The 57,428-nt window shown below is 71.4% G+C and carries 56 protein-coding genes; 9 read left to right on the top strand and 47 right to left on the bottom strand.

Annotated features, from left to right (window positions below):
• Positions 1–21: 21 nt before the first annotated feature.
• Complete coding sequence (locus C5H89_RS12050; RefSeq protein ID WP_104107257.1) at positions 22–519, top strand: hypothetical protein; 498 nt, start codon at positions 22–24, stop codon at positions 517–519.
• Complete coding sequence (locus C5H89_RS12045; protein WP_104107256.1) at positions 516–959, top strand: ferritin-like domain-containing protein; 444 nt, start codon at positions 516–518, stop codon at positions 957–959. Before C5H89_RS12050 ends, C5H89_RS12045 begins: the two co-directional genes overlap by 4 nt.
• A gap of 253 nt (positions 960–1,212) precedes the next feature.
• On the opposite strand, the gene C5H89_RS12040 is transcribed toward C5H89_RS12045, so the two are convergent.
• The 7 genes from C5H89_RS12040 to C5H89_RS12010 form a co-directional block, all read right to left on the bottom strand.
• Positions 1,213–2,982: a proline--tRNA ligase gene (locus C5H89_RS12040; protein ID WP_104107255.1), complete on the bottom strand. Its 1,770-nt coding sequence runs from the start codon at positions 2,980–2,982 to the stop codon at positions 1,213–1,215.
• A gap of 98 nt (positions 2,983–3,080) precedes the next feature.
• Positions 3,081–3,923: a GNAT family N-acetyltransferase gene (locus tag C5H89_RS12035; RefSeq protein ID WP_104107254.1), complete on the bottom strand. Its 843-nt coding sequence runs from the start codon at positions 3,921–3,923 to the stop codon at positions 3,081–3,083.
• A gap of 38 nt (positions 3,924–3,961) precedes the next feature.
• Complete coding sequence (gene ispG / locus C5H89_RS12030; protein ID WP_104107253.1) at positions 3,962–5,113, bottom strand: flavodoxin-dependent (E)-4-hydroxy-3-methylbut-2-enyl-diphosphate synthase; 1,152 nt, start codon at positions 5,111–5,113, stop codon at positions 3,962–3,964.
• Positions 5,114–5,147: 34 nt separating this feature from the next.
• A complete protein-coding gene (locus C5H89_RS12025) occupies positions 5,148–6,497 on the bottom strand; it encodes a site-2 protease family protein (RefSeq protein WP_104107252.1) in 1,350 nt (449 codons plus the stop codon).
• Positions 6,494–7,600 carry a 1-deoxy-D-xylulose-5-phosphate reductoisomerase gene (gene dxr / locus C5H89_RS12020; RefSeq protein WP_205304998.1) on the bottom strand — a complete coding sequence of 369 codons (1,107 nt, stop codon included), beginning with the start codon at positions 7,598–7,600 and terminating at the stop codon, positions 6,494–6,496. The genes C5H89_RS12025 and dxr overlap by 4 nt, the downstream gene beginning before the upstream one ends.
• A gap of 38 nt (positions 7,601–7,638) precedes the next feature.
• Positions 7,639–9,525: a propionyl-CoA synthetase gene (locus tag C5H89_RS12015; RefSeq protein ID WP_104107251.1), complete on the bottom strand. Its 1,887-nt coding sequence runs from the start codon at positions 9,523–9,525 to the stop codon at positions 7,639–7,641.
• A 70-nt stretch (positions 9,526–9,595) separates the two neighbouring features.
• Positions 9,596–11,035, bottom strand: a complete 1,440-nt coding sequence (locus C5H89_RS12010) for a M1 family metallopeptidase (protein WP_104107250.1) — start codon at positions 11,033–11,035, stop codon at positions 9,596–9,598.
• A 96-nt stretch (positions 11,036–11,131) separates the two neighbouring features.
• Here C5H89_RS12010 and C5H89_RS12005 point away from each other — a divergent pair, with 96 nt between their 5' ends.
• From C5H89_RS12005 to C5H89_RS11995, 3 genes are all read left to right on the top strand, one after another.
• Positions 11,132–12,484 (top strand): rhodanese-like domain-containing protein, encoded by a 1,353-nt coding sequence (locus C5H89_RS12005; RefSeq protein ID WP_114149425.1) that lies wholly within the window; start codon positions 11,132–11,134, stop codon positions 12,482–12,484.
• Positions 12,485–12,645: 161 nt separating this feature from the next.
• On the top strand, positions 12,646–13,515 hold the full coding sequence (locus C5H89_RS12000; protein WP_104107248.1) for an RIO1 family regulatory kinase/ATPase: 870 nt from the start codon (positions 12,646–12,648) through the stop codon (positions 13,513–13,515).
• Positions 13,516–13,541: 26 nt separating this feature from the next.
• On the top strand, positions 13,542–14,621 hold the full coding sequence (locus C5H89_RS11995; RefSeq protein ID WP_104107247.1) for a Rossmann fold nucleotide-binding protein: 1,080 nt from the start codon (positions 13,542–13,544) through the stop codon (positions 14,619–14,621).
• A 15-nt stretch (positions 14,622–14,636) separates the two neighbouring features.
• Here C5H89_RS11995 and rlmN read toward each other — a convergent pair whose 3' ends face one another.
• From rlmN to rpsB, 7 genes are all read right to left on the bottom strand, one after another.
• A complete protein-coding gene (rlmN, locus tag C5H89_RS11990) occupies positions 14,637–15,773 on the bottom strand; it encodes a 23S rRNA (adenine(2503)-C(2))-methyltransferase RlmN (RefSeq protein WP_104107246.1) in 1,137 nt (378 codons plus the stop codon).
• A 53-nt stretch (positions 15,774–15,826) separates the two neighbouring features.
• Positions 15,827–16,186: a hypothetical protein gene (locus tag C5H89_RS11985; protein ID WP_104107245.1), complete on the bottom strand. Its 360-nt coding sequence runs from the start codon at positions 16,184–16,186 to the stop codon at positions 15,827–15,829.
• 79 nt (positions 16,187–16,265) lie between these two features.
• Complete coding sequence (locus C5H89_RS11980; RefSeq protein ID WP_104107244.1) at positions 16,266–17,141, bottom strand: phosphatidate cytidylyltransferase; 876 nt, start codon at positions 17,139–17,141, stop codon at positions 16,266–16,268.
• Between the two features lie 13 nt (positions 17,142–17,154).
• Positions 17,155–17,709, bottom strand: coding sequence for a ribosome recycling factor (gene frr, locus C5H89_RS11975; RefSeq protein ID WP_199286902.1), 555 nt, complete (start codon positions 17,707–17,709; stop codon positions 17,155–17,157).
• Positions 17,710–17,764: 55 nt separating this feature from the next.
• Positions 17,765–18,481, bottom strand: coding sequence for a UMP kinase (gene pyrH / locus C5H89_RS11970; RefSeq protein ID WP_104107243.1), 717 nt, complete (start codon positions 18,479–18,481; stop codon positions 17,765–17,767).
• A gap of 119 nt (positions 18,482–18,600) precedes the next feature.
• A complete protein-coding gene (gene tsf / locus C5H89_RS11965) occupies positions 18,601–19,416 on the bottom strand; it encodes a translation elongation factor Ts (RefSeq protein WP_101524059.1) in 816 nt (271 codons plus the stop codon).
• Positions 19,417–19,464: 48 nt separating this feature from the next.
• Complete coding sequence (rpsB, locus tag C5H89_RS11960; protein WP_104107515.1) at positions 19,465–20,445, bottom strand: 30S ribosomal protein S2; 981 nt, start codon at positions 20,443–20,445, stop codon at positions 19,465–19,467.
• Between the two features lie 404 nt (positions 20,446–20,849).
• On the opposite strand from rpsB, the gene C5H89_RS11955 reads away from it, so the two are divergent.
• Entirely contained in the window at positions 20,850–21,371 is a 522-nt protein-coding gene (locus C5H89_RS11955) for a M23 family metallopeptidase (RefSeq protein ID WP_104107242.1), read from the top strand.
• Positions 21,372–21,386: 15 nt separating this feature from the next.
• On the opposite strand, the gene C5H89_RS11950 is transcribed toward C5H89_RS11955, so the two are convergent.
• The 12 genes from C5H89_RS11950 to rpsP form a co-directional block, all read right to left on the bottom strand.
• Positions 21,387–22,340, bottom strand: coding sequence for a tyrosine recombinase XerC (locus tag C5H89_RS11950; RefSeq protein WP_104107241.1), 954 nt, complete (start codon positions 22,338–22,340; stop codon positions 21,387–21,389).
• A gap of 39 nt (positions 22,341–22,379) precedes the next feature.
• Positions 22,380–23,513 (bottom strand): DNA-processing protein DprA, encoded by a 1,134-nt coding sequence (gene dprA, locus C5H89_RS11945; protein ID WP_104107240.1) that lies wholly within the window; start codon positions 23,511–23,513, stop codon positions 22,380–22,382.
• Entirely contained in the window at positions 23,510–25,090 is a 1,581-nt protein-coding gene (locus C5H89_RS11940) for a YifB family Mg chelatase-like AAA ATPase (protein WP_240181827.1), read from the bottom strand. Before C5H89_RS11940 ends, dprA begins: the two co-directional genes overlap by 4 nt.
• Positions 25,090–25,461: a YraN family protein gene (locus C5H89_RS11935; protein ID WP_104107513.1), complete on the bottom strand. Its 372-nt coding sequence runs from the start codon at positions 25,459–25,461 to the stop codon at positions 25,090–25,092. The genes C5H89_RS11940 and C5H89_RS11935 overlap by 1 nt, the downstream gene beginning before the upstream one ends.
• Positions 25,462–25,604: 143 nt before the next feature.
• Complete coding sequence (locus C5H89_RS11930; RefSeq protein WP_101526090.1) at positions 25,605–25,913, bottom strand: DUF2469 domain-containing protein; 309 nt, start codon at positions 25,911–25,913, stop codon at positions 25,605–25,607.
• Between the two features lie 20 nt (positions 25,914–25,933).
• Entirely contained in the window at positions 25,934–26,653 is a 720-nt protein-coding gene (locus C5H89_RS11925; protein ID WP_104107239.1) for a ribonuclease HII, read from the bottom strand.
• A 10-nt stretch (positions 26,654–26,663) separates the two neighbouring features.
• Positions 26,664–27,452 (bottom strand): signal peptidase I, encoded by a 789-nt coding sequence (gene lepB / locus C5H89_RS11920; RefSeq protein ID WP_104107238.1) that lies wholly within the window; start codon positions 27,450–27,452, stop codon positions 26,664–26,666.
• A 37-nt stretch (positions 27,453–27,489) separates the two neighbouring features.
• Positions 27,490–27,840 (bottom strand): 50S ribosomal protein L19, encoded by a 351-nt coding sequence (gene rplS / locus C5H89_RS11915; protein ID WP_101524051.1) that lies wholly within the window; start codon positions 27,838–27,840, stop codon positions 27,490–27,492.
• 202 nt (positions 27,841–28,042) lie between these two features.
• Complete coding sequence (gene trmD, locus C5H89_RS11910) at positions 28,043–29,200, bottom strand: tRNA (guanosine(37)-N1)-methyltransferase TrmD (RefSeq protein ID WP_104107237.1); 1,158 nt, start codon at positions 29,198–29,200, stop codon at positions 28,043–28,045.
• 3 nt (positions 29,201–29,203) lie between these two features.
• Positions 29,204–29,752 carry a ribosome maturation factor RimM gene (rimM, locus tag C5H89_RS11905; protein ID WP_240181826.1) on the bottom strand — a complete coding sequence of 183 codons (549 nt, stop codon included), beginning with the start codon at positions 29,750–29,752 and terminating at the stop codon, positions 29,204–29,206.
• Between the two features lie 79 nt (positions 29,753–29,831).
• A complete protein-coding gene (locus C5H89_RS11900; protein WP_104107235.1) occupies positions 29,832–30,074 on the bottom strand; it encodes an RNA-binding protein in 243 nt (80 codons plus the stop codon).
• A gap of 5 nt (positions 30,075–30,079) precedes the next feature.
• Positions 30,080–30,577, bottom strand: coding sequence for a 30S ribosomal protein S16 (gene rpsP / locus C5H89_RS11895; protein WP_104107234.1), 498 nt, complete (start codon positions 30,575–30,577; stop codon positions 30,080–30,082).
• Positions 30,578–30,893: 316 nt separating this feature from the next.
• Between rpsP and C5H89_RS11890 the strand changes: the two genes are divergently transcribed.
• The gene (locus C5H89_RS11890; protein ID WP_104107233.1) at positions 30,894–31,514 is read left to right on the top strand and encodes a GtrA family protein; all 621 of its coding nucleotides are present in this window, start codon (positions 30,894–30,896) and stop codon (positions 31,512–31,514) included.
• A 2-nt stretch (positions 31,515–31,516) separates the two neighbouring features.
• Here C5H89_RS11890 and C5H89_RS11885 read toward each other — a convergent pair whose 3' ends face one another.
• The 5 genes from C5H89_RS11885 to C5H89_RS11865 all read right to left on the bottom strand — a co-directional run bounded on the left by C5H89_RS11885 (position 31,517) and on the right by C5H89_RS11865 (position 37,728).
• Complete coding sequence (locus C5H89_RS11885; RefSeq protein ID WP_345840642.1) at positions 31,517–31,921, bottom strand: hypothetical protein; 405 nt, start codon at positions 31,919–31,921, stop codon at positions 31,517–31,519.
• A 22-nt stretch (positions 31,922–31,943) separates the two neighbouring features.
• Positions 31,944–33,500 carry a signal recognition particle protein gene (ffh, locus tag C5H89_RS11880; protein ID WP_104107231.1) on the bottom strand — a complete coding sequence of 519 codons (1,557 nt, stop codon included), beginning with the start codon at positions 33,498–33,500 and terminating at the stop codon, positions 31,944–31,946.
• 189 nt (positions 33,501–33,689) lie between these two features.
• A complete protein-coding gene (locus tag C5H89_RS11875) occupies positions 33,690–35,927 on the bottom strand; it encodes a [protein-PII] uridylyltransferase (protein ID WP_104107230.1) in 2,238 nt (745 codons plus the stop codon).
• Positions 35,928–36,052: 125 nt separating this feature from the next.
• Positions 36,053–36,391, bottom strand: coding sequence for a P-II family nitrogen regulator (locus tag C5H89_RS11870; protein WP_101524043.1), 339 nt, complete (start codon positions 36,389–36,391; stop codon positions 36,053–36,055).
• A complete protein-coding gene (locus C5H89_RS11865) occupies positions 36,388–37,728 on the bottom strand; it encodes an ammonium transporter (protein ID WP_104107229.1) in 1,341 nt (446 codons plus the stop codon). The genes C5H89_RS11870 and C5H89_RS11865 overlap by 4 nt, the downstream gene beginning before the upstream one ends.
• Before the next feature lie 180 nt (positions 37,729–37,908).
• Between C5H89_RS11865 and C5H89_RS11860 the strand changes: the two genes are divergently transcribed.
• The gene (locus C5H89_RS11860; protein WP_240181825.1) at positions 37,909–38,904 is read left to right on the top strand and encodes a glycosyltransferase family 2 protein; all 996 of its coding nucleotides are present in this window, start codon (positions 37,909–37,911) and stop codon (positions 38,902–38,904) included.
• 24 nt (positions 38,905–38,928) lie between these two features.
• Here C5H89_RS11860 and C5H89_RS19505 read toward each other — a convergent pair whose 3' ends face one another.
• The 16 genes from C5H89_RS19505 to C5H89_RS11780 form a co-directional block, all read right to left on the bottom strand.
• Positions 38,929–42,108, bottom strand: a complete 3,180-nt coding sequence (locus C5H89_RS19505) for a glycosyltransferase (protein ID WP_162799351.1) — start codon at positions 42,106–42,108, stop codon at positions 38,929–38,931.
• Positions 42,109–42,146: 38 nt separating this feature from the next.
• On the bottom strand, positions 42,147–43,280 hold the full coding sequence (gene ftsY / locus C5H89_RS11850) for a signal recognition particle-docking protein FtsY (protein ID WP_104107227.1): 1,134 nt from the start codon (positions 43,278–43,280) through the stop codon (positions 42,147–42,149).
• 105 nt (positions 43,281–43,385) lie between these two features.
• On the bottom strand, positions 43,386–43,601 hold the full coding sequence (locus C5H89_RS11845) for a hypothetical protein (RefSeq protein ID WP_104107226.1): 216 nt from the start codon (positions 43,599–43,601) through the stop codon (positions 43,386–43,388).
• 88 nt (positions 43,602–43,689) lie between these two features.
• Positions 43,690–44,148: a thioesterase family protein gene (locus C5H89_RS11840; protein ID WP_104107225.1), complete on the bottom strand. Its 459-nt coding sequence runs from the start codon at positions 44,146–44,148 to the stop codon at positions 43,690–43,692.
• A complete protein-coding gene (gene smc, locus C5H89_RS11835) occupies positions 44,145–47,723 on the bottom strand; it encodes a chromosome segregation protein SMC (protein ID WP_104107224.1) in 3,579 nt (1,192 codons plus the stop codon). Before smc ends, C5H89_RS11840 begins: the two co-directional genes overlap by 4 nt.
• A 125-nt stretch (positions 47,724–47,848) precedes the next feature.
• On the bottom strand, positions 47,849–48,055 hold the full coding sequence (locus tag C5H89_RS11830; protein ID WP_104107223.1) for a hypothetical protein: 207 nt from the start codon (positions 48,053–48,055) through the stop codon (positions 47,849–47,851).
• An 83-nt stretch (positions 48,056–48,138) separates the two neighbouring features.
• The gene (gene mutM / locus C5H89_RS11825; RefSeq protein ID WP_104107222.1) at positions 48,139–49,005 is read right to left on the bottom strand and encodes a bifunctional DNA-formamidopyrimidine glycosylase/DNA-(apurinic or apyrimidinic site) lyase; all 867 of its coding nucleotides are present in this window, start codon (positions 49,003–49,005) and stop codon (positions 48,139–48,141) included.
• 4 nt (positions 49,006–49,009) lie between these two features.
• Complete coding sequence (gene rnc, locus C5H89_RS11820) at positions 49,010–49,726, bottom strand: ribonuclease III (RefSeq protein ID WP_240181824.1); 717 nt, start codon at positions 49,724–49,726, stop codon at positions 49,010–49,012.
• 29 nt (positions 49,727–49,755) lie between these two features.
• On the bottom strand, positions 49,756–49,941 hold the full coding sequence (gene rpmF / locus C5H89_RS11815) for a 50S ribosomal protein L32 (RefSeq protein ID WP_101524033.1): 186 nt from the start codon (positions 49,939–49,941) through the stop codon (positions 49,756–49,758).
• A 66-nt stretch (positions 49,942–50,007) separates the two neighbouring features.
• Positions 50,008–50,532 carry a YceD family protein gene (locus C5H89_RS11810; RefSeq protein WP_240181823.1) on the bottom strand — a complete coding sequence of 175 codons (525 nt, stop codon included), beginning with the start codon at positions 50,530–50,532 and terminating at the stop codon, positions 50,008–50,010.
• A 106-nt stretch (positions 50,533–50,638) separates the two neighbouring features.
• Positions 50,639–51,133, bottom strand: coding sequence for a pantetheine-phosphate adenylyltransferase (gene coaD, locus C5H89_RS11805; protein WP_104107511.1), 495 nt, complete (start codon positions 51,131–51,133; stop codon positions 50,639–50,641).
• Between the two features lie 2 nt (positions 51,134–51,135).
• The gene (gene rsmD, locus C5H89_RS11800) at positions 51,136–51,738 is read right to left on the bottom strand and encodes a 16S rRNA (guanine(966)-N(2))-methyltransferase RsmD (protein WP_104107220.1); all 603 of its coding nucleotides are present in this window, start codon (positions 51,736–51,738) and stop codon (positions 51,136–51,138) included.
• The gene (locus C5H89_RS11795; protein WP_104107219.1) at positions 51,735–53,987 is read right to left on the bottom strand and encodes an ATP-dependent DNA helicase RecG; all 2,253 of its coding nucleotides are present in this window, start codon (positions 53,985–53,987) and stop codon (positions 51,735–51,737) included. The genes rsmD and C5H89_RS11795 overlap by 4 nt, the downstream gene beginning before the upstream one ends.
• Positions 53,988–53,992: 5 nt before the next feature.
• Positions 53,993–55,633 (bottom strand): DAK2 domain-containing protein, encoded by a 1,641-nt coding sequence (locus tag C5H89_RS11790; RefSeq protein ID WP_104107218.1) that lies wholly within the window; start codon positions 55,631–55,633, stop codon positions 53,993–53,995.
• Between the two features lie 165 nt (positions 55,634–55,798).
• The gene (rpmB, locus tag C5H89_RS11785; RefSeq protein ID WP_104107217.1) at positions 55,799–55,984 is read right to left on the bottom strand and encodes a 50S ribosomal protein L28; all 186 of its coding nucleotides are present in this window, start codon (positions 55,982–55,984) and stop codon (positions 55,799–55,801) included.
• Positions 55,985–56,119: 135 nt separating this feature from the next.
• A complete protein-coding gene (locus tag C5H89_RS11780) occupies positions 56,120–57,070 on the bottom strand; it encodes a thiamine-phosphate kinase (protein ID WP_104107216.1) in 951 nt (316 codons plus the stop codon).
• 145 nt (positions 57,071–57,215) lie between these two features.
• Between C5H89_RS11780 and C5H89_RS11775 the strand changes: the two genes are divergently transcribed.
• A partial coding sequence (locus C5H89_RS11775) for an Lrp/AsnC ligand binding domain-containing protein (protein ID WP_104107215.1) occupies positions 57,216–57,428 on the top strand: 213 nt, incomplete at its 3' end.

Below are 57,428 nucleotides of genomic sequence, written 5' to 3'. Positions count from 1 at the left end.
AGGGCTCGGTAGGGTTGTCCGGTGTCGGAGTACCAGCTCACCCCGTCCAGACGTGCCGTGCTCGTCGCCGCCCTGGGGGCGGGCGCCCTGCTCACGGGATGCGATGTCGAGGGCTCGGCCAGCACCGAGCCCCCTCCCCCGGACCCCGACTCAGCTCTCCTCGCGGCCGTCCTGGCCAGGACGCTCTCGCTGCGGACGATGCTCGGCGAGACCGTCGCCGCCCACCCCTCACTCGCGCCGACCCTGAGCCCCTTCGACCTGATGCATGCCGACCACCTGGCGCTGCTGGGCCCGGTCGGGGACACCTCCTCGGCCAGCCCGTCCCCGGCACCCTCGGTGCCACCGGCTCCCCGCCGCGCCCTCACCCGGGTGCAGTCGGCCGAAGGCCGGCACGCCTCCTGGTTGCGCGCCAGCGCGGGTGAGGCCCGTAGCGGCCGGTTCGCCCGGGTCCTGGCGTGCATGAGCGCCGGGGTCGACCAGCACCTGGCGAGCGCGGCGGCCGCCAGGGTGAGCCCATGACGACCGCGGACACCTCGGGGACGACCTCGAGCGCCCTGCAGGCGGTGCTGAGCCTGGAGCATGCCGCCGTCCAGCTCTACGGTCTGCTGGGCGGCCAGACGTCGTTGACCGCCGAGCCTGCGCGGCACGGCCTGATCACCGCCCGCTATGCGGTGCACCGGGAACGGCGCGACGACGTGGTCTCGGCCCTGCGGCGGCGAGGCGTCGAGCCGACTCCTGCCGCGAGTGCCTACCACCTGCCGACCCTCGGGTCGCCTGCCTCGGTGGCGGCGGCCGCACTCGAGATCGAGCAAGAGTGCGCGGGGGCCTACGCCCAGCTGGTGAGCCAGAGCGAGGGCCGGTTGCGCCGCTGGGCCATCAGCGCCCTGGGCGAGACCGCCCTGGCCGAGCTTGCCTGGGGCGCCCGGCCCACGTCGTTCCCCGGTGCCGACGAGCTGTAGGCGCGGCGCTCGCGCGTGGACAGCGGCCCGGAAAGTCCGAAGGCCCGCGGTCTCGACTCCTTGGGGAAGTCCCGAGATCTTCCCCAGAAAGCCGAGCCGGCGGGCCCTGGTGGACTGGTCAGCAACAGTCCGTCGTGGAGTTCAACCTGGGTCGAGGATCACTTCACTGACATGAGTATGCAGCAGAGAATGGACCGGAGTAACGGCTTGTCACCTGCATGTTCTTGCAGTGCGTAAACCCGCAACAATCCCGTCAGCCTCGGACCGCCGCGACGATACGGCCGGCCGCCTCCGCCACCGGCACCTCGACCCGGTCGTCGCTGCCGCGGTCCCGCACCTCGACGGTGCCGTCGACCAGCCCCCGGCCGACCGTGACCAAGGTGGGAACCCCGATGAGCTCGGCGTCCTTGAACTTCACCCCGGGGCTGATCTTGCCGGCCCGGTCGTCGTAGATCACGTCCAGCCCCTGGGCCGACAGGTCGGCACAGAGCTGCTCGGCCGCGGCGAACACCGCGGGGTCCTTGCCCGCAGCCACGACGTGCACGTCGGCCGGGGACACCTCACGCGGCCAGCACAGCCCCGAGGCGTCGAGGGTGTTCTCGGCGATCGCCGCCACCGCCCGGGAGGGACCGATTCCGTACGAGCCCATGGTGACGGTGACCAGCTTGCCGTTCTCGTCGAGCACCTTCAGGTCCAGCGCCTCGGCGTACTTGCGGCCGAGCTGGAAGATGTGCCCCATCTCCACGCCCCGCGCCGACTCCAGTGAGCCCTCGACACACGCCGGGCACTCGTCGCCGTCGCGCACCTCGGCCGCCTCGATGGTGCCGTCCGGGGTGAAGTCCCGACCTGCCACCAGGTCGATGACGTGGCGACCCTCGGCGTCGGCGCCGGTGACCCACCGGGTGCCCTCGACCACGCGCGGGTCGACCAGGTACCGGATGCCGGAGGCGGACTCCTCCCCGAGCATCCCGGGCCCGATGTAGCCCTTGACCAGCGTCGGGTGCTTGCGCAGCTCACCCTCGTCCATGGCCTCGACCTCTATGGGCTCGAGCTGACCCTCCAGCCGCTTCTGGTCGACCTCGCGGTCCCCGGGCAGGCCGATCGCCAGGGGCTCACGGGTGCCGTCGGGGTGCTTGAGCACCACGAGCACGTTCTTGAGGGTGTCTCCGGCGTGCCACGGGCGGTCCTGGCGGGGGTACTGCGCGTTCAGGTGGTCCACCAGGGTGGCGATCGTGGGCGTGGCCGGGGTGTCCTCGGCGTGGGCCGGCGGCACTCCGTCGTGGTCCACGGGCTCCGGCGCGCGGACCGTGACCGCCTCGACGTTGGCGGCGTAGTCGCAGTGGGTGCACCGCACGTAGGTGTCCTCCCCCACGTCGGTACGAGCCAGGAACTCCTCCGAGCGCGAGCCACCCATGGCGCCGCTGGTCGCACGCACGATGACGTAGTCGAACCCGAGCCGGTCGAAGATCCTGACGTAGGCGTCACGGTGCCGCTGGTAGGCGGCCTCCAGGCCGGCGTCGTCGACGTCGAAGGAGTAGGAGTCCTTCATCACGAACTCCCGGCCCCGCAGCAGACCGGCGCGGGGCCGCGCCTCGTCGCGATACTTGGTCTGGATCTGGTAGATCGAGAGCGGCAGGTCCTTGTAGGAGGAGTACAGGTCCTTGACCACCAGGGTGAACATCTCCTCGTGGGTGGGACCCAGCAGGTACTCACCGCCCTTGCGGTCGGTGAGCCGGAAGATGTTGTCGCCGTACTCGGTCCACCGGTTGGTGGCCTCGTAGGGCTCCTTGGGCAGGAGCGCGGGGAAGAGCACCTCCTGGGCGCCGATCGCGTCCATCTCCTCCCGGATGACCCCCTCGATGCGGCGCAGCACCCTCAGCCCCAGCGGCAGCCAGGTGTAGATGCCCGGGGCCACGCGGCGGATGTAGCCCGCGCGGAGCAGCAGCCGGTGGCTGGGCACCTCCGCGTCTGCCGGGTCGTCTCGGAGCGTGCGCAGGAACAGCTGGGACATCCGCAGGATCATGGGGGTCAGGCTACTGGCGCGTCGAGGCGCGCGACGAACCGGAGCGCGCCGCGGCGCCCGGGCCCCGGCACTGGCGGAACACGCCTGGGAACAAGCCCCTAGAACATGATGGTGGCGAACCGGGCGCTCTCGGTGAATCCCACCCGCTCGTAGGCGGTGCGGGCCGGGTGGTTCCAGTCGTTGAGGTAGAGCGAGACGACCGGCGCGATGCTGCGCCGCACGTGCTCCACCACCGCCGCCATGCCGTGGGTGGCCAGTCCCTCGCCCCTGCGGTGCGGTGGAACGAAGACGCCCTGCACCTGGGCGGCGTACGGCGACACGCACGCCACCTCCGCCTTGAAGATCACCTCGCCGGCGTCGTCGAACCGGGCGAAGGACCACTGTCGTGCGATCAGCTGCTGGATCCTGGCTCGGTAGAGCTCTGCCCCGCCGGTGGCCTCGGGTGAGACCCCGACCTCCTCGGTGTACATCGCCACGCACGCCGGGTAGAGCGCTGCGAGGTCCTCCCGCGTGGTGTTGCGGACACCGGGATCGGGATCGACGAGGGGATCACCGGCGATCTCGAGGTGAGGCTGGAGCCACCGCTCCTCACGCGCGGCACCCCAGGCACCGTCGATCGTCTGCCAGATCTGACGCACGGCCGCGTCCGGTCCCACGATGGTGCTGGCCCGGCGCCCCACCTGGACCGCGCGCTCGGCGAAACGGGCCGCGGACTCCTGGTCGCACTGGACCGGCACCAGGTTGGCGCCGGCGTGGCAGGCAGCCACCAGCCGGCCGGAGACGAAGCGCCCCCAGACCTCCCCGCCGAGCCATCGCGGGTCCAGCCCGGTCGTCCGCGCCCGGTGGTCGGCGAAGACGTTGACCACGGGGTCGGCGTCCGCGAGGGCCAGGAACTCCGCCAGGTCGGCGGCGCCGAGGACGCGGAGCTCGTCGGTGGTCACGGCCGCGAGCCTAGACCGAGCAGTGCCGCCGCCGGCAGTCAGGAGACGTTGACGGAGGGCGCCGCACCGTCGACGGGCTCCATGCCTTCGGCGATGCGCAGGGCCTCCTCGATCAGGGTCTCCACGATCTGGGACTCCGGCACGGTCTTGATGACCTCGCCCTTGACGAAGATCTGCCCCTTGCCGTTGCCCGAGGCCACGCCGAGGTCTGCCTCACGCGCCTCTCCTGGTCCGTTGACCACGCAGCCCATGACGGCCACCCGCAGCGGCACCTCGAGGCCCTCCAGCCCCGCGGAGACCTGCTCGGCCAGCGTGTAGACGTCGACCTGGGCGCGACCGCAGCTGGGGCAGGAGACGATCTCGAGCCGGCGCTCGCGCAGGTTCAGCGACTGCAGGATCTGCAGGCCGACCTTGATCTCCTCCACCGGCGGGGCCGAGAGCGAGACCCGGATGGTGTCGCCGATACCCCGGCTGAGCAGGGCGCCGAACGCGGTGGCGGACTTGATCGTCCCCTGGAAGGCCGGCCCCGCCTCGGTGACGCCGAGGTGCAGCGGCCAGTCGCCGCGCTCGGCGAGCATCTCGTAGGCCGCCACCATCACGACCGGGTCGTTGTGCTTCACCGAGATCTTGAAGTCGTGGAAGTCGTGCTCCTCGAACAGGCCCGCCTCCCACACGGCCGACTCCACCAGGGCCTCCGGGGTGGCCCGGCCGTACTTCTCCAGCAGGCGCTTGTCCAGCGACCCGGCGTTGACGCCGATCCGGATGGAGGTCCCGCGGTCCTTGGCGGCGCGTGCGATCTGCTTGACCTGGTCGTCGAACTGGCGAATGTTGCCCGGGTTGACGCGCACCGCGGCGCAGCCGGCGTCGATCGCGGCATAGACGTACTTCGGCTGGAAGTGGATGTCGGCGATCACCGGGATCTGGGAGTGCCGGGCGATCTCGGGGAGCGCGTCCGCGTCGTCCTGGCTCGGGCACGCGACCCGCACGATGTCGCACCCGGCGGCGGTCAGCTCGGCGATCTGCTGCAGCGTGGTGTTGACGTCGGAGGTCAGGGTGGTGGTCATCGACTGGACCGAGATCCGGTGGTCGCTGCCCACCCCCACGGAGCCGACCTGGATCTGGCGGGTCTGTCGTCGGGGAGCGAGGACCGGAGGCGGGAGCGCGGGCATGCCCAGCCCGATGGCAGTCATGACTGCAAGGTTACTTCGCCGTCCCCGACAGCACTCATCCGGTGAGACTGAGCGGCACGACGAGGTCGCCCACGATGAGCACCATGCCCATCACCAGCAGCGCCGAGCCGACGACGTAGGCAACCGGCAAGAGCTTGGCGGTGTCGAAGTGTCCCGGGTCGGGGCGGCGGCGCAGGCGGGCCAGGGCCCGGCGCGCGGCCTCGTACAGCGCCCCGGCGATGTGCCCGCCGTCCAGCGGCAACAGCGGCAGGAAGTTGAACATGCCGATGAAGAAGTTGAAGCCGGCCACGAGCATCAGCAGGTAGACGGCCTTGTCGACCCCCGGCGCGATCTCGTTGGAGACCGCCTCCCCGGCGAGCCGGCCGCCGCCGACGATCGAGACCGGGCTCATCGGGTCGCGCTCCTCCAGGCCCACGATCGCCTTCGCGACCCCCCAGACCTTCTGCGGCAGGTGCACCATGGCCTGGAGCGTGTCCACGGTCATGCCGCCCATCTGACCGAGCGTGTAGCCGAGCCCACCGGTGACGTTGTCCACCTCGGGCGTGACCCCGAGAAAGCCCACCTGGACGGGCGTGGTGTCCTCGGTGGAGGTGGGCCGGGCGGTGACGGTGGTGGTGGCGACCACGGTCTGCTCGGCACCGTCGCGGCGGATCACGATCTCGGCCCGGCCGTCGGCGTTGCCGCGGATCAGGTCCTGCAGCATCTCCCAGTCGGTGATCTGCACCCCGTTGAACGAGACCAGCTCGTCACCGGCCCGGATCCCCGCGGCGTACGCCGGCGCGACGGGGTCGTCGCTGCGGCACTCGCGCTGGTCCTCGGACGCCGGCACCACACAGGCACTGACGTCTGCCACGACCGGTTCGGCGCGCTGGTCCGAGGGGTTTCCGTAGGTGGCGAACACGGGCGCGAAGATGGCCAGGGCGATGAGGATGTTGACCGTCGGACCCCCGGCCATCACCACGACCTTCTTCCACCAGGGCATCCGGTAGAACAGCCGCTCCTCGTCACCGGGCTCGATCAGCTCCCACTCCGCGCTGCGGGCGTCGGAGATGAGCTGGGTGAACATGCCGGTGTTGGACTGGCGGACCTTGAACAGCGGGGCCCCGTTCTCGTCGAAGCCGGCGGGCTCCGCCAGGTCCTCGGCGCCGGGCGGCAGCATGCCCACGATCTTGACGTAACCGCCCAGGGGGATCGCCTTGACGCCGTACTCGGTCTCCCCGACCTGCTTGCTCCAGACCGTCGGCCCGAAGCCGATGAAGTACTGGGTGACCTTGCCGCCGAAGGCCTTGGCCGGGATCAGGTGCCCGAGCTCGTGCAGGCCGATCGAGGCCAGGATCGCGACCACGAAGATCACGACGCCAGACAGGTACAGCAGCGCAGTCATGAAGCGGTCAGGTCTCCTCGGATCATGCGGTGTGCCGCCTCGCGGGCCCATGAGTCGGCCGCGAGGACGTCGTCCACGGTCAAGTTCTCCTTGGAGGGTACGCCGTGAGCCCCAAGCACGCGCGAGATCGTGTCGACGATCTCGGGGAAGGCGAGCCTCCCGTCGTGGAAGGCCTCCACGCACTCCTCGTTGGCCGCGTTGTAGACCGCCGGGGCGGTGCTTCCCCGCTCACCGGCCGCGCGGGCCAGCGACACCGCGGGGAAGACGTCGTCGTCCAGCGGCTCGAACCGCCAGTCGGCGGCCTTGGTCCAGTCGATGGGGGTCTCGGCGTCCGGCACCCGGTCCGGCCAGCCCATCCCGAGCGAGATCGGCACCAGCATGGTGGGCAGGCCGAGCTGGGCGACCACGGCGCCGTCGACGAACTCCACCATCGAGTGGATCAGCTGCTGGGGGTGGACCACCACGTCGATCCGGTCGTAGGGGACGTCGAAGAGCAGGTGCGCCTCGATCACCTCCAGGCCCTTGTTGACCAGGGTGGCGGAGTTGGTGGTGATCACCTTCCCCATGGCGAAGTTGGGGTGGGTCAGGGCCTGGTCCGGGGTGACCCTCTCCAGCTCGGCCCGGCTGCTCCCCCGGAACGGTCCGCCGGACGCGGTCAGCACCAGGCGACGCACCTCCGCCCGGGTGCCGGCGCGCAGGCTCTGGGCGATCGCGCTGTGCTCGGAGTCCACCGGCACGATCTGACCGGGACGGGCCAGGTCGCGGACCAGCGGACCGCCGATGATCAGCGACTCCTTGTTGGCCAGCGCCAGCACGTTGCCCGCCTCGAGCGCCGCCAGGGTCGGCCGCAGCCCCACCGCGCCGGTGACGGCGTTGAGCACCACGTCGCAGCCCCGGGCGGCGGCCGCGATCGAGGCCTCCTCGCCCAGCCCGGAGAACTGCGGAGCGAACTCCGCCACCTGCGCCTCGAACAGCGCGGGATTGCTACCGCCGGCGGTGAGCCCGACCACCCGGAAGCGCTCGGGGTGGGCCCGCACGATGTCGAGCGCCTGGGTGCCGATCGAACCGGTGCTGCCGAGGATGACCACGTCGCGTCGCTTCACCCTGGGAGTCTCTCAGGTCGCGCGTGCCTCCGCTCCGGTCAGCCCTGGCCCCGCAGGGTGGGGCGGAGCGAGTCCAGGACGGTCTCGTCCTCGATGGTGGAGGGCACCCGCGCCTGCTGACCGTCGGCGATCTGACGCATCGTGGCGCGCAGGATCTTGCCGCTGCGGGTCTTGGGCAGCCCCTCGACCACCGCAACCTCGCGGAAGGCGGCGACCGCGCCGATCTGGTCACGCACCATGGCCACCAGCTCGTCGCGAATCTGGTCGGGGTCGGCCTGCACGCCCGCCTTGAGGACCACGAAGGCCCGGGGCAGCTGGCCCTTGAGCTGGTCCGCCACCCCGATCACCGCGCACTCGGCGACCGCCGGGTGCCGGGAGATGACCTCCTCCATCGACCCGGTCGAGAGCCGGTGTCCGGCCACGTTGATCACGTCGTCGGTGCGGCCCATCACGTAGAGGTAGCCGTCGGAGTCGAGGAATCCACCGTCCCCGGATAGGTAGTACCCCTCGAAGGCCGACAGGTAGGAGGAGACGAAGCGCTCGTCGTCATGCCACAGGGTCGACAGGGTGCCCGGCGGTAGCGGCAGCCTCAGGCAGATCGCCCCCTCGGTGCCGGCCTCGACCGGGACGCCGTCGGGCCCCAGCACGGCCACGTCGAAGCCGGGCACCGGCACGGTCGGCGAACCGGGCTTGATCGGCATCGGCTCCAGGCCGCGCAGGTTCGCCGCGATCGGCCAGCCGGTCTCGGTCTGCCACCAGTTGTCCACCACCGGGACCCCGAGCTTCTCCCCCGCCCACTCCAGGGTGTCGGGGTCCAGGCGCTCCCCGGCCAGGAAGAGGGTCTGCAGGCCCGAGGTGTCGTGCTCGGCGAGCAGGGCCGCGTCCGGGTCCTGCTTGCGGATCGCGCGGATCGCCGTGGGCGCGGTGAGCAGCGCCTTGACCCCGTGCTCGGCGATGACCCGCCAGAAGGCCCCGGGATCCGGCGTACCGACGGGCTTGCCCTCGTAGAGCACGGTGGTGGCCCCGTTGATCAGGGGCGCGTAGACGATGTAGGAGTGGCCGACCACCCAGCCGACGTCGGAGGCGGCCCACCAGACGTCCCCCTCGCCGCATCCGTAGACGGCGGGCAGGGACCAGGCCATCGCGACCGCGTGTCCGCCGTTGTCCCGCACGATGCCCTTGGGCTTGCCGGTGGTGCCGGAGGTGTAGAGGACGTAGAGCGGGTCGGTGGCCGCGACCTCGACGCACTCGGCGGGGTTGGTGCGCCCCGCGCGCATGGCCAGGTCCCAGTCGAGGTCGCGGTGCTCGACCAGCGACGCCAGTGCCTGCGGGCGCTGCTTGACCACCACGGCGCCGGGGGCGTGGTCCGCGAGCTCGAGGGCGCGGTCGAGCAACGGCTTGTACTCCACCACCCGGCTGGGCTCGATGCCGCAGCTGGCGGTGAGCACCACCTTCGGCGTGGCGTCGTCGATGCGGACGGCCAGCTCGTGCGGGGCGAAGCCGCCGAAGACCACTGAGTGGACGGCACCGAGCCTGGCGCAGGCCAGCATGCCCACGACCGCCTCGGGGATCATCGGCATGTAGATGACGACCCGGTCACCCTTCTCCACGCCGAGGTGGCGCAGGACCCCGGCGAACGCCGCCACGTCGGCCAGCAGCTCGGCGTAGGAGATCCGTTGCTGGACGCCGGTGACCGGGGAGTCATAGATGATCGCGGTCCGGTCGGCCGCTCCCTTGGCCACGTGCCGGTCGAGCGCGTTGTAGCAGGTGTTGAGCGTGGCGTCGGGGAACCAGCGGTAGAACGGGGGCCGGTCGTCGTCCAGCACCCGGCGGGGCTTGCGGAACCAGTCGACCAGCGCGGCCTGCGTGCCCCAGAACGTCTCCGGGTCTGAGATGGACTGCTGGTACTCGGTGCGGTAGGTCATGGCGACCATCGTCGCGAAACGCCGCGACCGAGTCCACGGCACCCCCTCGCGCGGTGCTCGACCGCGGCACTCATCCCAGCCCGTTCTCCGGTGTCGCGGCGGGCTTCTGCGGACTCCTCAGCCAGGCGGTGAAGAACCCGGCCAGGTCCTGCCCGCTGAGCTGCGCGGCGAGCGCCTCGAAGTCCTCGGAGGTGCCGTTGCCGTTCTTGCGGCTCTCCAGCCACGTGCGCAGCAGGCGCCAGAAGACCTCTTCCCCGATCCGGGTGCGCAGCGCCTGCAACGTCATCGCGCCGCGGCCGTAGACAGCCGAGTCGAAGATGTCGTCCCGGCCCGGGTCTGCGACCACCACCTTCCAGAAGGGGTCTGCGGGCTTCATGGCCTGGTGCCACTGGACCAGCCACCGCTGCGCCGACCGGCCGCGGGCCAGCTCGTCGTGACGCACCTCCATGAAGGTGGCGGCGCCTTCGTTGAGCCAGATGTCGCGCCAGCGGCCCACGGACACGCTGTCACCGAACCACTGGTGCGCCAGCTCGTGCACGATCAGCGAGGTGCTACCGCGCCCCAGTGCCGGATAGGTGGGGCGAGTCTGGTTCTCCAGCGCGAACCCCGGGTTCAGCCCGGTCACCAGCCCGCCGGTGGTGGAGAAGGGGTACGGCCCCAGCTGGGACTCCAGCCATTCCACCACGGCCGGGGTGCGACGCAGCATGCGCATCGAGGTCCGGCGCGCCGGAGCGGGGAGCCGACGGGATGCGGCGACCAGCCAGGGTCGTCCGTTGCGCACCCCACGGTCGATCTGGAACCTGCCAGCGGCGAAGTAGGCGAGATAGGAGGCCATCGGTTCGGCGGCGTGCCACTTCCACGTCGTGCTCCCCCGGCGCTGGACCCGGTCCACCAGCTGCCCGTTGGCCACCACCTGCATGCCCCGGGGCACCCGGACCGCGATGTCGTAGGTCGCCTTGTCCGTGGGGTGGTCGTTGGCCGGGAACCACCACGGCGCCATGTGCGGCTCGTTCATCGTGACGATCTCCCGGTCGTCGGCGAGCCAGTTGCCCTCCCCGGCGTACCGGCGCTCTCCCGGCTTTCCGGCGTAGGAGACCGTCACCTCGACCTGCGTGCCCGTCACCAGCGGTTCGGCCGGCGTGATGACCAGCTCGTGGCCCTTGGCCCGGCGGTGCTTCGCCTCGACGCCGTCCACCGTGACCTCGGTGACCGGCAGGAGCAGGTCGAGGTTGAACCGGGAGAGGTCCGCGGTGGGACTGATGGTCACAGTGGTGCGACCACGCAGCCGAGCCGAGTCGAAGTCGTAGCGAGCCCTCACGTCGTAGTGCAGGACGTCGATGCCTCCGTTGCCGTCCAGCGGGAAGTAGGGGTCGCCCACACCGGGAGCACCCCGGCCGGGCGCCTCCCGGGCGTCGGGGACCGCGGCGGCGGGCGAGCCGGCCGCCAGCACCAGGACCAGCGGGATGGCAGCCAGGCTGCGGGGCTGCACTCGTGCCACGGGACGCCTCATGCACGTGAACCTAGCGTTCGGAGACGGGGGCGGCCAGCCCCATTCAGCCGCACGTCGTGGTTTAATATGAGTAATTCACGCGACTTAGGGGCAGACATGCACGTGATGACCATCGGGATACCTGAGCTTGGCAACCTCACCCACCTGGTCCACGACGGCTACCAGGCACTGGTCGTGGACCCGCCGCGCGACGTCGAGCTGGTCGAGGAGGCCGCCGAGCTGGCGGCGCTGCAGATCGCAGCGGTCGCCGACACCCACGTGCACCACGACTACGTCTCCGGCGCCGCCCTCCTGGCCCGGCGCCACGGCGCGCCGTACCTGCTCAGCGCCGACGAACGGATGGAGCGGGACCGTCAGCCGGTGCAGGACGGGGACGTGCTCGACGTCGGCTCGCTCCGCGTGGAGGTGCTGGCCACCCCTGGCCACACCCTGCACCACCAGGCCTTCCTGGTCACCGGGGACAGCGGTCCGGCGGCGCTGTTCACCGGCGGGAGCCTGGTCCCGGGCAGCGTCGGACGTACCGACCTCTGCGACCCCCTGCTGGTCCGCCACCTGGCTCGCGCACAGTGGTCAGGGGTGCGCGCCCTGCGCCGTCTGGACCCCGACACCACGGTCCATCCCTCGCACGGGCAGGGCAGCCGGTGCGTGGCGCGGGGCGCGGTCGCCCTCGGCGACACCCCGCTCGTCCTGGCTGACGAGATCGCGCGCAACCCGGTCTTCCGGCTCCCTCGCGAGGAGTTCGTCGAGCAGCTCGTGGCCGGCTTCGGCCCGGTCCCGGCCCACTTCCCGCGCCTGACCCGGCTCAACCGCGGCTGCACCGACACTGCCCCGCGACCTCCCGGCGCTGCGCTGGCGGTGGACGACCTGCACGGAGTGCTGAGCCGGGGCGGCTGGCTGGTGGACCTGCGCGACCGGGCCGCCTACGCCCGGGGTCATCTGTCCGGGTCGGTCAACATCGAGTACGGCGCCTCGTTCGCCACCTGGCTCGGCTGGCTCAAGCCATCGTACGCCGAGCTCGCGCTCGTCTCGGACTCCCCCGAGCAGCTGTCCTGCGCGGTCCGAGACCTCGACCGCATCGGCATCGAAGGAGTTCCCGTGCACACCCTGGACCCCGAGCCCACGCTGCGACCCGACCCCTACCACCGGCGCAGCACCTGGGCCGAGCACGGCACCGCGCCGGTCGGGGCGACGCTGGTCGACGTCCGCGACGCGGAGGAGTTCGAGCTGGCCCACGTGCCGGGTGCGGTGCACATCGCGCTGCACCAGGTCGAGCAGCGCGCCCGCGACCTCCCGCCCGGAGAGCTGTGGGTCTACTGCCACAGCGGCTACCGGGCGGGCATCGCGGCCAGCCTGCTGCACCGGGCCGGACGCAGCGTCGTCCACGTGGACGACAGCTGGGACCACGCGGTGAGCCTGAGTGTCCCGCTCACCGCCTCGCGCGCCGCCTGAGCGCACCCGCGGGAAAATGCGTTGCCGCGGACCCCGGCAGGGTCCAGGATCGTCTCGTGAGGTGCGTCCGCGCCCGCTGCACGAGAGGAGGCACGACATGGCCACGACTGTCACCGGCCTGCCCATAGACCGCCTTCTCGCACCCAGCTGGAGCACCTCCCATGCCACTGCAGTTCCCAGAGACACCTGATCGAGACCCTTCCCGCGACCTCGACCCCCGCTTCGTCTTCGACTTCCGCGCCTACGACGAGCTGCGGGACCCGGCGCAACGCTGGTCCACCTGGCTCGACGTGGAACCTCTCATGCGCGGTCCCGAGCCGCGGCCCGCCTGGGTCGTGACCTCCCAGGGGGCTGTCGACACCGAGCTCGGCATCCTCAAGACGGGCAAGGAGGCAGACGTCTTCCTCCTCGAGCGCACCGACCCGCACGAGCCCCAGGCAGGGGTCGTGATGGCCGCCAAGCGCTACCGCGACACCACTCATCGCAGCTTCCACCGCGCCGCCGCCTACGCCGAGGGCCGGACCACGAAGCGGTCGCGAGACACCAGGGCGCTCAAGCGCAAGTCCACCTGGGGCCGGGCCGTGGCAGCCGGTGAGTGGGCGGCGGCGGAGTGGACTGCGCTGAAGCGCCTGTGGGAGCTGGGCGTGCCGGTCCCCTATCCCGTGCAGATCGACGGCTCCGAGATCCTGATGGAGTGGATCACCCACGACGGCGAGACGGCTCCGCGCCTCGCCCAGACCCGGCCGCCGTCGCCGCTGCTGGCGCACTACTACGAGCAGCTGGTGGGCGTGGTGACGACGCTCGCCGTTGCCGGGGTGGCGCACGGCGACCTGTCCGCCTACAACATCCTGGCTGCGGGCGACCGGCTGGTGGTGATCGACCTGCCGCAGGTGGTGGACCTGGCCGGCAACGCCCAGGGCCTGGACTTCCTGCTCCGTGACTGCACCAACATCTGCACCTGGTTCCGTGCTCGCGGGCTCGAGGTGGACGAGCAGGAGCTGTTCGCGCAGGTGACCGCCCAGGCATTCTGACCGGACCCTGGGCTAGGTTCTGGCGGGTGAGGCACACACGGGGGCGGGTCGTCGAGGTGGATACCGTCGCCGAGCTCGAGTGGCGCCTCGCCGCTGGCGCCCGCTCGCTCTCGGGCTGGCGGCTCCGTGGACTCGACCTCACGCCGTACGGCGCGGCCCTGTCGGCGTGCGACGTGGCCGGGGCTCTGTTCCTGGGATGCGTCCTGTCCGCCAGCACCGAGCAGTCGCTGCGTGCGCGGGGCGCGATCGTCTTCCCTGCGGTGCCCGGGTCACCGGTCGACTCCTACCGTTCACACCTGTACTCGGCCCGCGAGCTCTACGACACTCCCGACTACCAGGACTCGCTGGACGCGCGCGCCTACGCCTGGTCCCGCGGCGCGGACCCCGACCTGGCGCAGGCGCTGCACGACCACGCCATCGACGCCGCGCTCGCCGACTGGGTCCAGGGTCGGCGCCTGGTCGGCGTGATGGGCGGCCATGCGGTCCTGCGCGGAGAGCCCGAGTACGCCGCGGCCGCCCGCCTGGGGCACGCGCTCGGTGGCTCGTACGTGGTGGCGACCGGGGGCGGCCCGGGCGCCATGGAGGCCGCCAACCTCGGCGGCTACCTGGCCGGGCAGCCCTCGGAGACCCTCGACGAGGCCGTCGCCGTGCTGTCGGCCACCCCCTCGTTCCGCCCCGACACCGACGCCTGGGTGAGGGCGGCCTTCGAGGTGCTCGAACGCCACCCGGCCGGCGCCGACACCCTGGGGATCCCGACGTGGCACTACGGGCACGAGCCGCCGAACGCGTTCGGCACGGCGATCGCCAAGTACTTCCGCAACGCGACCCGGGAGGCGATCCTGCTGGAGATCTGCTCGGCCGGCATCGTGTTCCTCCCCGGCGCCGCAGGCACGGTGCAGGAGGTGTTCCAGGACGGCTGCGAGAACTACTACGCCGATGAGTCCTCGACCGCGCCAATGGTCCTGGTGGGTCGACGCCACTGGACGCAGACCGTGCCGGCCTGGCCCCTGCTGCAGGCGCTGGCGCGCGGGCGGGCGATGGAGCCGCACGTGCACCTGGTGGAGGACGTGGAAGAGGCCGCTGCTCTGGTCCTCAGCCACCGGTGAGCCGCGGTCGGCAGCTCACTCGGAGGCGGCCAGCTGCCCGCAGGCGCCGTCGATCTCCCGCCCCCGGGTGTCGCGGACCGTGGTCGGGATGCCCTTGGCCTCCAGCCGACGCACGAACTCCCGCTCGTCGCGGGGGTCCGAGGCGGTCCACTTGGAGCCGGGCGTCGGGTTGAGGGGAATCAGGTTGACGTGCACCCAGCCCCAGTCCCCGTAGGAGTTCAGCACGTCGCCGAGCAGGTCGGCACGATCACCCTGGTCGTTGATGCCGCGCATCATGGCGTACTCGATGGAGACCCGCCGCTTGGTGGTGCGGGCGTAGTTCCAGGCCGCCTCCACGGTCTGCGCGACCGAGAAGCGGGTGTTGATCGGCACCAGCTCGTTGCGCAGCTCGTCGTCCGGCGCGTGCAGCGACAGGGCCAGGGTGACGGGGATGCCTTCCTGGGCGAGCTGGTTGATCCGCGGCACCAAGCCCACCGTCGACACGGTGATGCCCCGCGCGCTCATGCCCAGGCCGGCCGGCGACGGGTCTGTCAGCCGTCGCACCGCGCCGATCACGGCCTTGTAGTTGGCCAGCGGCTCCCCCATGCCCATGAAGACCACGTTGGAGACCCGGCCGACTCCACCGGGGACCTCGTCGCGGGCCAGGCTGCGGGCCGCGGCGACCACCTGCTCCACGATCTCGGCGGTGGACATGTTGCGCTGCAGCCCACCCTGACCGGTCGCGCAGAAGGGACACGCCATGCCGCACCCGGCCTGGCTGGACACGCACACCGTGGCCCGGTCCGGGTAGCGCATCAGCACCGACTCCACCAGCGCACCGTCGAACAGCTTCCACAGCGTCTTGCGGGTCGTGCCCTTGTCCGCCTCCTGGGTGCGCAGCGCGGTCATCAGCGGCGGGAGCAGCGCGGCCACCAGCTCGTCGCGCTGCAGCGCCGGCAGGTCCGTCATCAGGGCCGGGTCGTCAACCAGCCTGGCGAAGTAGTGGGTGGAGAGCTGCTTGGCCCGGAAGCCCGGGAGGCCCAGCGAGGTGAGCAGCTCCCTGCGGCCGTCCTCGTCGAGGTCGGCCAGGTGGCGCGGCGGCTTCTTGCGCCCGCGCGGCTCGTCGAAGACGAGGGGCAGGAGACGGGGGGACTCGGTCTGGTCATCAGGCATGGCTGGTCAATCATCCCACCCCACCCCCACGAGCGCCGAGTCGCGGGCTCACCTCAGGCGTCTTGGCGGACCATGAAGTAGAGCACCAGCGAGGCCACGCCGAGCACCACCAGTGCGGTGAGGACCATGCCGATGGCCATGAAGATCCCGAAGCGCCGGGTCTTGCGGCGCGCCAGCATGGCGATCGGCACGACCAGCCCGATGGCGATGAGCGGGAAGAGCCTCTCGGCGTCCTCGTAGGGGAGCATCAGCCGCAGCACGCTGACGAAGCCGCCCGGGACGGCTGTCACGAAGAGCATGCCGGCGAAGAACCCGGTGAGCGCGGCGAAGGTCGGGTGGCTGCGGTGCCACCAGTCCAGGGGACGGCCAGCCGCCTCGGCCTCCGGGCGGGTCGCGGACTCCGGTGAACTCATGCGGTCATCGTAGAGGGCAGCGGCGCCGGTCGCGGCGCGACGTTCCGGTGCCCGGCACCGGCTGCTGCCCGAGGGGAGGCTAGAAGACGAGGTAGTGCAGCAGCAGCCAGGTCGGCGCGATGGTGGCGAGCAGCGAGTCCAGCCGGTCCATCAGCCCGCCGTGCCCGGGGATAACGTGCGACATGTCCTTGATCCCGAGATCGCGCTTGATCACCGACTCGACGAGGTCACCGAGGGTGGCCATCACCACGGTGATCAGGCCCAGCAGCACTCCGACCCAGGCGTCGCCGTCCAGCAGCACGGTCACCAGGAACCACCCGGCGGCGACACAGGCCACTGCCGATCCTGCGAAGCCCTCCCAGGACTTCTTGGGCGAGATCACCGGCGCCATCCGGTGCTTGCCGAACAGCACCCCCGCGACGTAGCCGCCGGTGTCCGAGGCAACGGTGACGAGGATGAAGACCACGATCCCCTTCACACCCTCGTCCCACCGGTCGAAGTCGCCGGTCCCGCCCTCGGAGAGCATCAGTCCCACGAACGAGGCCAGGAACGGCAGGTAGACCAGCACGAAGACCGAGGCCGTCGCGGTCCGGACGTACCCCTCGACCCCGCGCCGCAACAGCCACAGCATGATGGCCAGCGCCGTGACCGCCGTGGCCGTGACGAGCGCGGCCGCTCCCCCGAAGTAGGCCACCACGACCATCACGACTCCGCCGAGCATCAGTGGCTGCTCGGGGAGGTCGATGTCCTTGGCCAGGAAACCGCGGCGCAGCTCCCACACCCCCACCAGCACCGCGACCGCCACGACGACGACGAAGGCGGTCTTCCAGAAGTACAGCGTCCCGGCGACCATGCCGAGCAGCACGACGGCCGAGGCGATCGCTGCCGGGAGGTTGCGACCGGCGCGCCCGTGGTCCTTCTGGGGCACGTCGGAGGTGGGTGAGGGGATCGTCATCGAAGTGGGTGGCTCAGACCTCGAGCAGCTCGGCTTCCTTCTTCTTCAGCATCTCGTCGATCTGGTCGGTGTGGGTCTTGGTCATCGCGTCCAGTCGCTTCTCCGCGCCCGAGACGTCGTCCTTGCCGACCTCGCCGTCCTTCTCCAGCTTCTCGAGCTGCTGCTTGGCGGTACGACGCACGTTGCGCACCGAGACCCGGCCGTCCTCCGCCTTGCCCTTGGCGAGCTTGATGTACTCCTTGCGGCGCTCCTCGGTCAGCTCGGGGAACGCGCAGCGCAGCACCCGACCGTCGTTGGAGGGGTTGACCCCCAGGTCCGAGTCCCGGACCGCACGCTCGATGGCGTCCATGGCGCTGATGTCGAAGGGCGCGATGAGGATCACCCTGGCGTCCTGCGAGGTGAAGGTGGCCAGCGACTGCAGCGGCGTCGGGGACCCGTAGTAGTCCACCACGATCTTGCTGAACATGCTGGGGTTGGCGCGGCCGGCACGGATGGTCGAGAAGTCCTCTCGGGTGGACTCCACCGACTTGCCCATCTTGCCCTCGGTCTCGCGGAGGATGTCGTTGATCACGGTGCCTACTCTCGGGATGCGTCGTCGTGGTGCGGGAGGTGGAACGAAGGGCTCAGCCCTCGATGCTCACCAGCGTGCCAATCTTCTCACCCTGCACGATGCGCAGGATGGCACCCTCGTCCTCCATGCCGAACACGACAAGGGGCATGTTGTTCTCCATGCAGAGGGCGAAGGCTGTCGCGTCGGCCACCTTGAGGCCCAGGCGCAGTGCGTCGGCGAACGAGAGCCGGTCGAGCTTGGTGGCTGAGGGGTCGAGCCTGGGGTCGGCGGTGTAGACCCCGTCCACACCCTGCTTGGCCATCAGCACGACGTCGCAGCGGGTCTCCAGCGCTCGCTGGGCGGCGACCGTGTCGGTGGAGAAGAACGGCATGCCCGCCCCGGCGCCGAAGATGACGACGCGCCCCTTCTCCAGGTGCCGGATGGCGCGCCGCGGAATGTAGGGCTCGGCCACCTGACCCATGGTGATGGCGGTCTGCACCCGGGTCTCGATGCCCTCCTTCTCCAGGAAGTCCTGGAGGGCCAGGCAGTTCATCACGGTGCCGAGCATGCCCATGTAGTCCGCCCGGGCGCGGTCCATGCCGCGCTGCTGCATCTCGGCGCCGCGGAAGAAGTTGCCACCACCGACCACGATCGAGACACCGACACCGGCGCGGACCACGGCGGCTATCTCGCGCGCGACCTTGGCGACGACATCGGGGTCGACGCCCACCCGCCCGCCGCCGAACACCTCGCCGGAGAGCTTGATCAGGACACGGGAGTACAGGGTCACGCCAGATCCTTTCGCGTCGCCGGGTTGCGGCGAGGATGCGAGAAGACCGGCCCGATGGTCATGTGCTGATCCACCGAACCGGCCTCCTCGTCGTCTAGTTGGGTCGAACCCTACTCAGGTCAGGCGCCGACCTCGAAGCGGGCGAAGCGCGTCAGCGTCACGCCGGCCTCGTCGAGGACGGTCTTGACCGACTTCTTGTTCTCGGTCACCGACGGCTGCTCGAGCAGGACGACGTCCTTGAAGAAGCCGTTCAGACGACCCTCGGTGATCTTGGCGATCGCCTGCTCGGGCTTGCCCTCCTCACGCGAGGTCGCCTCGGCGATCTCGCGCTCCTTGGCGACGATGTCCGCGGGGACCTCGTCGCGGGTGAGGTACTGCGGGCGCATGGCCGCGACCTGCATCGCGGCACCGCGAGCAGCATCCGCGTTGTCGCCGGTGTACTCGATCAGGACACCCACGGCAGGGGGCAGGTCGGCGGCACGCTTGTGCATGTACGACACGACGTCCCCGTCGAAGTAGGCGACCCGGCCGAGCTCGATCTTCTCGCCGATGGTGATCGCCAGGTTCTCCACGACCTCCCCGACCGTCTTGTCGCCCAGCGACACGGCCTTGAGCGTCTCGAGGTCGCCAGCCTTGGCGGCGTCAGCCGCCTCGACGATCTGGTTGGCGACCGCGATGAAGTCCTCGTTCTTGGCGACGAAGTCGGTCTCGGACTTGAGCTCGATGAGCGCACCACCGTGGTGGGCGACGAGGCCGGCGCTGGTCTCGCGCTCGGCGGCCCGGCTCGCGGCCTTCGCCGCGCCCTTGACGCGAAGCAGCTCGATCGCCTTGTCGAAGTCGCCGTCGGTCTCGGTGAGCGCCTTCTTGCAGTCCATCATGCCGGCGCTGGTCAGCTCACGGAGCTTCTTGACGTCGGCTGCGGAGAAGTTAGCCATGTTCTACTTCCTTGAGTTCTGGGGGTAGTCGGAGGACTGACGCGGACGTCAGTTCTTCTCGGCGGCGTCCTCGGCAGGCGCCTCGGCAGCGGGGGCCTCAGCAGGGGCCTCAGCGGGAGCCTCAGCAGCAGGGGCCTCCTGGGCAGCCTCGGCGACAGCGTCGGCGGCAGGCGCCTCGGCGGCGGCACCGGTCGACTCGGAAGCCGGAGCGTCGGTCGCGGAGTCGCCACCGGTCGCCTCGACGGCGGCCTTCTCGGCGTCACCGGAGAGCAGCTCGCGCTCCCACTCGGCGAGGGGCTCGCTGGCCGCGGCGCCGGACTCGGCACCGGTCTTGGCGCCGGAGCGGGCGATCAGGCCCTCGGCGACGGCGTCGGCGACCACCCGAGTCAGCAGACCGACCGCGCGGATCGCGTCGTCGTTGCCCGGGATCGGGAAGTCGACGACGTCGGGGTCGCAGTTGGAGTCCAGGATGCCCACGATCGGGATGCGCAGCTTGCGCGCCTCCTCGACGGCGAGGTGCTCCTTGTTGGTGTCGACGATCCACACCGCGGAGGGGGTCCGGGTCATCTCGCGGATACCGCCCAGCGACTTGTTGAGCTTGTCGCGCTCGCGGCGCATCTGCAGCAGCTCCTTCTTGGTGCGGCTGCTGCCGGCCACGTCGTCGAAGTCGATCTCGTCGAGCTCCTTGAGGCGGTTGATCCGCTGGTGCACGGTCTGGAAGTTGGTGAGCATGCCACCGAGCCAGCGCTGGTTGACGTAGGGCATGCCGACGCGGGTGGCCTGCTCGGCGATGGCCTCCTGCGCCTGCTTCTTGGTGCCTACGAACATCACGGTGCCGCCCTTGGAGACGACCTCCTTGATGAAGGCGTAGGAACGGTCGATGTAGGCCAGCGACTGCTGCAGGTCGATGATGTAGATGCCGTTGCGCTCGGTCATGATGAAGCGCTTCATCTTGGGGTTCCAACGACGGGTCTGGTGCCCGAAGTGGACGCCGCTCTCGAGAAGCTGGCGCATGGTGACGACTGCCATGTGGATCTCCATGTTCAGTGCGAAGCTTCTGGACTCCGGCTCCGAGGAGCGGGAAGCCTGGTGGCTCCTGCATGTTTGCGGTTTGCTGCCGGCGGCGGGTGCCGCAGGCCCTGACGCTCACGCGCGATCCCATCCACTTCCCTTGCGGGAGCTGGAACCGAGGATCGTCGCCCACGGGTGGTCGGAGTCTTGGAAAACGACTCCGGCGTGGTCTGCAAGCGTGCGAAGTCAGCTCGGGTGAGCTGCTCCAAACAGAGTAGGCCACCTCGCCACGCCCGGGGAAATCGCAGCGTCCGGGCCGCCGCACGTGCACACCGGCGGGTTCTGCGTCCATCCCCAGGGCTGTTCCACAGCCCCGGCCAACGCCGCTCGCCCGGTGCCGCGTCCTGCTCGAGGCTGGCTCGATGGTGCGAATCCGTCTCGTCATCCTCGTGGCTGCGATCCTGATGGCCGTGACCCCGCAACCCGGTGCCGGCGGGGCGCGGGCCGCTCCGCCCGCCGCCGCGGATCCGGTGGGCACGTGGCCCCTCGCTCCGGAGCCTGCGCTGGTCAGGGCGTTCGACCCGCCGGAGCTGGTCTACGGCTCGGGACACCGGGGAGTCGACCTGCTGGGCAGCCCGGCCCAAGCGGTCAGGGCAGCGCTGCCCGGGCGGGTGAGCTTCGCCGGCTCGATCGGCGGCAAGCGGGTCGTGGTGGTGGATCACGGCGACACGAGGACCACCTACGAGCCCGTGGCCGCCTCGGTGCGCCCCGGCGACGTGGTGCGGGCAGGTGAGCGCGTGGGCTGGCTGGTCGTGCCGTTCTCGCACTGCTACCCCGCAGCGTGCCTGCACTGGGGCTGGCGGCGGGGCAAGGTCTACCTCGACCCGCTCCGGCTGGTCGGCGAGGACGTCCCGGTCAGGCTGCTGCCGCTGTGGCGCCGGTGAGGTACGCCGGGCCGCTCACGCGCGCGGATGAGCCTGTCGATAGGCCCGACGCAGCCGATCCGTGGAGACGTGGGTGTAGAGCTGGGTGGTCGACAGCGAGGCATGGCCCAGGAGCTCCTGCACGGACCGGAGGTCCGCGCCACCCTCAAGGAGGTGGGTCGCCGCGGTGTGCCGCAGACCGTGCGGCCCCATGTCGGGAGCCCCGGGCACCTCGGCCAGGCGCCGGTGCACCATCTCGCGCACGATGCGCGCGTCCACCCGCCCGCCGCGGGCACCCAGGAACAGCGCGGGACCGGAGCCCGGCACCACCAGACGAGGTCGACCCTGGTGCCGCCACGAGGCCAGCGCGGCCGCCGCCGGTCGACCGAAGGGCACGGTGCGCTCCTTGCGCCCCTTGCCGAAGACCCGCAGCACCTGCCGGTCGTCGTCGACGTCGTCCAGGTCCAGGCCGGCGAGCTCGCCCACCCGGATCCCGGTGGCGTAGAGGATCTCCAGGATCGCCACGTCCCGCAGCGCCACCGGTCCGCCGTCCTCCATCCGCGCCGCGGCTGCGGCGATGAGGTCTGACGCCTCGTCGGCACGCAGGACCGGGGGCAACGTCCTGGCCAGCTTCGGAGAGAGCAGCGAGGCCCCCGCGTCCTGGACGGTCCGGTCGGTGCGGGCCAGCCACCTGGTGAACACCCGCACCGCGCTGGCACGTCGCGCCAGCGTGGTGCGAGACCGTCCGAGACTCTGTTGCTTGGCCAGCCAGCTGCGCAGCGCTCGCAGGTCCAGGCCGCTGACGTCCTGGTGGCCGAGCCGGTGAGCGTGCTCCAGCATGCCGGCCACGTCCTTGAGGTAGGCACGGACCGTGTTGGGCGTCAGGTCGCGCTCGGCGACGAGGTGCCGCTCGTAGTCGGCCAGGACCCGGGCCAGCGGCTCCGGGAGCAGCTCGGGCGCCGTGGCAGCCCCGTCCTCCTCGGCGGTCATGAGCCGATCGTAGACAGCCCTGGCGCCGGACGCCCCGGTTCAGCGTGCCGTGTCTCCCAGCCGCCAGCCCCGGGAGTCATGGACCACCAGTCCCTGGCTCGCCAGGGTCACCAGCGTCGAGTGCACCTCCCGCAGCCCGATGCCGGCGGAGCGGGCGATGCTGTCCACGGCTGCTCCCCGGGTGACGGGCACCGCGTCCAGCACCTGCTGGGCCCGCAACCCCAGACCATCGCGGACCCGGACCGGCCCCCGGGGCTCCTCGCGCAGGTGGTCCCCGGGACGTCCCAGGATCTCCAGCACGTCCTCACCCCCGGTCACCAGCGTCGCCTCGCCGCTCCGCAGCTTCTCGTGCACCCCCTGGGACTGGGCGCTGGTCACCGGGCCGGGGACCCCCATGAGCGGCCGGTTCAGCCTCGTCGTCCAGGCCGCGGTGCTCAACGCGCCGCTGCGGACCGCCGCCTCGACCACCACCGTGCCCCGGGCCAGGGCGGCCACGAGGCGGTTGCGTGCCAGGAACCGCACGCGCAGGGGCGCACAGCCGAGCGCAGCCTCGGAGACCACGAGGCCGACGTCGGCGATGTGGTCGATCAGCCGGCGATGGGCCGCGGGATAGTGCCGGTCCACCCCGCAGGCCAGCACGGCGACTGTGCTCCCCTGAATGGCGAGAGCTCCCCGGTGGGCGGCCTGGTCGATGCCGAACGCGGCCCCGGACACGACGCTGAGTCCCGCCCGGGCCGCCATCGCCGCGATCTCCCCCGCCGTGGAGTCCCCGTAGGTCGTGGAGGACCGGCACCCCACGACCGCCACGCCCGAAGCCACGGTGTCGAGCCGGGCGTGCCCGCGCAGCCACAGCCCGACCGGCACCCCACCCCGGTTGGCAACCGCGCCCGCGTGCGCGAGCTCGTCCAGCCCCGCCGGCCACTCCGGGTCTCCAGGCACCACGAACCGGACACCGAGCCTGTCGGCGTGCTCCAGGTCCGCGGCCGGGTCCAGGGCCTCCAGCCGCGCCGCCACGTCGGTGCGGAGCCCGTGGAGGTCACGTTCGGCCTGCAGGTGGTCGCGCACGGTGACAGCGCCGATCTCGCTGACCAGGCCCGTCAGCCGTGGGTCCCCCGGCTCGGCGAGCCGGCTCAGCGCCGCCCTGGCCAGGCGTTCCTCCTCGGTGACGCTCATCCGACCCGCCCCAGGTCGCTGGAGCGCAGCGGCTCGCCGGTACGGAGCCGCAGCGCGGTCTCCACCTCGCGCTCCCCCGGCTCGTCCACCGCCGCGAGGTCCGCCACCGACCACGCGAGGCGGTGGACCCGGATGGCGCCCCGCCGGCTCAGCCGGCCGGCGTACACCTCGTCGTCGACCCGGCGCTGCTCCGGGTCCGGGAGCGGCCACCGCTCACGCAGCAGGTGACCCGGAGCCTGGGCGTTGAGCCGCCACCCGAGTCCCGCGTACCGCTGGCGTTGACGCAGGCGTGCGCGCGTCACCCGCCCCCGGATCTCGGGCGAGCCCTCACGCGGTGCGAAGGGGTCGCGCTCGTGGGGCTGAGCCGGGAGCACGTGGCGCACGATGTCGATCCGGTCGGAGATGGGCCCCGAGACCTTCCGACGGTACTCGCGGCGCGCCACCTCCGGACACTCGCACCTGTCGAGACCGGCGGAGGGATGGAACTCCCCACAGGGGCAGGGGTTGGCGGCCAGCACCACCATGCCCCCGGCGGGGAAGGTGGCTGCATCGTCCCCGCGCACCACGCGGACCTCCCCACTCTCCAAGGGCTGCCGCAGCGCCTCGATGACGTCGGATCGGAACAGTGGGAACTCGTCGAGGAAGAGCACACCGCAGTGCGCCCGGCTCAGCTCGCCGGGACGGACACGTCCGGTGCCGCCGCCGAGGATGCTGGCCTTCGAGGCGTCGTGGTGCGGGGCGCTGAAGGGCGGGCGCACCAGGACGCCGGTGGCGGACTCGATGGGACCGGACAGCGACCACACGGCCGTCAGCTCCAGGGCCTCCTCGCGGGTGAGGTCGGGCAGGATCGTCGGGATCCGCTCCGCCAAGCTCGTCTTGCCCGACCCCTTGGGGCCGGAGAGCAGCACATGGTGGCCGCCTGCCGCCGCGACCTCGACGGCGTACTTGGCATCGCTGAGGCCCACCAGGTCGAGCATGTCGACCTCCTCGCGCCGGTCCTGGCCGCGCCACGACAGCGTGCTGGCCGCCTTGAGCTCGGTCACTGGCTCGGCCGCGGGCACGATCTCCCCGCAGAGCTGAGCCACGACCTGGGCCAGCGACCGCACGCCGTACACCTCGATGCCCGGCACCAGCGCCGCCTCGGCCGCCTGCGGCTCGGGCACGAAGACCCGGCCGAACCCTCGCGCCGCCGCGGCCATCACCATCGGCAGCACGCCGGGCACCGGGCGCAGGCCGCCGTCCAGCGCCAGCTCGCCGAGGAAGACGGTGTCGCGCAGCGCCTCGCGCGGCACCCCGGCGTCGGCTGCCTTGATGCCCATGGCGATCGCCAAGTCGAAGTGGGTGCCCCGTTTGGGCAGGTCCGCGGGAGAGAGCAGGATCGTCACCCGCCGGGTGGAGGGCCAGCGCGGTGCCGCATGGGTGATCGCCATGCGGACCCGGTCCCGGGCCTCCATCAGCGAGGCGTCGGGACGCCCCACGATGGTCGCCCCCACCACCCCGGGCGAGATGTCGACCTGCACCTCGATCAGATGCCCGGTCGAGCCCTGCAGCGCGATGGTGTGCGCGGTGGCCAGCATCAGCCGATGCCCCTGACGTGGTCCAGGACCGAAGGCCCGCGGCGCGGCCGGAGGATGGCTACCAGGTCGATGCGGACGTCCTGCGGGTGCGCCTGGTGCGCCACCAGCCAGGTGGCCGCCAGTGCCCGCAACCGACGCAGCTTGACCGGGGTGATCGCCTCGTGGGGACTGCCGAATCGGTCGTCGGTGCGGGTCTTGACCTCGCACACGACCAGGGTCTGCGCGTCGCGCAGCACCAGGTCGATCTCACCGGCCGCACAGCGCCAGTTGCGGTCCAGCACCACCATGCCGGCCCGGACCAGATGTCGCGCCGCGAGCTCTTCGCCGTACGCCCCCAGCGCCTGCTTGTGCGCTGCCGTCGTCACTGCCACGTCTCCATGGCCCACAGCCTGCCGACAGCCGCTCCGACGCGGTACACGGCGGACCGGACCCTGTGGAGAGAGCCAGGTCGCCCGGCGCCTGTGGGTGCGCCGCGGCCCACCCACGGCCCGGCGACCGGCGGCGCAGCGACCTGCTACTCCTTGGGCGGGTCGATGTCCTGCTGGCTGAGCTCCTCGACGTTGACGTCCTTGAACGTCAGCACCTTCACGTTCTTGGCGAAGCGTGCGGGCCGGTACATGTCCCACACCCAGGCATCGCTCATCGAGACCTCGAAGAAGACGTCGCCGTTCTCGGTCCGCGCCTTCACGTCGACCTGGTTGCACAGGTAGAAGCGACGGTCGGTCTCCACCACGTACTTGAAGATCGAGACGACGTCGCGGTACTCCCGGTAGAGGGTGAGCTCCATCTCGGTCTCGTACTTCTCGAGATCCTCGGCGCTCATCGTCACTCCCTCATGGCTGGCTACGTCTCGACACTAGTCTCCCCGTCGTGCTCGGCGGAGGTTTCGCCGGGACTCCTCGCGGGCGGTTCGAGCCCGGCGGCACGGCGGACGTTGACGAACCGCATCCGGTGCACCGGGCACGGCCCGTGCTCGGCCAGCGCTGCGGCATGGACATCGGTGATGTAGCCCTTGTGCGTCTTGAAGTCGTACGCCGGCCACTGGATGTCGAGCTGTCGCATCAGCCGGTCGCGGGTCACCTTGGCCAGCACCGAGGCGGCGGAGATGCACGCCGCCACCCGGTCCCCCTTCCACATGGCCAGCCCCGGCACGTGCAAGCCGTCGACCGGGAAGCCGTCGGTGAGCACGTACGCCGGACGGACGTCGAGGAGGGCCACCGCCCGGCGCAGCGCCTCGACGTTGGCGACGTGCATCCCGAGGCGGTCGCACTCCTGGTTCTCGATGACCACCACAGACCAGGACACGGCCCGGCGCAGCACCTGCTCGTAGCAGGCCTCTCGCGCCCTCTCGGTCAGCAGCTTGGAGTCCGCGAGGCCCGGGACGATGCCCGCGCGACCGGCGGGCAGGATGCAGGCGGCCGCCACCAGGGGACCGGCGCACGCCCCGCGACCAGCTTCGTCCACGCCCGCGACGGGGTCGATCCCGGCCCGGCGCAGGGCGCGCTCGTAGCCGTAGAGGCCGGCGTCGCGACGCACGGTGACTCCGCTGGGCAGTCCGGGCACGGGCGATCCCTCAGCCGGCGTCGGGCACGTTCGCGAAGGAGTCGGGACGGGTGACCCAGCGGAAGTGGCTCCAGGGCCAGATCAGGACGAAGACCTTGCCCACCACCAGGTCGACCGGGACGAACTCCCGTCCCGGGACGCAGTCGGTCTCGTTCTTGCGGCACATCTTCTCCGACGAGTCCGCGGATCGGCCGCGGTTGTCCCCCATCACGAAGATGTGTCCCTCGGGCACCGGTCCGGCCTCCCAGTCGCAGCTGGGCAGCATCGGCCCGTTGCACTGGGTCAGCGGGTCGTCCTTGACGTAATCGTCCTCGTCCAGGGGCTCGCCGTTGACGGCGAGACGACCCTGGTCGTCGCAGCAGGTGATGACGTCGCCCGCGACCCCGATCACCCTCTTGACCAGGTGACCACCGGACGGGTACAGCCCGATCTTGGTCATCCCCTTGACGACGAGGTTGTCCGCCTCCTCGACGAGGCTGCCACGCAGCCACGACCCGGGGTCCTTGAAGACCACCACGTCCCCGCGCTCCGGGCTGTCTCCGCCCCAGTAGGAGACCTTCTGGACCAGGATGCGGTCCCGGTTGACCAGACCCGGCTCCATCGACTCCGAGGGGATGTAGAAGGCCTGGACGAGGAACGACTTCACGATGATCGCCAGGACCAGGGCGACCCCCAGGAGCAGGAACGTCTCCTGCCACAGCGGCAGGTGCTTGCGCTGTCCCCGACCCCGCGACGACGAAGACCGCGACCCGTCCGCACTGGGGGTGGCGGAGGCTAGGTCGCGGTCTTCAGAAGTCACGAGCAGAGACTAAACGAGTGCTGGTCGGCGGGGCCGCTCAGGCCTCGCGGCGCTCCTTGATCTTCGCCTTCTTGCCGCGCAGGTTGCGCAGGTAGTAGAGCTTGGCGCGACGCACGTCACCGCGGGTGACGACCTCGATCTTCTCGAAGATCGGGGAGTTCAGCGGGAAGGTGCGCTCGACCCCGACGCTGAAGGAGACCTTGCGGACGGTGAAGGTGCGGCCCACGCCGGAGCCCTGCACCTTGATCACCACGCCCTGGAAGACCTGCACACGGGAGCGGCTGCCCTCGATGACCTTCACGTGGACCTTGATGGTGTCGCCGGCGCGGAAGTCCGGGACGTCGTCGCGCTTCTGGGCGTTGCCGAGCTCGGCAATGACATTGGTCATGATGCTCCTCGCGAGTGCCACAGGTCAGCCGCGGTGTGTGTGATCGATTGGGTGTGCAGGCCAGTGCGCCGCCCGGTCGGGCGACGGGTGGTCGGCGGTGTCGGGCTCCCCCTGTGGCAGGGGCCCGGCACAGGTCCCCCGCGTGAACTACCGGGGCCACCCTTCGACCGACTGGCCAGCTGCCAAGTCTGCCACAGGACGATCAGGGCCGGGAAATCCGCTTGGTGAGCACCACCGGACCCGACCGGCCGGCGCCGACCTCGGCGACGGCGAAGCCGGCCCTGCGGTAGCGGCGCAGGTTGTCCAGGCTCGACCTGCCCGTCAGGAGGCGGGCCGAGAGCGCCTCGGCGGGAGCGACCGCCTCGGCGTGCTCCAGCAGCAGGCGCCCCAGCCCCCGGCCGCGCAGGTCGGGAGCGACCATCAGGCGCCCGATCTCCCACTCGGTCCCGGTGAGTCGCCCGCGCACCGAGCCGACCAGCCGCCCCGCCGAGCGGACGACGTAGGTGTCCCAGGAGGCCAGCGAGGCGTGCACGTCGCCGAGCCCCTCGTGCAGGGGCGGGATGCCCAGGTCGTCGTTGGCGATCGCCTCGCTCACCCAGCAGGCGAGCTGCAGGGTGAGGAGCTCGGGCGCGTCGCTGGGCCGGGCCGCCACGATCTCCCAGCCGTCGACCACCGTGCTGGCGTGCAGCAGGTCCGGCCGCCGGCGGGCGGTACGCCGCACCGCCTCGCTGCGCCGCCACTCAGCGATCGCGGCGTGGTTGCCCGACAGCAGCACCGCGGGCACCTCCAGACCGCGCCACGACTGGGGCTTGGTGTAGACCGGGTACTCCAGCAGCCCGTCCTCGTGGGACTCCTCCACCAGCGACTCGGGATTGCCCATGAACCCCGGCAACAGCCGCACCACGGCCTCGGTGATGGCCAGCGCGGCGACCTCTCCCCCGTTCAGCACGTAGTCGCCCAAGGAGATCTCGCGGACCTCGCCGAGCGTGGCGGCGTGGTCGAGGACCCGCTGGTCGATGCCCTCGTAGCGCCCGCAGGCGAACACGAGGTGCTCCGAGGTGGCCAGCTCCCGAGCCAGCCCCTGGGTGAACGGGGTGCCGCTGGGAGTGGTGAAGACGAAGGTGGGCCTGCCGTCGGCGGCCACGTGCTCGAGCGCCTCGCCCCAAGGCTCCGGCTTCATCACCATCCCGGCGCCGCCGCCGTAGGGGGTGTCGTCGACGGTGTGGTGCCGGTCGTGGGTCCAGGCACGCAGGTCGTGGACCTCGATCTGCAGCAGCCCCGACTGCCGGGCCTTGCCGGCCAGGCTCAGCTCCAGGGGACTGAGGTAGTCGGGGAAGATCGAGAAGATGTCGATGCGCACCGATCAGGCCTCGTCGGGGAAGGGGCTGACCAGACCGGGTCGGTCCGCGACCACCAGCCGACCACCCGGGACGTCGACCTCCGGCACCAGCTCCTTCACGAACGGCACCAGGGCCTCGCGTCCGTCCGGGGTCAGCACGGTGACCAGGTCCTGCGCCGCCCCGTGGACCAGCCCCTTGACCGTGCCGAGAAGACGCCCTTCCAGGTCGTACGCCGAGAGGCCCGCGAGCTGGTGGTCGTAGAACTCCTCGGGGTCCTCGGGGACGGCGTCGATCGGGAGCTCGGCGTGCAGCACGGTGCCGCGCACGGCCTCGGCGGCGTTGCGGTCACCCGCCTCCTCGAAGCTCACCAGCAGCACCTGCTGGTGCCACCTCGTGGACCGGACCGTCAGGGTCTTCAGCTGCGACGACGCCCCCTTGGGGGGCACGGCCCGGAGCACCGCCCCGGGGGCGAACCTGCGCTCCGGCTCGTCGGTCCGGACGTCGATCGTCACCTCACCCCGAACGCCATGCGGCTTGCCGATCCGTCCCACCACGACCTCAATGCTGTTCACGACCCAACAATAGTGGCCAGCACGCAGCACGGGCGCCACCCCGGTGGGGTGACGCCCGTGCTGGTGGAGCAGGTGCGGATCAGCGACGCTGGTCGACGTCCACGAAGTCGACCTGGGGCCGGTCCTTGCCCGCGAGGGCATAGACGACCGTGCGGAAGGCCGTCGCCGTCCTGCCCTGGCGACCGATGACCTTGCCCAGGTCGTCCGGGTGAACCCGGACCTCCAGGACGGCACCTCGCCGCAGGCGCATGTCCTTCACGGACACGTCGTCCGGGTGGTCGACGATGCCGCGGACGAGGTGCTCGAGAGCGTCGGCCAGCACGAGGCTCAGGCCTTCTCGGACGAGGCCTCAGCGGCCTCCGCAGCAACCTCGGGCGTCTCGGCGGACGGCGTCTCGGCGGGGGTCTCGGCCGCGGGGGCCTCCTCCGCCTTCTTCTCGTCCTTCTTGGCCTTCTTGGTCACCGCAGCGCCCTTGGGCTCGCTGGCAGCGTCCTTGAGCGCCTCGTTGAAGATCTCGAGCTTGTCGCGCTTGGGCTCCTTGACCTTCAGGGTGCCCTCGGTGCCCGGCAGGCCCTTGAACTTCTGCCAGTCGCCGGTCACCTTCAGGAGCACCTCGACAGCCTCGCTCGGCTGCGCGCCGACCCCGAGCCAGTACTGCGCCCGGTCGGAGGTCACCTCGATCAACGAGGGCTCCTCCTTGGGGTGGTACTTGCCGATCTCCTCGATGACGCGGCCGTCGCGCTTCTTGCGCGAGTCCACGACGACGATGCGGTACTGCGGCACCCGGATCTTGCCCAGGCGCTTCAAACGGATCTTGACGGCCACGTTTGTGGTGTCTCCTTGCAAGTTGTGGTGGATGAACGACCCCCAACCAGGTGGGGACCGGGATCAGGTCGTTCGAGGGGCTCTGCGAGCCCGGATGAGAGGGTCCGGGCACACAGGACACGTCGAGCAAGTCTGCCAGATGCCCCACCGGAGTCACCAATCGGGCCTCGCCCACTGGGCCACGGTGCACCAGGCAGGCGGGCCCTTCAGCACAGCCAGGCTCGCCGTCGGGCGGGACCGGACCGCTGATCCGCCGAGCATTCATGCAGCGAACGTGGGCCCCGCCCGGCCGCTCACTTGGCGCTAGGGTCTTGGGGTGAGCCAGGGACCCCGCTTTGCCAGACGACGGCGCGAGCTGGGGCTCTTCCTCCGCTTCGGACTGGTGGGAGCCTCGGGGGTGGCCGTCAACCTGGTGGCGCTGGTCGTGGCCAAGAGACTCGGTCCGCACCCGGAGCTCCCGGTGTGGGGGTTGCCGCTCAGCGACTTCAATGTGCGCTGGTACCACCTGTTCTCCACCTTCGCGTTCCTGGTGGCGAACCTGTGGAACTTCCAGCTCAACCGCAGCTGGACGTTCCGGACGACCAAGCACGCCAAGTGGTGGGCGGAGTACTGGCCCTTTCTCGCCGTCGGGCTGCTCGGGCAGCTGCTGGGCCTGGTCCTGCTGACGCTGCTGATGCACCCGGGGTCGGTGATCTCGCTGCCCACCGGTCTGCTCGACGACTCCTCCGGTCTCCGGACGCGGCTGTACTGGGGCCAGTTGGCGGTCATCGTCGTGGTGACACCACTGTCCTTCGTGCTCAACCGCCTGTGGACCTTCGCGGCCGTACGGGCGAACCACCCGGCGGTGCTGCCGGTCCCGGTCGGGGCCGGCGGGGAGGACCCGGATCGGCAACCTCACCAGGATGAGCGCGTGCAGGACCCCCAGGGGCTGCGCTGACCTCAGAGCTGGTCGAGCAGCCAGGACGGACTCATCGCCCTGGCCCCGAGCCCCTCGACGCGAGCCCGCAGGAACTGGTCGGCGGTCACCACCGTCACCACGTGACCGGCCGCAGCAGCGGCCTGCACCTGCGCGACCACCTCGGAGTCACCGTCGCGGGGCGCGTGCACGGTGCGCACGTGGACGTCGCGCCCGGGACGCACCCCCGCCTTCGCACCGCCCTCCAGGACCAGCACCAGCTGGTCGTGCGGGAGGTCGGCGACCAGCAGCTCCTCGTGCAGCCGCCGAGCCGCGCCGGCTCGGTCCTTCCACCACCCGTCAGGGCGCGACCCCACCACGTTGGCGCCGTCCACGACCAGCACGGTGCCCATCACGTCGTCCGGGGCGCGAGCGCTCGCCGTAGGCACACCCGGTCCCGCACCCGGTGGCTCACTTGAGGAACTTGGAGAAGTCCTTGGGCAGGTCGAGCGCCGCCGCAGCCTGCTCGTAGTCGAAGCCCTCGGCCGCCGCCCCGGGGGCCAGCGCAGCCTTGCCGGCCTTCGCGGCGGCCGCCTTCTGCTGGGCGGCCTTGGCGGGGTTCCCCGAGCCGCGCTTGGCCTTGCCCTTCTTGGGAGCGGTCTTGCCCTTCTTGCCCCCGCCCATGCCCGGCATGCCGGGCATGCCGGGCATGCCGGGCATGCCGCCGCGCGCCATCTGCTGCATCATCTTGCGCGCCTCGAAGAACCGGTCGACCAGCTGGTTGACGTCGGCCACCGTGGTGCCGGAGCCCTTGGAGATCCGGGCTCGACGGGAGCCGTCGATGATCTTGGGGTTGGCCCGCTCCGCAGGGGTCATCGAGGAGATGATGGCCTGGATCCGGTCCAGCTCCCGCTCGTCGAAGTTCTCCAGCTGCTCGCGGTACTGCCCCATCCCGGGCAGCATCCCCATGATCTTGGTCATCGAGCCGAGCTTGCGGAGCTGCTGCATCTGCTGCATGAAGTCGTCGAGGGTGAAGTCACCCTTGCCACCGAGGAGCTTCTCCGCGGCCTTCGCCGACGTCTCGGCGTCGAACGCCTTCTCCGCCTGCTCGATCAGGGTGAGCATGTCGCCCATGTCGAGGATGCGCGAAGCCATGCGGTCGGGGTGGAACAGGTCGAAGTCGGTCATTTTCTCGCCGGCGGAGGCGAACATGACCGGCTTCCCGGTGATGGCGGCGATGGACAGCGCGGCACCGCCTCGGGCGTCACCGTCGAGCTTGGTGAGCACCACCCCGTCGTAGCCGACGCCGGACAGGAACGCCTGGGCCGTGGTGACCGCGTCCTGGCCGATCATGGCGTCGACGACGAACAGCACCTCGTCGGGGTTGACGGCGTCCCGGATGTCGGCCGCCTGCCTCATCAGCTCGGCGTCCACGCCGAGCCGTCCGGCGGTGTCGATGATGACCACGTCGTGCAGCGTGCGCTTGGCCTCGGCCACGGAGGCCCGGGCCACCGCCACCGGGTCGCCCACACCGTTGCCGGGCTCCGGCGCGAAGACCGGCACCCCGACCCGCTCGCCGTTGACCTGAAGCTGCTTGACGGCGTTGGGGCGCTGCAGGTCGGCGGCCACCAGCAGCGGCGTCTTGTCCTGGTCCTTGAGCCACAGTGCCAGCTTGGCCGCCAGGGTGGTCTTGCCGGCGCCCTGAAGCCCGGCCAGCATGATCACGGTGGGTCCGGTCTTGGCATAGCGGAGGCGACGGGTCTCGCCGCCGAGGATGTTGACCAGCTCCTCGTTGACGATCTTGACGATCTGCTGCGCCGGGTTCAGCGCGCCGCTGACCTCCTCACCGCGAGCACGCTCCTTCACGGCACCGACGAACTCCTTGACCACGGGCAGCGCGACGTCGGCCTCCAGGAGCGCGATGCGGATCTCGCGCGCGGTCGCGTCGATGTCGGCCTCGGAGAGCCTCCCCTTGCCGCGGAGGTTCTTGAAGGTGTCGGCGAGGCGGTCGGAGAGTGTGGCGAACAAGAGCGTTCCCTCGGGTGGTGAGCGGTGACTGGGCGCCGGTCGCGGCTGGCCCACAACTGTCGGACGAGGCACCAGCCTAGCCCGATCCCCCACCCGACCCGGCCAGGGCGACCTCCGGGCGACCCCTGCACCCCGCACAGCAGGTCAGCCACCCAGGGCCCGCCACCCGGGATGCACCTCGAGGTGGGCTCACCCGGTCCTTGTCGAGCGGGTCAGCGCCGCTCGCACCGCGTGGGCCGCCGAGGCGGCACGGTCGTCGGCCAGGCCCTGGGCGCCGATCTCCTGGAGGTAGAACACGTCGACCGCCTGCGGGCCGAGGGTGTCCACGTGCGCCGACCGGACGGTCATGCCGAGCCCAGCGACGGCGGCGAGCACGTGGTAGAGCAGACCGGGCCGGTCCGCTGCCCGCACCTCCAGGACGGTGGCCTCCCGCGACGCCTCCGGGCGCACCGCGACCGCCGGGTCCAGTCCGTCGGGGTCCGGGCGACGCAGCCGCTCGGTCGTCCGGGGCCGGTCCGCCACGATCGCCTCGAACCGCTGGCGCAGCACGGCCGCGTCGAGCGCGGGGTCGGCGACCTCCCACTCCGAGACGCCGAGATCCCCCTGGGACCAGGCGCGTGCTCCTCTGACCGACGTACGGTGCAGGGCCAGCATGGCCGCCACGTCGGCCAGCAGGCCGACGCGATCGGGGGCCAGCACGGTCACCCGGGACCCGTCGTCGCGCCCGTCGACGTAGATCTCCACCAGCGTCCGACCGGCCGCGAGGGCCGCTGAAACGGGCACCTCCGGGGTGCTGGACGGCGCCGGGAGCCCATCGGTCCCGGACTCCAGGGCGCGACGCGCCCTCGCCACCAGGGACCCCACCAGGCCCGCTCGCCAGGTGGACCACGCCTTCTCCGAGGCCGCCAGGGCGTCGGCCTCGGTGAGCGCGGCGAGCAGGTCGAGCGCCAGCGCCGTCGTGACCCGGCCGGTCACCTGGCCCACGGTGGCCGGGTCGTCGACGTCGCGCGTCGTGGCGACCTCCGGCAGCAGCAGGTGCCAGCGCACCAGGGTCCCGATGAGCTCCACGTCGGGCTCGGAGAACCCCATCCGGGCAGCGACGCCGCGGGCGATCGGCTCGCCGGCGACGCTGTGCTCCACCAGACCGCCCTTGCCGATGTCGTGCAGCAGGGCCGCGACCATGAGCAGGTCAGGACGCGAGACCCGACGGATCAGTGCGGAGGCTTCCACGCACGTCTCCACCACGTGCCGGTCGACGGTGAAGCGGTGGACGGTGGAGGCGTGGGGCAGCAGGTGGATCCGCTCCCACTCGGGCAGGATGCCGGCCAGTCCCCCGGTCTCCTCGAGGGTCTCCCAGACCGCCAGCAGTCCCTGACCCGAGGCGAGCAGGCGCACCATCAGGTGCCGGGCCTCCTCTGGCCAGGGCTCCGGCAGCGGTGGGCACTCCCTCAGCAGGCGTGCCACCGTGGCAGGTGCGAGCACCAGGTCACGCTCGGCTGCCTCGCAGGCCGCCCGGAGCAGGAGCAACGGGTCGCGCGCGGGGTCCACCCGGCCGTCCAGCACCACCTCTCCCAGCGATGCGGCCACGCCGGGCGCCAAGGGGTCGAGCCTTGGACGACGAGGGCCGGTCACCTGGGGCCGGGCGAGCACCGCGTCCACCCGCCGCCACGTCAGCCGCGAGAGGTGGGCGACCCGGCGCCCCATCAGGCGCACCGTCCGCTGCGCCGTCTCGGCGTCGGGCAGCCCGGCCGCTGCGGCCAGGTCAGGCCACACGTCCGGCCCGATCCGGTCTCCCGGGCGGTGGCTCAGCCCGTGCAACAGGTCACGCACGTCCAGCAGCGCCTGGCGCTCGTGCTCGAGCTCGGCATGGGGCACGTCGACCAGCCAGGTGGCGACGAGCGCCTTGAGCACGCAGGTGTCGCGCAGCCCGCCGGCCGCCTCCTTGAGATCGGGTACCGAGACGTGGGCCAGCTCCCCGACGCTCTCGTGCCGGCGCCGCACCAACCCGGCCAGCTCGGGCAGCCGGCGGCGGGCGGAGCGCCGCCACGCCGCCAGGGTGGCGCCCCGCAGCCTCAGGGTCAGGCTCGGGTCCCCGGCCAGGTGCCGTACGTCGAGCAGCCCCAGCGCCACCCTGAGGTCGGCCTCGGCGGCCTCGGTCATCTGGGAGAACGAGCGGACCGAGTGGTCGATCTTCCAGGTGCTGTCCCACAGGGGGTACCAGAGGTCAACGGCGAGCGCTCCCGGGTCCACGCCGTCCTCGTGGACCAGCACCACGTCGAGGTCGGAGTGCGGGGCGAGCTCGGACCTGCCGTAGCCCCCGACCGCCACCAGGGCCGCACCGGTGGTGGGCCCTCCCGCCTGGAGGTACGCCGCCGCGCACAGCGCGTCGGCCTCGCTGGTGCGGGCGGCTCTCTCGGCGGCAGTCATGACAGGACTCTCCTAGGTCGGGCGGGTTTGGGTGAGGGCGACCAGGCCCAGATCATGGCGAAGGGCCCACCCCGCGGCGGTGACGAGCACCGGAGCGAGGTGGGCCCCACAGGGGCGGTCGCCGACTAGAGTGCAGCCTCGTCGGTGTCGCCGGTCCGGACGCGGACGACGGTGTCGACCGGGCTGACCCAGACCTTGCCATCCCCGATGCGCCCGGTCTGGGCGGTCTTGACCACGATGCCCACGACGTCCTCGACGTCGGCATCGTCGATGACGATCTCGATGCGGATCTTGGGCACGAGTGCGATGTCGTACTCCGCACCACGGTAGACCTCGGTGTGGCCCTTCTGACGGCCGTACCCGCTGACCTCGGAGACGGTCATCCCGGCGACCCCGAAGGTCTCCAGGGCCTCCCGGACGTCTTCCCACTTGTGCGGCTTGATCACCGCGGTGACGAGCTTCATGCGTTGGCTCCTTCCTTGGGCTTCTGCGTGGTGGCGGTGCCGACGAGCGTTCCGCGACGCCCGCCGCTGGTGCCTGCAAGGTCGTAGCCGGACTCGCCGTGCTCGGCGAAGTCGACGCCCTCGACCTCCACATCCTCCTCGACCCTCAGACCCATCGCCTTCTTGATGGCCAGGCCGATCACCAAGGTGACGATGCCCGACCAGATGACAGCGAAGAGCGCGACCAGGAACTGGACCACGAGCTGCTTGATCCCATCGCCGTAGAACAGGCCGCCACTGGTGGCGAGGAAGCCGATGCCGATCGTGCCCACCAGGCCACCGACCAGGTGGACACCGACCACGTCCAGCGCGTCGTCGTAGCCGAGCTTGTACTTCAGCCCCACGGCCAGGGCGCACAGCCCACCGGCCACCAGACCCAGCACGATGGAGCCCACCGGCGAGAGCGAACCGCAGGCCGGGGTGATGGCGACCAGGCCGGCCACCACACCGGAGGCAGCACCCAGCGAGGTGGCCTTCTTGTCGCGGATCTTCTCCACCGCCAGCCAGCCCATGATGGCCGCACACGTGGCCACGGTGGTGTTCAGCCACACCAGGCTGGTCTCGCTCAGGAACTGCGCGCCGTCCGCCTCCGCGCTGGCACCGGTGAAGACCACCGAACCGACGTTGAAGCCGTACCAGCCGAACCACAGCAGGCCGGCGCCGATCATGGTCAGCGGCAGGTTGTGCGGCTTGATCGGCTCCTTGCCGAAGCCCAGGCGCTTGCCCAGCAGCACAGCCAGGACGAGGCCCGCGACACCGGCGTTGATGTGCACCACGGTGCCGCCGGCGTAGTCGATCGGAGCCACCGCGGCTCCGCCGTCACCCGAGAAGATCAGGTCGGCCAGCCCGTTGCTGGCACCGCTGAGGAAGCCCCCGCCCCACACCATGTGCGCGAGCGGGAAGTAGGACAGCGTGACCCACAGGGGCAGGAAGACCAGCCAGGCGGAGAACTTGAGGCGGTCGGCGACCGCCCCGCTGATCAGCGCCGCCGTGATGATCGCGAACGTCATCTGGAACCCGACGAAGATGTAGTCCTGGCCGCCGACGTCGGAGAGGCCGAAGGTCTCGAACGGGTTGTTGAAGAGCATGGCGACGTCCTCGGAACCGTAGGACATGGACCAGCCCCACAGAACGTAGACGATGCCGACGACGCCGGCAGCCGAGAACGACATCATCATCATGTTGAGAACCGACTTCGACCTGCTCATGCCGCCGTAGAAGAGGGCGAGAGCGGGCGTGGTCATCATCAGGACGAGCGACGCCGCCATCAGCATCCAGGCGTGGTAGCCGTAGTCCATTGGACCTCCAGTTGCTTCGGGGTGTGATGGAAGAACCCTCGTGGAGCGAGGTTTCACCGCCCCGCTGCGTGTGTTGCGCGCAAGAAACAACTTTCGCCCGTGTGTTACGGACAGATGAACAGATACTCACGTCGGTCGGCGGTCGTGGCGCCGCGCTCGGGTGAACTAAGGTGCTGGCTTGTGAGGATCATCGGGACCCTGATGGTGCGCGACGAGGTCGACATCGTCGCGGCCATGGTCGAGCACCACCTCGCACAGGGCCTGGACACCATCATCGTGACCGACAACGCCTCCGTCGACGGCACCAGAGAGGTGCTGGAGAGCTACGCCGAGACTGGCCTGGTCGAGCTGCACCACGATGCCGAGCACCGCAAGCAGCAGCGCGACGTCGTGACCAGGATGGCCCGCCGGGCCCGGACCCGGTTCCGGGCCGACTGGGTGCTCAACCTGGACGCCGACGAGTTCCTGGTGCCCCGGGACCGCTCGCTCACGGTGCGCGACGCCCTGGAGGCCACTCCCCTGCACCTCAACGCCTTCACGGTTCCCGTGGTCAACCTGATCGGTCCGGCGGGCTGGTCCGGCAGCGGCCTCTCCCGGCTGGTGTGGCGCGACCAGCGCAGCGACGAACAGCTCCACGCGATCGGGCTGCACGCCCAGCCGACCCCCAACGCCGTGCACCGCGGCGAGAGCGACATCGTGGTGCAGCAGGGGAACCACTTCACCTCCATGTCCAGCAACGGGCAGCCCGACCCCGCGGTCTCCCTGGAGGTCCTGCACCTGCCGTGGCGCTCCTGGACCCAGTTCGAGCGCAAGGTGGTCAACGCCGGTCGCGGCTACGAGGCGTCGCCGGACCTCAAGCCCAGCCCGAACCACCACGGCATGGCCGACTACCGGCGCTGGAAGGACGGCGCCCTGGAGGACTCCTACCTCGCCCGGAGTCCGCAGCACCACGAGCTGCTGGCCGGCGAGGAGGCCGGCCAGTTCCGCCACGACCCCTGGCTGCACGAGCACCTGAGGGCGCTGCGACCGGCCGCGCTGCGACCCGAGCACCTGGAGGAGGTGCTGGACTCCGACCTGGAGTCACCGGTGCCGCCGCAGCTGCCCGACTCCCCCTTGCGCCGTCACCTGGAGCTGGAACGGGCCTCGCGTCGCCCCAGCGGGGAACGCACCGCCTGACCTGTTCGCCCCGGCAGGGACTCCTCAGCGGTCGAAGCCTCGTTCGCGCCGGGTCTCCAGGGCGATCTCGACCAGCCGCGCCGCGCGCGCGGCGAACGAGTGCTCACGGTGCACCCGTGCCGCCACCGCACGCCGCTCCTCGTCGCTGCCGAAGATGCTGTCCGGATCGGCCGACGAGCTCAGCTCGACCAGGTGCTCTCGAGACGTCATCACCTGGACCGAGCGACCGAAGAGACCACCGAGGCCCTCGACGTCGTCGGTGATCACCCGGGCCCCGCTGGCCGCGGCGTCGAAGAGGCGGTTGGAGACGAACCCCTCGATCCGCATGTCCTCCCAGTGGTCGTTGAGCACCACCCCGGCAGCCCGGTAGGCCGCGCCCAGCCGGGTGTTGGGCAGGTAGGTGTCCTTGATCAGCCGCCCCGCCACGAAGGGGCGCCACTGGGTGCCGTAGACCGAGATCGGCAGACCTGACTCCACGGCTGCCCGCACGATGGGCCGGTACTCCTTGCGCGACCCCCCGACGAAGAGCACCGGGTGACCGGTGTCGGGGACCGCGAGGTCCGGGTGGAAGAGCGCTGGGTCGGTGGCCTGGAGCATGGGCTCGACCTCGATCCCCCAGTCCTTGGACCGGCGCGCGGCCCAGGTCTCCGAGGCCGCCAGCAGTCGGTCGTAGGAGACCGCCTCCGCCGTCGGCAGCATCTCGGGGTGGGAGATCACCCATCCGATGGTGACGTGCTCGAACGAGGGCCGGTACGGGGCCAGACCGCGGAGCACGAGCGAGACGTCGTCGAACCTGCCGGTGTAGCGCTCGTGCTCGGGCCGGTGGTCGATCACGACCTGCTGGCCCAGCTCCCGCAGCGCGACGGCCAGGGCGCGGGCGAAGTGGGTGTCCCCCCACCGCTCCGCCTCGGGTCCGAAGGGCGCGGGATTCTTGATCGCCCAACGCAGTCTCGGGGGGTGCTCGTTGACCTGGTGCCTGGTCTCGCGCACCAGCACCGGCTCCGGGACGCCGAGACGACGCTGCTTGCGGTGCCGGAAGGAGACCGCGTGGTCCACGACCCGGAAGCCTCGCGTGGCCCACAGGTGCACGTCGTCGCCGGGGGTACGCCGTTCCCAGCGCTCCAGGAAGAGCGCCCGGTTCGTGTCGAAGGCGTCGTACCGCCCGGGAGTCTGGGACTCGAAGTGCGTGACCCGGGAGTCGGGGCGGACCACGAAGCGACCCGGCCGCAGCTGGGCCAGTCGCAGGCACAGGTCGATGTCCTCCATGCCGTTGCGGTAGACCGGATCGAACCCGCGCAGCTCGATCGCGTCGCGGGTCCGCAGCGCCAGCGCCGCACCAGTCAGGGCCGCGAAGGAGAGCTGCTCGACGCCCTCCGCGTCCTCGACGGGGAAGCCCTGGAGGAAGGCGTGCGGGAGTCCTCCCGTGGCGGGGAAGGCCACGCCCGCGGACTGGATCACCCCGGTCGGGTAGAGCAGCAGCGACTGGGCACCCAGCACGTCCGGGTCCTCCAGGGCCGCGACCAGGGGATCCAGCCAACCCGGGTCCACCGCGGTGTCGTTGTTCAGGAAGACCACCGTCGCGCCGCGCACGTGCGGCAGGGCGAGGTTGTTGCCCAGCGCGAAGCCGTGGTTGGTGGGGAAGTGCAGCACCCGCACCTGCTCGAAGCGGGCAGCGAGGGAGTCCAGGATCACCGAGGTGTCGGCGTCGCAGCCGTTGTCCACCACCAGGCACTCCACGCGCGGGGCACCCTCCTCCTCCGCGGCCGCCATCACGCTCTGGACCGCCTCGGCGGTCATGGACCAGTCCGCGTAGGTGGGGATCACCACCGAGACCAGGCCCGGGTCGCGGTCGTGGCGCGCCAGGTCGTCCCAGTCCACCAGGGAGCGGTTGAGGACCACGTCGGCCCAGGACGCCACCTTGGCGTGGTCCAGCGCGGGTCGGTCGCCCGCCGGACGGCGCCGGGCCTCGAGCGCCCACACGGCGTGCCGGGTGAGGCCCAGGAACGGCACGACCCGCACGCCCTCGGCCCGCGCCAGCCGGGTCATCAGCCCGAACGTCCAGGCCCCCGGGAGGTCCTCGTCGAGCCCGCCGAGCCCGGTGAACGTGTCGCGCCGGACCAGCAGCCGCCCCAGGTCGACGGTGCTGCGGTCGGCCACGGTGGCCCGGGGCAGCGCGTTGCCGACCAGGGTCGAGGAACCGTCACGACGTACCCGCCTGAGCACGTCGGCCAGGGCCCGGTCACCGTCGACCTGCCCCACTGCGGTGAGCAGCCGGAGCCGGTCGGGGTCCCAGGTGTCGCCGGCCTGCAGGAATGCCAGCCACTCACCGGTGCACCGCTCCACGGCCCGGTTGACCCCTCCTGCCGGCGGTTCGCCCTCGGCGGCCACCAGCTGCCAGGTGCCGGGCTCGAGCTCGGCGTCCAGAACGTCGTCGAGCTGCGGGATCCGCCCGCCGTCGACCACCACGACCTGCCAGCTGGCGAGCCGCTGAGCGCGCACGGAGCGCAGGGAGGTGGCGAGGTGGCCCACGTCGCTGCCGGCGAGGACGACCACCGAGACCAGTGGCCCGGTCCCGGGCACGTCCGGGTCGATGTGTGCGTAGCCGTCCACCAGCTGCTCGCCCCGCCGCAGGTCCTCCCGGGTGGTCTTCCGGCGGCTCTGGGAAGCGGCCCGCTCGACCCACTCGGCGCGACGCGCTGTGATCCAGGTGAGCAGGCTGACGGCCTGCTCGCCGTCGCGCGCCACCAGCCACTTGTTGGCCGGCGCTCCGGCGGCCGCCCCGATCTCCTGGTAGTGGCCGATGGGGCCATCGGGATGGGCGCTGGCGCCCGGCGTCCGGCGCAGGTAGCGACGGGTGTCGAACAACGGGTGGGTGGGGGTCCGGTAGGGCTTGCGGCGCAGGTAGACCAGGAACGCGTCCCGCTCCCCCAGGTCGGCGGCGTGGTGCTCGCGGAACCAGGCCCGGTCGAAGAGCGGGTTCGGCGAGCACCGTTTGGAGACCGGCGTGCGCAGGTAGTGGCGCACCAGGTCCAGCCGGCTCCCAGTGACCCCGGTGACCTGTGAGTACCACTCCTCGTCGAACAGGGGCGAGGCCATCAGGAGCCCTGCCTCACCGCCCAGCGGCACGCCGTGCTGCTGGGGTCGGCGAGGCGTCAGGACGCGGTCCACGGCGCGACGGACCCGGGAGATACGCGGTCGTTCCACCTTGCGTGCCTTCCCTCGTGCCGTGCCGTGTCGTCAGATCAGCCCAGGAGTGCGTCGACGAAGGCCTCGGCGTCGAACGGAGCCAGGTCGTCGGCGCCCTCGCCGAGACCCACCAGCTTCACCGGCACCCCCAGCTCGCGCTGGACAGCCACGACGATACCGCCCTTGGCAGAGCCGTCGAGCTTGGTCAGCACGATCCCGGTCACGTCGACGACCTCGGAGAAGACCCTGGCCTGGATCAGGCCGTTCTGCCCGGTGGTCGCGTCGAGCACCAGCAGCACCTCGGTGACCGGTGCCTGCTTCTCGATCACCCGCTTGACCTTGCCCAGCTCGTCCATCAGCCCGGCCTTGTTCTGCAGGCGTCCGGCGGTGTCCACCAGCACGGTGTCCACCCCACGGGCGCTCCCCTCCTTCACCGCCTCGAACGCCACGCTGGCCGGGTCGGTGCCCTCGGGGCCGCGCACGACGTCCACGCCGACCCGCTCCCCCCAGGTGACCAGCTGCTCGACCGCCGCGGCCCGGAAGGTGTCGGCCGCGCCCATCACCACGGTGCGGCCCTCGGCCACCAGGATGCGCCCGATCTTGCCGACGGTGGTGGTCTTGCCCGCACCGTTGACGCCGACCACGAGCACCACGCCCGGCTGCCCGTCGGCACCGCTGACCTGCAGTCGCCGGTCCATGCTGGGGTCGACCAGGGTCAGCAGCTCCTCGCGCAGGACCGCGCGGGCGTCAGCCTGACTGCCCTCGGTCCGCAGGCGCGAGCGCAGCCGGTCCACGAGCTCCTGGGTGGGTGCTACGCCGATGTCGGCGGTGAGCAGGGTGTCCTCGATCGACTCCCACGTGTCCTCGTCCAGGCGATCGCGCGAGAGCAGCGCCAGCAGCCCGCGACCCAGCGCTCCCTGGGAGCCCGCCAGCCGCTGCCGCAGCCGTACCAGGCGGGAGGCGGTGCCCTCCGGACGCTCCACGAGGGGGGCGGCAGGCGCCTCCAGCGGGGTCTCGACCGGCGCCTCGGCGGACGTCCCAGGCGGTGCCTGCGTGGTCGTGGACGAGATCACCCCCGTGGTGTCTCGCGGCGCCGGCGGCGTCTTGCGTCGTCCGCTGGCCAGCAGCCCGGCCGTCGTCGCGACGACGAGGACGGCGATGCCGATGATCAGGTACAGCCATTCACCCATGGCGCCAATCCAACCAGATGCCGCGCCGGCGCCGACCCGCAGCGTGGCCGGTAGGCCGGTCCCCCCGCTCAGGTGACCCGCTCAGGCGCCCACGCCGGCGATCGCTCAGCGCTCAGGTGCGCTGCGGGGGCCGAACTTCCAGTCCGCGTGCTCGTCGTCCTCGGACGGGATCACCGGAAGGGCGTCGACGCCCTTGCGCATGGCGTCCCCGACGACGGGGACCACGGGCATCTCCTCGCCGCGGTACGGGAACGCCACATAGGCGAGCACAGCGGCGCCGACCACGAGGATCAACAGCATCGCGAGGATGACGGGCAGCACGGTGGAGCTCCTAGCGGGTCCGAGATGTCAACCAGTCCACCATGACACAGGGAGCGCAGGATCTACGAGCCCGCCTGCTCCCGTGAGGTCACTCCGCGGGGCGCAGCAGCGGGAGCACAGCCTCCCGGATGACCTGGGGCACCGGCACCACCGGTCGGTCGCCTGCCCCTCGGGCGTTGTCGACGTACACGTGCACGAAGCGCCCCTCGGCGGCGGCCTGGTCCCCCGGGCCCTGGAAGAGCCCGATCCGGTAGACGATCGAGGACGTGCCGACCTTGTCGACCACCAGTCCCGTCTCGATGGGCTCGGGGAAGCCGAGCTCGCGGAAGTAGCGGCAGCTGGTCTCGGCCACCACCCCGATCTGGGGCAGGAGCCGGACGTTGGTGCCGCTGGCCTCGAACAGGTGCGCGTTGACCGCGGTGTCGAAGAGCTCGTAGTACGTCGCGTTGTTGAGGTGTCCGTAGGCGTCGTCGTCGCGCCACCGGGTGGTGACGGTGCGCCACGCGACGTAGTCCCGGCGCGTCGGCGGTGCGGGTCGCGCGCTCATGGCGTGCCCACTCGGGCGGGCGCCGGTCGGGCGACCTCCTCGCGCAGCCGTTGGCTGATCACGGCCGAGACCCCGTCCCCGCGCATGGTGACGCCGTAGAGAGCATCGCCGACCTCCATCGTCCGCTTCTGGTGGGTGATGACCAGCAGCTGCGAGGTCTCGCGCAGCTCCTCGTAGATCTGCAGCAGGCGTCCCAGGTTGGTGTCATCCAGGGCAGCCTCCACCTCGTCGAGGATGTAGAACGGCGAGGGGCGGGCTTTGAACAGGGCGACCAGGAAGGCGACCGCCACCAGTGAGCGCTCGCCGCCGGAGAGGAGCGAGAGCCGCTTCACCTTCTTGCCGGGCGGACGCGCCTCGACCTCGACACCGGTGGAGAGCATGTCGCCGGGGTTGGTGAGGACCAGCCTCCCCTCGCCACCGGGGAAGAGCCGGGCGAAGGTCGAGTCGAACGCCTTGGTGACGTCGGCGTACGCCTCGGTGAAGACCTGCTCCACCCGCGCGTCGACCTCCCGGACGATGTCGAGGAGGTCCTTGCGTGTGCTCCTGAGGTCCTCCAGCTGCTCGGTGAGGAACTTGTGGCGCTCCTCCATGGCGGAGAACTCCTCCAGGGCCAGCGGGTTCACCCGGCCGAGCATGCTCAGGGCACGCTCCGCGGACCGCAGCCGCTTCTGCTGCTCCTCACGGACGAACGGTGTCGGCTCGGGCCGCTCCTCCCCCTCGGCGACCTCCCCGGAGAAGGGGACCGGGTTGTGCGGGCCGTACTCGGCGACCAGCGCCTCGGCGGCCAGGCCGAGCTCCTCCAGCGCCCGCTCCTCCAGCTGCTCGATCCGCATCCGTTGCTGGGTGCGCGCCATCTCGTCCCGGTGCACCGAGCTGACGAGCTCCTCGAGCTCGCGGCCCAGGTCGCGCACCGTGGCCCGGACCGTCAGCAGCTCCTGCTCCCGGCCGTGCCGCGCCCGCTCGATCTCCGCCCGCTCCTCAGCGGCCTGATTGACCGAGCCCTCCAGGCGGTGCAGGACGACGGCGACGGCCGCCCCCACGGCCTCGGCCGCCCGGCCCTCAGCCAGCACCCGCTCCCGCCGCGCCCGTGCCTTGGCCCGGCTGTCGCGCTCCGCCTGGGCGGTGCGCAGCAGGGCGTCGGCGCGGCCGTGGATCGCCCGGGCTCGCTCCTCGGCCGTGCGCAGCGCCAGCCTGGCGTCCATCTCGCCCTGGCGCGCCGCCCGGGCGGCCTCGACCAGCCGCTCACGCACGGAAACGTCGGGCTCCTCCGCAGGCGCCTCCTCGGCGCGGGCCAGGCGTCCCTCCAGCTCGGCGAGACCGGCCAGGTCCTTCTCGCGCGCCTGCGTCGCGGTCTCGATCGCCCGCTCCAGGCGCTCGGCCTCACCGCGCGCGGACCGCACCTGGGAGCCGTACTGACCCAGCTCCTCGGCCACGGCGGCCAGCGTCGCGTCCGACTCGTGCAGCTTGGCCAGCGCGACGTCGACCCGCTTGAGCGCCTCCAGCCGCTCGGCGTCGAGGCGCGATGCCTCGAACCCCAGCCGCTCGGTCTCCGCGGTGGCCGCGGCCAAGCTGGTCGCGGCCTCGTCGTAGGCCGCCTGCACCTCGAGCAGGCTGGGCTGGCTCGAGGAGCCGCCGGAGGCACGGTGGCTGCCCAGCAGGTCCCCGGACCTGGTCACCGCGGTGACGTCCGGCACGGCGGCGACCAGGGCGCTGGCGGCGTCGAGATCGTCGACCACCGCGGTCTTGTGCAGAAGTCCCCGGACCGCGGTGTCGAGCTCGGGCGGGCAGGTCACGACCTCGACGGCGTACCGCGCGCCGGCCGGCAGGTCGGGCCATGCCTCCTCGGATGCCGGGCCGCCACCGAGGAGCATCACGGCGCGTCCCAGGTCGGCGTCCTTGAGGTGGGCGATGGCCTCGACGGCGGCCGCGGGCCCGGAGACCGCCACGGCGTCCGCGGCGGAGCCGAGGGCAGCCGCCACGGCGGCCTCGTGCCCGGGCTGCACCGTGAGCAGCGCCGCTACCGACCCCAGGACGCCGGAGACGTGCCCGCTGGCGGCGAGCAGGGCGCCGCCGCCGTCCTTGCGGTTGAGACCGAGCTCCAGGGCGTCCTTGCGGGCGATCAGGCCCGCCCGTTCCCGGTCCGCGGCGGTGGCACGCTCCCGCAGCGTCGCCAGACGCTCCTCGACGTCGTCGAGCGCGTCGACCGCCGCCTCGTGCTCGGCATCGAGGCCCTCCTCCCCCGCGTCGAGTCCCGCCACCTTGGTCTCCAGCGCGGTGAAGTCGTGCTGTGCCCGCTCGGCGCGGGCCCGAGCCTCCTGACGCGCGGCGTCGAGGCGTCCGAGCTCCTCGTCAGCCGCGGCGGCTCGCGATCTCAGGGCGTTGACCTGGCCGTGCAGCCGGGCCAGGCCCTCGCGGCGGTCGGCAGCCGCCCGCTCGAGCGCGGCCACCCGGCGGTCCTCGTCGGTGGCGGCGTCCTCGGCGGTACGACGGCCGGTGACGGCGACCTCCAGGGCGGTGCGCAGGGCGTCGACCTCGGCACCGATCTCCCGCTCGGACTCCCGGGCCCGCGCAGCCTGGGCCTCGAGCTGCTCGGGGTCGCGCCCGGACTCCACCGACTCCTGGGAGGTGGCCTGGGCGTTGCGCACTCGTTCGGCTGCCAGTGACTGGGTGCCGCGCAGCCGCTCCCGCAGTCCCGACAGGGCGAACCAGGACTCCTGGGCCGCGGCGAGCGCCGGCAGGTCCTCGCGCAGCGCGGCCTCCAGACGAGCCTCTGACTCCCGGGCCGAGGCGAGGGCGGCCTCGACCTGCTCGCGGCGCTCCAGGAGCACCGACTCGTCGGCCATCTCCTGCTCCAGGGCGGTGCGGGCGGTGACCAGGTCGTCGGCGACCAGACGGGCACGGGCGTCGCGGACGTCGGCCTGGACGGTGGCGGCCCTACGGGCCACCTCGGCCTGCCGCCCCAGCGGCTTGAGCTGACGCCGGATCTCGCTCAGCAGGTCGTTGAGCCGGGTGAGGTTGCCCTCGGTGGAGTCGAGCTTGCGCAGCGCCTTCTCCTTGCGCTTGCGGTGCTTGAGCACCCCCGCGGCCTCCTCGATGAAGCCGCGCCGGTCCTCCGGCGTGGCGTGCAGGATCGAGTCGAGCTGTCCCTGCCCGACGATCACGTGCATCTCGCGGCCGATGCCCGAGTCCGAGAGCAGGTCCTGGACGTCCAGCAGGCGGCACGAGCTGCCGTTGATGGCGTACTCGGAGCCGCCGTTGCGGAACATGGTCCGGCTGATGGTGACCTCGGCGTAGTCGATGGGCAGCGCGCCGTCGGTGTTGTCGATGGTGAGGACCACCTCGGCCCGGCCCAGAGGGGGTCGGCCGGAGGTCCCGGCGAAGATGACGTCCTCCATCTTGCCGCCGCGCAGGGACTTCGCGCCCTGCTCGCCCATCACCCAGGCCAGGGCGTCGACGACGTTGGACTTGCCGGACCCGTTGGGTCCCACGATGCACGTGATGCCCGGTTCCAGCTGGAGCGTCGTGGCCGACGCGAAGGACTTGAACCCCTTCAGGGTCAGGCTCTTCAGGTACAAGGCTCGGGCTCCCGGGGTGAGAGGACGTACGACGCGCTGGACGCGAGATCCTCGGGGACGCCGCCTCGGGACGCCCAGCGCGGCTCACCCTACCCGCAGGAACGGTGGCTGACCGGGGTACGGCGTCAGGCGTGAAGCATGTCCTGGAGCGACTCGTCGTCGAGCAGGGTCGCCGCCTGCAGGTCGGTGAGCCGGTCGTTGTCCTGCTGGAGCCGCAGCACCAGCGCCTCGAGCTCGCTCACGCGCATCCTCAGACGGGCGTTCTCCCCCTGGAGGCGGGCGTTGCCGCCACGCACGTCGGTGCTGAGATGTCCCAGAAGTGCCTTGGCCATCGGGAGCCTTTCGGGAAAAGATGTGGGGACTTTGGGCCCTGTTTCGAGCCGTCTCCCAGAGTCCCACCGTCGGCCTCGCTGGGTCAACTTCCCACCGCCACCACCCGGCGCCGCCGCGGCGGGACCTGACAGACCGGGCAGAAGTACGACGACCGGTTCATGAACGCCACCCGCCGGATCGGGGTGCCGCACCGCTCGCAGGCCTGGCCCTCGCGCCCGTAGGCGTGCAGGCTGCGGTCGAAGTAGCCGGACTCGCCGTTGACGTTGACGTAGAGGGAGTCGAAGGACGTACCCCCCTGCTCCAGGGCAGCCAGCATGACCGCCTGGGCCTCGGCGATCACGCCGAGGGCCTGCCCCCGGGTAAGACGGTTCCCGGGCCGCTCCCCGTGCAGCCGGGCCCGCCACAGCGACTCGTCGGCGTAGATGTTGCCGACTCCGGAGACCAGGTTCTGGTCCAGCAGCTGGCGCTTCACCGCCCCGGGCCGCTGGCGTATCCGACGGCCCACGGCCTCGGCGTCGAACTCCGGGTCCAGGGGGTCGCGGCCGATGTGGGAGATCACCGACGGCAGCGCCGCTCCGCCCGGGGAGGTCATCAGCCCACCGAACATGCGTTGGTCCACGAAGCGCAGCTCCGCCCCGGTGGAGAGCGCGAACCGCACCCGGAGGTGTCGCTCGTCTGGGGCGTCGGCCGGCTGGACGAGCATCTGGCCGCTCATGCCCAGATGACCCAGCAGCGCGTCCACGTCGTCGAGGACCAGCCAGAAGTACTTGCCCCGACGTCGCACCGCGGTGACTGTACGGCCGGTCATCGCCTCGGTGAAGCCGGACGGGCCCAGGGGGTCACGCCGGAGCGGCCGTGGGTGGAGGACCTCCACCCCGGTCAGCGAGGTCCCTACGACATGTCGCTCCAGGCCCCGCCGGACGACTTCGACCTCCGGCAGCTCAGGCACGCCGTCAGGCCCTGTCGCCGGTCCCGTCGGGGGACGTGCCGTTCACCCTCGCAGCGCGCGCGGCGAGGATCTCGCCGTACGCCGTCTCAGCGGCGGCCTGCTCGGCCTCCTTCTTCGACCGGCCGGTGCCGTGGCCGTAGAGCGCATCGCCCACGCGCACCTGGGCGGTGAAGGTCTTGAGGTGGTCGGGGCCGTCGTCCTGGAGGACGTAGTCGGGAACGCCGAGGGCGTGCTCGGCCGCGAGCTCCTGCAGCGACGTCTTCCAGTCGAGCCCGGCACCCATGGCGGCAGCCGCCTCCATCAGGGGGTCGAAGAGCCGGTGCACGACCTCGGCCGAGACCTCGAAGCCCCCGGAGAGGTGGATCGCCCCGATCACGGCCTCCACGGTGTCAGACAGGATCGAGGCCTTGTTGCGACCGCCCGTCGACTCCTCGCCGCGGCCCAGCTTGATGTGCTGGCCGAGCTCGATGGTGCGGGCCACCTCGGCCAGGGCGCGCGCGTTGACGACGGCGGCCCTCAGCTTGGCCAGCCGACCCTCGGAGAGGTCCGGATGGGTGGTGTAGAGCGTCTCGGTCACCACGACGCCGAGCACGGAGTCCCCGAGGAACTCCAGCCGCTCGTTGGTGGGCAGGCCACCGTTCTCGTAGGCGTAGGACCGGTGGGTGAGGGCGCGCTCCAGCAGCTCGGGATCCAGGACTGGATCGCCGAGTGCTGTGCGCAACCGCTCCGTGCTCAGAACCGGGACCTGGGTCAGAGGACCTGGCGGCGGTCGGCGCGCGCGCCGTACTGACCGCACGCACCGCAGGCGCGGTGCGGGAGGTGCTTGGCACCGCACGCCGGGTTGGCGCAGGTCACCAGGGCAGGCGCGACGGCCTTCCACTGCGAGCGACGGTGGCGCGTGTTGCTGCGCGACATCTTCCGCTTGGGGACAGCCACTGTGATCTCCTCATGCCTGGGCCATTTCGGCCACTTGCTCTCGTGCCGGTCGGGGGCCCGACCGGGTCAGTCCTCGTCCTGCTGTAGGGCCGTGAGGCCCGCCCAGCGCGGGTCGATCGCAGCGTCGTGCCCATGGTCGGGGTCATCCGCGAGCCGGGCGCCACACTCGACGCACAACCCGGGACAGTCGTCCTGGCACAGCGGCTGGAACGGCAGTGCAAGCACCACCGCCTCCCGCAACAGGGGCTCGAGGTCGAGCAGGTCTCCCTCGAGCTTGCTGACCTCGTCGTCCAGTTCCTCGTCGGACTGGTCGTGTTTGACGTCGGCGTAGACGAACAGCTCCTGGAAGTTCACGAGGAGCTCGTCCTCGATCTTCTCCAGGCACCGCACGCATTCACCTTCGAGCTCGGCTTCCGCCGTTCCCGTGACCAACACGCCCTCCATGACCGCCTCGAGCCTCAGGTCAAGCTCGACCTGGGATCCTTCGGGGACACGGAGCACTTCGATGCCAAGCTCTGCCGGCGCCGGAACAGAACGGACCACTTCACGTTGGGACCCCGGGCGGCGGCCGAGCTCGCGCGTGTCGAGCACGAGCGGCGCTCTCGGGTCCAAGCTGCTCAGTGGTCCACTCTCAGTTCAGGTGCAACAGAACTTGCAGATCTTAACCGGCCGCACGCTCGGCGAGCAAAACGGTTGCTCATGCCGGTGCCGCCGCTCGCTCGGCCAGGCGCGCGGTCAGGCGCTCCAGCACGAATCCGGGGACCAGGGCGGAGACGTCGCCGCCGTAGGTGGCCACCTCCTTGACCAGGCTCGAGGCCAGGAAGGAGTACTCGGGGCTGGTGGGCACGAAGACCGTCTCGATCGGTGCCAGGCTGGCGTTCATCTGGGCCATCTGGAGCTCGTAGTCGAAGTCGCTGACGGCGCGCAGACCCTTGACGATGGCCTGGATGTCGTTGCTCCTGCAGAAGTCGGTCAGCAGTCCGGTGAAGCCGTCCACCCGGACGTTGGGGAACTCCTCGCAGGCCTCACGGAGCATCGAGATGCGCTCCTCGGCGTCGAAGAGCCTGTTCTTGGACTTGTTCACCCCGACGGCGACCACGACCTCGTCGAAGATCTTGGAGGCACGTCCGACGATGTCGAGGTGACCGTTGGTGACCGGGTCGAACGAGCCGGGGCACACGGCGCGGTGCAACGTCACTGCTCCTCCTCGGCTGGGGGTGCGGCCCCGGGGTCGGCGCCGCCCGCGTGACCGTACCAAAGCACCGTCTCGCCGTAGCGACGCTCCCGGTCGTAGACCAGGCCCGCCGGCCAGACCAGCGGCTTGGTGCGGGCCGAGCGCTCCACCACGACCAGGCCGTCGGGCACCAGCCATCCCTGGGCGACCAGGGCGGCGAGGTCGTCCTCCACGGCCTCGTTCGGCAGCGGATAGGGCGGGTCCAGGTAGACCACGTCGTAGGGAGCCGACGGGACGCCCCGCAGCACCGCGGCCACGGAGGCGGCGCGCACCTGCGCCTTGGCGAAGCCCAGGGTGCGGGCGTTCTCCGAGATCAGCGCGGCGGTACGCCGGTCCTGCTCGACCATGGTGACCACCCCGGCGCCCCGGGACCAGGCCTCCAGGCCCACCGCCCCCGAGCCGGCGTAGAGGTCCAGCACGCGCAGTCCCTCCAGGGCGCCGCACCAGGCCTCGACCGCGGAGAAGAGCGCCTCCCGCACCCGGTCGCTGGTGGGGCGGGTGGCCGAGCCGCGTGGCGTGGCCAGTCGCCGGCCCCCGGCGGTGCCGCCGATGATCCTCGTCATGCCTTCTCCATGAACTCGGACTCGGTGCTCGCCTGCATCCGGTCCACCGCGTCCGCCAAGCGGGGCCAGGTGGCCAGGGACGGGTCCTCGGCGAGCAGCGCCTCCGCCGCCTCGCGGGCGGCGACGATCGTCTTCTCGTCGCGGAGCACCCTGAGGTTCTCCAGGCTGGAGCGGAAGCCGCTCTGGTTGGCGCCCAGCACGTCGCCCTCGCGACGCTGCTCCAGGTCCACGCGACTGAGCTCGAAGCCGTCCGTGGTCGCTGCCACGGCGTCCAGCCGCATCCGGGCCTCGCTCCCCGCCTCGGCGTGGCTGACGAGCAGGCACAGCCCGGGCAGGCCACCCCGCCCGACGCGGCCGCGCAGCTGGTGCAGCTGGGAGACCCCGAAGCGATCGGCGTCCAGCAGCACCATGGCCGTGGCGTTGGCGACGTCCACCCCCACCTCGATCACGGTGGTGGAGACCAGGACGTCCAGCTGGCCTGCGGCGAAGGCCCTCATTGTCGACTCCTTGTCCTCCGGGGTCATCCGACCGTGCAGCATCGCGATCCGCAGGCCCGCCAGGGGACCCGTGCGCAGGTGCTCGGCCACCTCCTCGACCGCGGCGAGCCGGCGCTTCGGGGCGACCACCTGCCCGTCCGCGTCCAGCTCGAGCTGGTCGGTCTCGCCCTGCTCCGACACGTCGCCGCTGATCCGCGGGCACACCACGTAGGCCTGGTGGCCCCCGGCCACCTCCTCCGCGACCCGCTGCCAGACCCGGTCGACCCAGTGGGGCTGGTCCACCAGGGGCACCACGTTGGTCTGGATCGGGGCCCGTCCGGCGGGCAGCTCCCGCAGCACCGAGACCTCGAGGTCGCCGAAGACCGTCATCGCCACGGTCCGCGGGATGGGCGTGGCGGTCATCACCAGCACGTGCGGCGGCGTTCCCGCCTTGCTGGTCAGGGCGGCGCGCTGCTCCACGCCGAAGCGGTGCTGCTCGTCCACGACCACCAGCCCCAGGTCGGCGAAGGTGACGTTGTCCTCCAGCAGCGCGTGGGTTCCGACCACGATGCCGGCCTCGCCGCTGGCGATCCGCAGCATCGCCTCGGCCCGGGCGCTGCGCGACATGGAGCCGGTCAGGATGGCGACCCCGGTGGCGTCCTCGGCCCCGCCGAGCATGCCGCCGCCAGCCAGGTCGCCCATCGTGGCGGTGATGCTGCGCAGGTGCTGCTGCGCCAGCACCTCCGTCGGCGCCAGCAGCACTGCCTGTCCCCCGGAGTCCACCACCCGCAGCATCGCCCGCAGAGCCACCATCGTCTTGCCCGAGCCCACCTCGCCCTGGAGCAGCCGGTTCATCGGGTGCGGCTGCGCGAGCTCGTCCTCGATGACCTTCCCGATCTCGCGCTGACCAGCGGTGAGCTCGAAGGGCAGCCGGGCGTCGAAGGCCTCCAGGATCCGGCCGTGCCCGCCGGCCCGGGACTGCGCACCCTGGGCCCGCAGCACGGCACGTCGTCGGGCCAGCACGAGCTGGAGGACCAGTGCCTCGGAGAACCGGAAGCGCTTCTGCGCCGCGCCCAGCTGGCGGTGGTCGTCGGGCCCGTGGATCCACCGCAGGGCGGTCATCTGGTCCAGCAGCCCGTAGCGCTCGCGCAGGTCCTCGCCCAGGAGGTCAGGGACCCCGGTCACCAGGTCCAGCGCCACGTGCACGGTCTTCTGCAGGTCCCATGAGTAGAGGCCGGCGGTGACCGGGTAGATCGGCAGCAGGCCCTTCAGGCTGGCCGCCAGCGCCGCGTCGGCGCCCTCGGACTCCTGGGACCCGTCTCCCCCGCCGCCAAAGATCACCGCGTGCGGCCCGGAGAGCTGCCAGGAGCGGTTGAACATCGTCACCTTGCCGGTGAACATCCCGCGGGCCCCGACCGGCATGCGGGCCTGCTCGCTCTCGGCCATCGCCTTGTAGGGGGTGAAGAAGGTGAGGGTGAAGTCGGGCCCCCCGGTCCGGACCCGGACCTCCACCCGGTGGCTCATCTTGTTGGTACGACGGTTCACGAACGACTTCACCTGGCTGGAGGTGATGAGTCCCACCACGCTGAGCATCTCGCCCTCGCGGGGCTCGTCCACCTCACTGAGCTCGGCGGTGGGCACGTAGCGCCGGGGGAAGTGCCACAGCAGGTCGCCGACGGTCTCCAGGCCAAGGCCTTCGGCGACGAGCTTGCGCTTCTTCACCGACTTGCCGAAGACACTGGCGATCGGTGACTCGGGGGTGATGGCAACCATGGGCGCTACTCCACGCACATCAGGAGCGGATAGCGCTCCTGTCCGCCGTCGTAGACGACCACGTCCACGTGGGGGTGGGCACGCTCGAGGAACTCCCCGCACCTGGCGGCCAGCTCCTGGGCACCTTCCTCGCGCCCGGCCACGATGGTGGCCAGCTCGCCACCGGCGCCCAGGAGTCGGTCCAGCACCGAGATGGCGACGCTGTACAGCTCCTCGCCGACGACGGCGAAGTCGCCCTCGATCACCCCGAGCACGTCGCCGGGCTCGCAGGGTCCGGCCATGGTGATGGCCCGGCGGGCAGCGACCGTGATCGCACCGTGGCGGGCGTGCCGGGCCGTGGCCGTCATCTCGAGCACGTCGGAGTCGAAGGAGCGTCCCGGCTCGTGCACGGCCAGCGCCGCCAGGCCCTGGACCTGGGCGTGCGTCGGGATGATCGCCACCCGGGCGGCGCCGGACTCCTCCGCGGTCCGCGCCGCGATCTCGGCGACGCGCACCGAGTCCGGGTCGTTGGGGAGCAGGATGATCTCGGCGCCACCGCTGGACTCGATGGCCTCCAGGATCTGTCCGGTGGACGGGCGCCGTCCCGGCCCCGCCTCGACCACCACGGCACCGGCGCTGCGGAAGAGGTCGGCCAGTCCCGCGCCCGCGGCGACCGCCACGATGCGCCTGCCGGTCCGGTCGGAACGTCGGCGGCGGGCCTCGACGACCTGCTCGGCGAAGTGGGTGACCCGCACCCGGTAGGGGCGCCCCGCGTCGAGGCCCGCCTCGATGGCGGCGCCCACGTCGTGCACGTGCACGTGCACGTTCCACAGCCCCTCTCCCCCGACGACCACGAGCGAGTCACCCAGGGGAGCCAGGGTCTTGCGGAGCGTGGCCACGGCCGGCTCGTCCGCCTCCAGCAGGTACATCACCTCGTACGCCGGCCCGTCCGGCGTCAGGTCGCCGTCCGGAACCGGCATCGGGATCCTCGGCAGTCCGATGCGAGCAGACGTGGTCACGGGGGTCCGTCCGGTGAGGACCGTGTCGGCCGCGTCCAGGACGACGCTCAGCCCCCGCCCGCCGGCGTCGACCACCCCGGCGTCGGCCAGCACCTTCAGCTGCTGCGGAGTCCGGGCGAGCGCTGCCCGGGCCGCCGCCGCGGCGGCCGAGAAGACATCCCGCGCTCGCAGGTCCTTGCCGGTGGCCACCACGTGCTGGGCGGCGTCGCTGGCTGCTCGGGCCACGGTGAGGATCGTGCCCTCCACCGGCTCCCCCACGGCGGCATAGCTGGCATCGGTGGCGACCCGCAGCGCGTCGGCCATCACCAGCGCGTAGGACTCGCTGGCCGCGGCCCGCTCGATGCGCACGGACATGGCGCCGAGCATCTGGCTCAGGATCACCCCGGAGTTGCCCCGGGCTCCCAGCAGCGCGGCGTGCCGGAACGCCGCCAGCGCCGCGCCCAGGTCCGCACCGGACATCGCGGCCTCGCGGATCGCGTCGCGGGCCGCCGAGAAGGTGAGGAACATGTTGGTGCCGGTGTCGCCGTCGGGCACGGGATAGACGTTCAGGGCGTCGATCTCCTCCCGGGCACTGCTCAGCGCGTCGGTGGCGATGTCGACGAAGCGCAGCACGGTGTCCAACGAGATCCCCTGGGGCACCTGCTCCATGCCGACTCCTGTTCGTCACCGCGTCGTCGACGCCGCCGCCCTGGCGGAGGCACCGTCGTGAGGGGACAGGTTAGTGGGCGGACCGCCGACGCCGGAACGATCGGCACCACCGGGACGCAGAAGACCCCGTGGACGGAGTCCACGGGGTCTTCTGGGCAGTTCAGCTCAGCGCGCGACCTTGCCGGCCTTGAGGCACCCGGTGCACACGTTCACACGCTTGGGCGTGCCGTTGATCGTGGCGCGGACGCGCTGGATGTTGGGGTTGAACCGGCGCTTCGTGATCTTGCGCGACCACGGACGGTTGTTGCCGAAGCCCGGCTTCTTGGCGCAGATGTCGCAGACGGCAGCCACCGTGCACTCCGATCAGTTCGTTTTGGTTGAGTCGATGTCCTCACCGGCCTCACGAGAGGCCGGGGAGCAACCGAAGAAGAGTATCTGACCTGACGGGGAGGATGAAATCGAGGTGGTGCGCAGCGGCGTGCGCCGCTAGAAGTGCACCCAGCCGGCGGGTCCGTCGTACGTGGCTCCGTCGACGGTGACCCCCTCGCCCTCGAGCACCTCGCCCACCACCAGCCACTCGGGCGGCACCGAGGCGGCGTCGGCGAACGTGGCCAGCAGCGGGTGGTCGTCTCCCCCGCCCAGGATGAACTGGATCGGGTCCGCGCCCAGCGCGGCGCCCACGGCCTGCAGGGGCTCGGCGATCGCGAAGGCGTCGCTGCGCAGGTCGACCCGGACGCCGGAGCCGTGCGCCAGGTGGCCCGCGTCGGCGACCAGCCCGTCGGAGACGTCGATCATCGAGGTGGCACCGGCCTCGGCGGCCTCCCGCCCGGCGTCGTACGGCGGCTCGGGGCGTCGGTAGGCCTCCACCAGCACCCGGGGCGAGCGGAAGCCCCGCCCGAGGACCGCCAGCCCACCGGCGGCCCATCCCTGTCGCCCGCGCAGGGCCAGCACGTCGCCGGGCGCGGCGCCCGAGCGCAGCACCGGAGACTGGGTGCACGAGCCGATGACCGTCACCGCGATCACCACCTCCTCGGCCCGGGTGATGTCGCCGCCGACCACGCTGGCGCCGACCAGCGCGCACTCCTCGGCGAATCCCCGGGCGAAGTCCAGCGCCCAGGCCGCCGGCAGGTCCGCAGGGGCGGCGAGGCCGACCGTGAGGGAGTGGGCACGTCCCCCCATCGCGTTGATGTCGGAGAGGTTCTGCGCTGCGGCGCGGTGTCCCACGTCCTCCGCCGACGCCCACTCCCGCCGGAAGTGCCGACCCTCGACCATCATGTCGGTGGACACCACCACGTGGCCGTGACGCACCCGCAGTACCGCCGCGTCGTCCCCGGGTCCCACGAGCACGTGCTCCCCTTGGGGAAACAGCTCCACGATGGAGGAGATGAGGCCGAACTCGCCGGTATCGGCCAGGGTCGCGTCCAGGGGCAGCGGCATGGGCCCATCCCACCAGATCGGGAGCCTCCGCGGGAGCACCGGCCAGCCTTCCGGCGCCCGGACGCCGCCATGTAGGTTGACGCAGACATCACCAGAACTTTTCCGACCCCCCTCTCCGTTCCGTTCCCACCCCTAGGAGCCCCTGATGGTCGTCCAGGCCTACATCCTGATCCAGACCGACGTCGGCAAGGCTGCCGAGGTGGCTGCGGCCATCGCCCAGGTCAAGGGCGTCACCCTGGCCGAGGACGTCACCGGTCCCTACGACGTGATCGTGCGCGCCGAGGCCCGCAACGTCGACGAGCTGGGCAAGCTGGTGGTCTCCAAGGTGCAGAACCTCGAGGGCATCACGCGCACGCTG

This window comes from Nocardioides sp. 616, from assembly GCF_002930065.1.
In the GTDB taxonomy this organism is placed as follows: Bacteria; Actinomycetota; Actinomycetes; order Propionibacteriales; family Nocardioidaceae; genus Nocardioides; species Nocardioides houyundeii.
The sequence above is the reverse complement of the archived record's forward strand: the minus strand, read 5'-3'. Positions and strand labels throughout refer to the sequence as shown.

Coding starts and splice junctions, on each gene's coding strand:
- C5H89_RS12045 (WP_104107256.1), top strand. CDS start 516: ATGACGACCGCGGACACCTCGGGGACGACCTCGAGCGCCCTGCAGGCG.
- C5H89_RS12040 (WP_104107255.1), bottom strand. CDS start 2,982: ATGATCCTGCGGATGTCCCAGCTGTTCCTGCGCACGCTCCGAGACGAC.
- ispG (WP_104107253.1), bottom strand. CDS start 5,113: ATGACTGCCATCGGGCTGGGCATGCCCGCGCTCCCGCCTCCGGTCCTC.
- C5H89_RS12025 (WP_104107252.1), bottom strand. CDS start 6,497: ATGACTGCGCTGCTGTACCTGTCTGGCGTCGTGATCTTCGTGGTCGCG.
- C5H89_RS12015 (WP_104107251.1), bottom strand. CDS start 9,525: ATGACCTACCGCACCGAGTACCAGCAGTCCATCTCAGACCCGGAGACG.
- C5H89_RS12010 (WP_104107250.1), bottom strand. CDS start 11,035: ATGAGGCGTCCCGTGGCACGAGTGCAGCCCCGCAGCCTGGCTGCCATC.
- C5H89_RS12005 (WP_114149425.1), top strand. CDS start 11,132: ATGCACGTGATGACCATCGGGATACCTGAGCTTGGCAACCTCACCCAC.
- C5H89_RS12000 (WP_104107248.1), top strand. CDS start 12,646: ATGCCACTGCAGTTCCCAGAGACACCTGATCGAGACCCTTCCCGCGAC.
- rlmN (WP_104107246.1), bottom strand. CDS start 15,773: ATGCCTGATGACCAGACCGAGTCCCCCCGTCTCCTGCCCCTCGTCTTC.
- C5H89_RS11985 (WP_104107245.1), bottom strand. CDS start 16,186: ATGAGTTCACCGGAGTCCGCGACCCGCCCGGAGGCCGAGGCGGCTGGC.
- C5H89_RS11980 (WP_104107244.1), bottom strand. CDS start 17,141: ATGACGATCCCCTCACCCACCTCCGACGTGCCCCAGAAGGACCACGGG.
- tsf (WP_101524059.1), bottom strand. CDS start 19,416: ATGGCTAACTTCTCCGCAGCCGACGTCAAGAAGCTCCGTGAGCTGACC.
- rpsB (WP_104107515.1), bottom strand. CDS start 20,445: ATGGCAGTCGTCACCATGCGCCAGCTTCTCGAGAGCGGCGTCCACTTC.
- C5H89_RS11955 (WP_104107242.1), top strand. CDS start 20,850: ATGGTGCGAATCCGTCTCGTCATCCTCGTGGCTGCGATCCTGATGGCC.
- C5H89_RS11950 (WP_104107241.1), bottom strand. CDS start 22,340: ATGACCGCCGAGGAGGACGGGGCTGCCACGGCGCCCGAGCTGCTCCCG.
- dprA (WP_104107240.1), bottom strand. CDS start 23,513: ATGAGCGTCACCGAGGAGGAACGCCTGGCCAGGGCGGCGCTGAGCCGG.
- C5H89_RS11940 (WP_240181827.1), bottom strand. CDS start 25,090: ATGCTGGCCACCGCGCACACCATCGCGCTGCAGGGCTCGACCGGGCAT.
- C5H89_RS11930 (WP_101526090.1), bottom strand. CDS start 25,913: ATGAGCGCCGAGGATCTCGAGAAGTACGAGACCGAGATGGAGCTCACC.
- rplS (WP_101524051.1), bottom strand. CDS start 27,840: ATGACCAATGTCATTGCCGAGCTCGGCAACGCCCAGAAGCGCGACGAC.
- C5H89_RS11875 (WP_104107230.1), bottom strand. CDS start 35,927: ATGACTGCCGCCGAGAGAGCCGCCCGCACCAGCGAGGCCGACGCGCTG.
- C5H89_RS11870 (WP_101524043.1), bottom strand. CDS start 36,391: ATGAAGCTCGTCACCGCGGTGATCAAGCCGCACAAGTGGGAAGACGTC.
- C5H89_RS11865 (WP_104107229.1), bottom strand. CDS start 37,728: ATGGACTACGGCTACCACGCCTGGATGCTGATGGCGGCGTCGCTCGTC.
- ftsY (WP_104107227.1), bottom strand. CDS start 43,280: ATGGGTGAATGGCTGTACCTGATCATCGGCATCGCCGTCCTCGTCGTC.
- C5H89_RS11840 (WP_104107225.1), bottom strand. CDS start 44,148: ATGAGCGCGCGACCCGCACCGCCGACGCGCCGGGACTACGTCGCGTGG.
- C5H89_RS11830 (WP_104107223.1), bottom strand. CDS start 48,055: ATGGCCAAGGCACTTCTGGGACATCTCAGCACCGACGTGCGTGGCGGC.
- rsmD (WP_104107220.1), bottom strand. CDS start 51,738: ATGACGAGGATCATCGGCGGCACCGCCGGGGGCCGGCGACTGGCCACG.
- C5H89_RS11795 (WP_104107219.1), bottom strand. CDS start 53,987: ATGGTTGCCATCACCCCCGAGTCACCGATCGCCAGTGTCTTCGGCAAG.
- C5H89_RS11790 (WP_104107218.1), bottom strand. CDS start 55,633: ATGGAGCAGGTGCCCCAGGGGATCTCGTTGGACACCGTGCTGCGCTTC.
- C5H89_RS11780 (WP_104107216.1), bottom strand. CDS start 57,070: ATGCCGCTGCCCCTGGACGCGACCCTGGCCGATACCGGCGAGTTCGGC.